37 protein-coding genes and 1 tRNA gene are annotated in these 42992 nt (G+C 43.2%); 24 read left to right on the plus strand and 14 right to left on the minus strand.

Going from position 1 to position 42992, the window contains the following annotated elements; all coding sequences use genetic code 11:
• Positions 1-53 precede the first annotated feature (53 nt).
• Both xseB and xseA read right to left on the minus strand, forming a co-directional pair.
• Complete coding sequence (gene xseB, locus FM107_RS10815) at positions 54-275, minus strand: exodeoxyribonuclease VII small subunit (protein WP_086948530.1); 222 nt, start codon at positions 273-275, stop codon at positions 54-56.
• A 6-nt stretch (positions 276-281) separates the two neighbouring features.
• Entirely contained in the window at positions 282-1535 is a 1254-nt protein-coding gene (gene xseA / locus FM107_RS10820; RefSeq protein WP_086948531.1) for an exodeoxyribonuclease VII large subunit, read from the minus strand.
• Positions 1536-1829: 294 nt separating this feature from the next.
• Between xseA and FM107_RS10825 the strand changes: the two genes are divergently transcribed.
• The 3 genes from FM107_RS10825 (at position 1830) to radA (ending at position 6190) form a co-directional block, all read left to right on the plus strand.
• Positions 1830-3566 (plus strand): serine hydrolase, encoded by a 1737-nt coding sequence (locus FM107_RS10825; protein ID WP_086948532.1) that lies wholly within the window; start codon positions 1830-1832, stop codon positions 3564-3566.
• The gene (locus tag FM107_RS10830) at positions 3541-4731 is read left to right on the plus strand and encodes a dipeptidase (protein WP_256959468.1); all 1191 of its coding nucleotides are present in this window, start codon (positions 3541-3543) and stop codon (positions 4729-4731) included. The genes FM107_RS10825 and FM107_RS10830 overlap by 26 nt, the downstream gene beginning before the upstream one ends.
• 73 nt (positions 4732-4804) lie before the next feature.
• Positions 4805-6190, plus strand: coding sequence for a DNA repair protein RadA (radA, locus tag FM107_RS10835; RefSeq protein ID WP_086948533.1), 1386 nt, complete (start codon positions 4805-4807; stop codon positions 6188-6190).
• Positions 6191-6259: 69 nt separating this feature from the next.
• On the opposite strand, the gene FM107_RS10840 is transcribed toward radA, so the two are convergent.
• Entirely contained in the window at positions 6260-6928 is a 669-nt protein-coding gene (locus FM107_RS10840) for a peroxiredoxin (RefSeq protein WP_086948534.1), read from the minus strand.
• An 82-nt stretch (positions 6929-7010) separates the two neighbouring features.
• Here FM107_RS10840 and FM107_RS10845 point away from each other — a divergent pair, with 82 nt between their 5' ends.
• Both FM107_RS10845 and nagB read left to right on the plus strand, forming a co-directional pair.
• A complete protein-coding gene (locus FM107_RS10845; RefSeq protein ID WP_086948571.1) occupies positions 7011-8162 on the plus strand; it encodes a methionine aminotransferase in 1152 nt (383 codons plus the stop codon).
• A gap of 125 nt (positions 8163-8287) precedes the next feature.
• On the plus strand, positions 8288-10210 hold the full coding sequence (nagB, locus tag FM107_RS10850) for a glucosamine-6-phosphate deaminase (protein WP_086948535.1): 1923 nt from the start codon (positions 8288-8290) through the stop codon (positions 10208-10210).
• A gap of 56 nt (positions 10211-10266) precedes the next feature.
• On the opposite strand, the gene FM107_RS10855 is transcribed toward nagB, so the two are convergent.
• Positions 10267-11169: an AraC family transcriptional regulator gene (locus FM107_RS10855; protein WP_218778962.1), complete on the minus strand. Its 903-nt coding sequence runs from the start codon at positions 11167-11169 to the stop codon at positions 10267-10269.
• A 119-nt stretch (positions 11170-11288) separates the two neighbouring features.
• On the opposite strand from FM107_RS10855, the gene FM107_RS10860 reads away from it, so the two are divergent.
• The 3 genes from FM107_RS10860 (at position 11289) to FM107_RS10870 (ending at position 16477) form a co-directional block, all read left to right on the plus strand.
• Positions 11289-13679: a TonB-dependent receptor plug domain-containing protein gene (locus tag FM107_RS10860; protein ID WP_218778963.1), complete on the plus strand. Its 2391-nt coding sequence runs from the start codon at positions 11289-11291 to the stop codon at positions 13677-13679.
• A gap of 10 nt (positions 13680-13689) precedes the next feature.
• Positions 13690-15057, plus strand: coding sequence for a hypothetical protein (locus FM107_RS10865; protein WP_086948538.1), 1368 nt, complete (start codon positions 13690-13692; stop codon positions 15055-15057).
• Between the two features lie 88 nt (positions 15058-15145).
• Positions 15146-16477 carry a PepSY domain-containing protein gene (locus FM107_RS10870; RefSeq protein ID WP_086948539.1) on the plus strand — a complete coding sequence of 444 codons (1332 nt, stop codon included), beginning with the start codon at positions 15146-15148 and terminating at the stop codon, positions 16475-16477.
• Between the two features lie 167 nt (positions 16478-16644).
• On the opposite strand, the gene FM107_RS10875 is transcribed toward FM107_RS10870, so the two are convergent.
• A complete protein-coding gene (locus tag FM107_RS10875; RefSeq protein WP_086948540.1) occupies positions 16645-16992 on the minus strand; it encodes a phage holin family protein in 348 nt (115 codons plus the stop codon).
• Positions 16993-17245: 253 nt separating this feature from the next.
• Here FM107_RS10875 and FM107_RS10880 point away from each other — a divergent pair, with 253 nt between their 5' ends.
• From FM107_RS10880 to FM107_RS10900, 5 genes are all read left to right on the plus strand, one after another.
• Positions 17246-17659 carry a DUF2147 domain-containing protein gene (locus tag FM107_RS10880; protein WP_086948541.1) on the plus strand — a complete coding sequence of 138 codons (414 nt, stop codon included), beginning with the start codon at positions 17246-17248 and terminating at the stop codon, positions 17657-17659.
• 76 nt (positions 17660-17735) lie between these two features.
• Positions 17736-18983, plus strand: coding sequence for an ABC transporter permease (locus FM107_RS10885; RefSeq protein ID WP_086948542.1), 1248 nt, complete (start codon positions 17736-17738; stop codon positions 18981-18983).
• 115 nt (positions 18984-19098) lie between these two features.
• On the plus strand, positions 19099-20289 hold the full coding sequence (kbl, locus tag FM107_RS10890) for a glycine C-acetyltransferase (protein ID WP_086948543.1): 1191 nt from the start codon (positions 19099-19101) through the stop codon (positions 20287-20289).
• Between the two features lie 78 nt (positions 20290-20367).
• On the plus strand, positions 20368-22173 hold the full coding sequence (gene typA, locus FM107_RS10895) for a translational GTPase TypA (protein WP_086948544.1): 1806 nt from the start codon (positions 20368-20370) through the stop codon (positions 22171-22173).
• Between the two features lie 147 nt (positions 22174-22320).
• Complete coding sequence (locus FM107_RS10900) at positions 22321-22659, plus strand: Rieske 2Fe-2S domain-containing protein (protein WP_143559477.1); 339 nt, start codon at positions 22321-22323, stop codon at positions 22657-22659.
• A 21-nt stretch (positions 22660-22680) separates the two neighbouring features.
• Here the strand turns inward: FM107_RS10900 and FM107_RS10905 are convergent, their stop codons facing one another.
• Entirely contained in the window at positions 22681-23430 is a 750-nt protein-coding gene (locus FM107_RS10905) for an aspartate/glutamate racemase family protein (RefSeq protein ID WP_179204459.1), read from the minus strand.
• Positions 23431-23670: 240 nt separating this feature from the next.
• Between FM107_RS10905 and FM107_RS10910 the strand changes: the two genes are divergently transcribed.
• Complete coding sequence (locus FM107_RS10910) at positions 23671-25788, plus strand: M3 family metallopeptidase (protein WP_086948547.1); 2118 nt, start codon at positions 23671-23673, stop codon at positions 25786-25788.
• A 121-nt stretch (positions 25789-25909) separates the two neighbouring features.
• Here FM107_RS10910 and FM107_RS10915 read toward each other — a convergent pair whose 3' ends face one another.
• Both FM107_RS10915 and truA read right to left on the minus strand, forming a co-directional pair.
• Positions 25910-27673, minus strand: coding sequence for an ABC transporter ATP-binding protein (locus tag FM107_RS10915; protein ID WP_086948548.1), 1764 nt, complete (start codon positions 27671-27673; stop codon positions 25910-25912).
• On the minus strand, positions 27670-28437 hold the full coding sequence (truA, locus tag FM107_RS10920) for a tRNA pseudouridine(38-40) synthase TruA (protein ID WP_086948549.1): 768 nt from the start codon (positions 28435-28437) through the stop codon (positions 27670-27672). The genes FM107_RS10915 and truA overlap by 4 nt, the downstream gene beginning before the upstream one ends.
• 152 nt (positions 28438-28589) lie before the next feature.
• On the opposite strand from truA, the gene FM107_RS10925 reads away from it, so the two are divergent.
• Together FM107_RS10925 and FM107_RS10930 are read left to right on the plus strand one after the other, a co-directional pair.
• The gene (locus FM107_RS10925; protein WP_086948550.1) at positions 28590-29063 is read left to right on the plus strand and encodes a DUF4293 domain-containing protein; all 474 of its coding nucleotides are present in this window, start codon (positions 28590-28592) and stop codon (positions 29061-29063) included.
• A 120-nt stretch (positions 29064-29183) separates the two neighbouring features.
• Positions 29184-29648, plus strand: coding sequence for a hypothetical protein (locus FM107_RS10930; protein ID WP_086948551.1), 465 nt, complete (start codon positions 29184-29186; stop codon positions 29646-29648).
• 102 nt (positions 29649-29750) lie between these two features.
• On the opposite strand, the gene FM107_RS10935 is transcribed toward FM107_RS10930, so the two are convergent.
• Complete coding sequence (locus tag FM107_RS10935) at positions 29751-30290, minus strand: hypothetical protein (protein ID WP_086948552.1); 540 nt, start codon at positions 30288-30290, stop codon at positions 29751-29753.
• A gap of 104 nt (positions 30291-30394) precedes the next feature.
• Between FM107_RS10935 and ung the strand changes: the two genes are divergently transcribed.
• Positions 30395-31066 carry a uracil-DNA glycosylase gene (gene ung / locus FM107_RS10940; protein ID WP_086948553.1) on the plus strand — a complete coding sequence of 224 codons (672 nt, stop codon included), beginning with the start codon at positions 30395-30397 and terminating at the stop codon, positions 31064-31066.
• On the opposite strand, the gene FM107_RS10945 is transcribed toward ung, so the two are convergent.
• A complete protein-coding gene (locus FM107_RS10945) occupies positions 31063-32142 on the minus strand; it encodes a DUF6695 family protein (RefSeq protein ID WP_086948554.1) in 1080 nt (359 codons plus the stop codon). The genes ung and FM107_RS10945 overlap by 4 nt on opposite strands.
• 13 nt (positions 32143-32155) lie before the next feature.
• Complete coding sequence (locus FM107_RS10950) at positions 32156-32626, minus strand: Lrp/AsnC family transcriptional regulator (RefSeq protein WP_086948555.1); 471 nt, start codon at positions 32624-32626, stop codon at positions 32156-32158.
• A gap of 331 nt (positions 32627-32957) precedes the next feature.
• Between FM107_RS10950 and sufB the strand changes: the two genes are divergently transcribed.
• The 3 genes from sufB to sufD all read left to right on the plus strand — a co-directional run bounded on the left by sufB (position 32958) and on the right by sufD (position 36583).
• On the plus strand, positions 32958-34409 hold the full coding sequence (gene sufB / locus FM107_RS10955; RefSeq protein WP_086948556.1) for a Fe-S cluster assembly protein SufB: 1452 nt from the start codon (positions 32958-32960) through the stop codon (positions 34407-34409).
• A 68-nt stretch (positions 34410-34477) separates the two neighbouring features.
• A complete protein-coding gene (sufC, locus tag FM107_RS10960) occupies positions 34478-35236 on the plus strand; it encodes a Fe-S cluster assembly ATPase SufC (RefSeq protein WP_086948557.1) in 759 nt (252 codons plus the stop codon).
• 45 nt (positions 35237-35281) lie between these two features.
• Entirely contained in the window at positions 35282-36583 is a 1302-nt protein-coding gene (sufD, locus tag FM107_RS10965) for a Fe-S cluster assembly protein SufD (RefSeq protein WP_256959470.1), read from the plus strand.
• A gap of 203 nt (positions 36584-36786) precedes the next feature.
• Here sufD and FM107_RS10970 read toward each other — a convergent pair.
• Both FM107_RS10970 and FM107_RS10975 read right to left on the minus strand, forming a co-directional pair.
• A tRNA-Gly gene (locus tag FM107_RS10970) sits at positions 36787-36859 on the minus strand.
• Positions 36860-36952: 93 nt separating this feature from the next.
• Complete coding sequence (locus FM107_RS10975; RefSeq protein ID WP_086948559.1) at positions 36953-38494, minus strand: FAD-dependent protein; 1542 nt, start codon at positions 38492-38494, stop codon at positions 36953-36955.
• A gap of 324 nt (positions 38495-38818) precedes the next feature.
• Here FM107_RS10975 and FM107_RS10980 point away from each other — a divergent pair, with 324 nt between their 5' ends.
• The 4 genes from FM107_RS10980 to FM107_RS10995 all read left to right on the plus strand — a co-directional run bounded on the left by FM107_RS10980 (position 38819) and on the right by FM107_RS10995 (position 41910).
• Positions 38819-39397, plus strand: a complete 579-nt coding sequence (locus FM107_RS10980; RefSeq protein ID WP_086948560.1) for a LemA family protein — start codon at positions 38819-38821, stop codon at positions 39395-39397.
• A gap of 78 nt (positions 39398-39475) precedes the next feature.
• Positions 39476-39910, plus strand: coding sequence for a TPM domain-containing protein (locus FM107_RS10985; RefSeq protein ID WP_086948561.1), 435 nt, complete (start codon positions 39476-39478; stop codon positions 39908-39910).
• Between the two features lie 186 nt (positions 39911-40096).
• Positions 40097-40732: a YgcG family protein gene (locus tag FM107_RS10990; RefSeq protein WP_373407996.1), complete on the plus strand. Its 636-nt coding sequence runs from the start codon at positions 40097-40099 to the stop codon at positions 40730-40732.
• Between the two features lie 32 nt (positions 40733-40764).
• Positions 40765-41910 (plus strand): TlpA disulfide reductase family protein, encoded by a 1146-nt coding sequence (locus FM107_RS10995; RefSeq protein ID WP_086948563.1) that lies wholly within the window; start codon positions 40765-40767, stop codon positions 41908-41910.
• Between the two features lie 39 nt (positions 41911-41949).
• Here the strand turns inward: FM107_RS10995 and pfkA are convergent, their stop codons facing one another.
• Positions 41950-42924: a 6-phosphofructokinase gene (gene pfkA / locus FM107_RS11000; RefSeq protein WP_086948564.1), complete on the minus strand. Its 975-nt coding sequence runs from the start codon at positions 42922-42924 to the stop codon at positions 41950-41952.
• Between the last annotated feature and the right edge of the window lie 68 nt (positions 42925-42992).

A 42992-nucleotide genomic window follows, 5' to 3' on the forward strand; every position in this document is an offset into this window, starting at 1 on the left:
GCCTAATGGCAATTGTTACTACTCTTAAGTTTTAGAAATGTTTTAGCTTATATCTAATCTTCACTTGGTTCCTGTTCATCTTCTTCGAGCTCTTCGAGGAGCTTTTCCACCTCCTGCTCGGAAGATGATAACTTTGCTTTGCAAACATTAATTAAGGATGCTGCTCGACGAATTTTTGTGGTAAGCTCGTCGATATCCGTCTTTCCCGATTCAATTTCATCTACGATTAACTGTAATTCTTCTAAAGCTTGGCTGTACGTGTAGTTTTTGTCCATAATATGTTATTTTTTGATAACTTGACTGTGCAACGTTCCCTGAAACAGTGTCGTTTCAATTTGGTCGCCAGGTGATATCCTTTCGATGTTTGTTACTGCTTTTCCGTTCACGCGAGTAATGCTAAAGCCTCGTCTTAGGAGCTGTTTGGGATCAGCCATCTGTAACAGCCTTTCGAGATTTTTCAAATCTACTTTCGTATTTTTTATTGTTTGACGGCTATATGATGTGAGTCCACTGCTCAGCGTGTTCAGTTTGTTCTCTGCATGTGTTAAGGCGGTTTTACTGCTCCAGGTTATAGCTTGCGAGATACCGGAGAGTTGCTGTTTTTCCTGCGCAAAATAGGCCCTGGTCGCCAGTAATATGCGACGCTGCGACTCCTCAATAGGGAGCGCGAACTGGTGAAATTTCTGAATCAAGAAGTCCGCGAGCTCACTCGGCGTGATAGCACTTTTGTAGGCGACCATCTCGCTGACGGTGAGATTGGTGGAGTGGCCTATTCCAGTTATCACCGGGATAGGGAAAGTGGCAATGGCTTTAGCGAGTAAATAATTGTTGTACGAGGATAGTCCGACTTCACCGCCACCGCCTCGAATAATAGCGACTACGTCATATTTTTCTATATTTTCAGCAATCACCACAAGCTGCTTGATAATTGAGGGTATCGATTTGTCACCTTGTAGTAGCGCGGGGTAAAGCGTGCTCTCGAACTTATACCCCCACGGGTTATTTTTAAGTATTTGGAAAAAATCAGAAAACCCTTTGCTTGTTTCTACGGATATTAGGGCCAGCCGTTTGGGCACCTGTGGGAACGGACGCTTTTTATTCGCATCGTAAATGCCTTCCTTTTGTAGTTTGGCTATGCTCTCACGCTTTTCTTTTTCAAGCTCACCCAGAACAAATGTGGGATCGATATCAATGATTTTCAGGCTGAATCCAAATAGGGGGTCATAGCTTAACGCTGCTTGGAAAAGTATGGTGATGCCATCGCGTAGCGGTTCGTTCAACACCTCTTTAAACTGTTTATTAATTCGTTGGAAGTCCATTTTCCAGAGCACGGACCGCATTTCGGCGACTATCTTTCCGTCTTTTTTCTCCACAAGCTCTGGGTAGCAATGTCCAGAGTGGTTGTATAAGTTTAGCTTGTTCATTTCTGCCTTAATCCAATACAGACTTTTATAGCGTTCGGCAATCGTTTTTTGGACGCTTCGCGAGACTTCTAATAGCGAGAAAATAGTTTTATTTTCTATTGTTTCGGGCATAAGTCAAATTTACAATAATTCTTCGATATTGTGCCCGTGTTCCCTAGCGTAGTGTTAAGTTGATGTTCTTCTATGCCTAAACTCACGGGGAATTTAATCGTGATTTCAACAAGCCGTTTTTGATGGAGTACTGAAGGCTCCGGTATTCGAGGGGTGGTTATGTATCTCAGGCTTATCCCAGTGGAAAAGGCCGACTGTTAAAAATTTTTAAAACGTTGCGTTTTGTTGCGCTTTTTTCTAATTTTAGTGTCGAAATACTTAATCATAATTAAAACCTTTCTATATTTATTCACCATGACAGTAAATCCCCGCGTTTTTATTCTTGTTTTATTTAGCCTTTGTTCGCTGGGTATATCGGGCAGCTACGCACAGTATAAGCAAACGATACAAAATGAGACTAAAATCTTAAAACAAAACGGAGCAATCATTCCATTTACGCGACTGGATGAAGAAAAGATCGTTGTCATCACTCCCTCGACACAGAAATATAGAGAGTTCATCGAAACATTAAGCCGATATGCGGACGTACATAATGGCGATTTTGCGCATTACGATGACGAAACTAAATATTTTAATACCGTAATAATAGCCGGAACAGCAGCGGATTTGCGTTCTGATTTTATGCTCAAAGTCCGTCAGTCGCTCGTTAACAATAAGCAATTAATTCTTGTCCGTTTTGAGGATAACTCGGTAAATAATATTTGGCCGGACGGACAATCTTTTTCGAATTATACGGAGGTTACTTATCCCAGTTTTAGTGTCTCGGCTCAGCGTAATGTAGCGATGTCGATCTTTGGTGGACTCGCCGTTACGCAGGGACCCAATAAGACAGAACAAACGCGCTTGCAGTACACCTTAGGCGAAGATGCCGGTATTGATATTGCTGGGATGACAACGAAAATAGATGCCATAACTGCTGAGGGAATCAAGGGACGTGGGGCCCCGGGGATGGTGGTCATGGTCGTTAAAGACGGTCAAGTCATCTTTGAAAAAGGTTATGGTGCACATACATATCGAGGGATAGTGCCTACAAAGAAATCCGATATATTTGATATGGCATCAATTAGTAAAATTGTTGGCACAACACCCGTAGTCATGCATTTGCAGGAGACCCACGCAATCGATCTGGACAGCACGATGGGATACTACCTGTGGCAAGCGAAACAAACGAATAAAAAAGATATCCCGCTACGAAGTGTGCTACTGCACGAAGCAGGATTTACACCCTTTATACCATTTTATCGCTACCTCGAGCCCGGAGATGTTGTCTCTCAAGCCGACAGCGGCCACCAAGTACAACTTGCTGATGGGGCATATCTACGCAATAACTACTACCGTGATGTGATGTGGCCGCAGATGCTCGCTTCGGATGTAAAGCCAATCGGTAATTATGTGTATAGTGATATCAGTATGTACGTCATGAAGGAGGTTTCGGAGCATATTACTGCCGTGCCCATGCAGGATTATATACAGAAACTGCTTTATCAGCCCATCGGAATGAAGACTGCTGGCTATAATCCTAGAGAACGATTTGCTAAGGAGCGCATGGTGCCCACGGAAAACGATACATCGTTCCGGAAAGTGCTCCTGCAGGGGTTTGTCCATGATCAAGGTGCTGCCATGGCTGGTGGTGTGGCTGGACATGCAGGGGTTTTCGCTTCGGCGAATGACCTCGCCATCTACGCGCAATTGTTGTTAAATAGGGGGACCTATGGCGGAGTCCAGTATTTTAAACCCGAAACGGTCGATATGTTTACCTCCAAGCAGTCTGAAACCAGCCGACGAGGACTTGGCTTTGATCGGAAAGACCCGGATCCTGCCAAAGAATACCCTTCGTTACTGGCAGGCGAGTCTGTTTATGGCCACACTGGATATACCGGAACGTGCATATGGATCGACCCACAGAATCAGTTAACCTACATATTTTTATCTAATCGCGTGCATCCTCAAGTGACATCAAACATATATGATATGAACATTAGAAGCCGCATACAAGACGTTATTTATGAAACGATTAATAAGTCGAAGTAATCAGGCTATAGCTTTCGGTAGTATTCTGATGGCGCTGGTATGTGTAGAAAGTGCTTTGGCACAATCGTCAGAATCTTTTCATCAGCAGATGATCGTTGTCGACGGACATAACGACGTAATCTATGCGTCTTTATTAGAGGGGCGTGATCTAGGAAAGAAATTGCCGGTAGGACATACCGATATTCCTCGGTTGCGCGCCGGGGGTGTAGATGTGCAGGTGTTCGCGGTTTGGTCGGACGATAAGAAATTTGGAAAAGGTAAAGCGTTTAAACACGCCAATCATCAAATAGACTTGCTGGAACAGACTGCGTCACGCTACCCCGATCAGCTTGTGATCGCCAAGAATAGCGCATCGATCCGGGAAATCGTTAAGCAGGGCAAGATTGCAGCGATCATCGGTGTTGAGGGGGGGAATATGATTGAAGAATCGATCGAGAATTTAGAAAGCTTGTACGATCGCGGCGCACGGTATCTGACTCTAACGTGGAACTATAATCTTTCCTGGGCTACAGCGGCTGCGGAGGAGGTGAAAACCAAGAGCGAGAAAGGGAAGGGGCTTACCGAGAAAGGGAGAGCAATTATCCGCAAAATGAACGAGCTGGGTATGATGATCGACCTTTCTCATAGTGGAGAGAAAACCTTTTACGACGTTATGGCTTTGAGCACAAAGCCGGTATTGGTTTCCCACAGCAATGCTTACAGCTTGATGCCGCAGTACAGAAACCTGAAGGATGATCAGCTGGAAGCGCTCAAGAAAAATGGGGGCGTTGTGGGTGTGAACTTCTATTCTGGGTTTCTGGATCCAGCCTATGAAAGCCGCGTGAAAAGTATTTATCGAAAGCATTTTGGTGACAAAGGAAATTATAAGTTATCGTCGTCCTCCCAGTACGATAAACTGCCTGCCTCTTTAAAACGTAAAGCGGATGCACCGCTGAGTTTGCTACTTGACCATATCGATTACTTGGTAATAAAAGTAGGCGTCGACCATGTTGCAGTAGGTTCAGATTTTGATGGTATTGAGTCTTCTCCCCAAGGCTTGGAAGATGTGTCGAAATTCCCTGTTTTGACGGCCGCACTATTGGAGCGAGGGTACACCAAGGAGGACGTTTCGAAGATCATGGGGTTAAATTTTTTACGTATCCTCGAACAGAATGAGCAGCAATAACGTACGGAATACGTATCCGCGGTATTTTGCTTAAAACCGTGCACGAGCCGTTATTTTTTTCTATTTTCGTACAATGGCCAAATCGAAATCTACTTATTTCTGTCAAAATTGTGGGTATGAGTCGCCCAAGTGGTTGGGGCAATGCCCTTCTTGTAAACAATGGAATGTTTTCGTGGAGGAAGTCGTTGAGAAAGCGAGTTCTAAAGTGCCTGAGTGGCGAAGTGTCAATACGGCAAACTCCTCGCGGCGCACAAATAAAGCTGCGATCATCAACGAAATCGTTTACCAGGATGAACAGCGATTAGCCACGCCAGATAAAGAGTTCAACCGCGTACTTGGAGGGGGGATCGTTCCCGGGTCTCTAGTACTCATTGGTGGTGAGCCGGGAATCGGTAAATCGACATTGATGTTACAAGTAGCCTTGGGGATTCCGAAAGTTAAAACACTTTATATTTCTGGCGAGGAGAGTGAGCAGCAGATTAAGATGCGCGCCGAGCGGCTGGTTCAAAACTCGACTGCGAATTGTTATATATTAACAGAAACTTCCACACAGAACATCTTTAAACAGATTGAAACGGTACAGCCTGATATTATCGTTATCGACTCGATACAAACGCTGCATTCCTCCCAGATAGAATCGGCTCCAGGGTCGGTCTCGCAGGTTCGTGAATGTACCGCCGAGTTACTACGTTTTGCAAAAGAAACCAGTACACCGGTATTTATTGTGGGGCATATCACTAAGGACGGTTCAATTGCAGGACCTAAGGTGCTCGAACATATGGTCGATACAGTATTGCAGTTCGAAGGAGATCGGCATCACGTGTACCGCATTTTGCGTGCTGTTAAAAATCGGTTTGGATCTTCCGCCGAGCTGGGAATTTATGAAATGCAGGGGTCCGGTTTACGGGAGGTTTCCAATCCGTCGGAAATTATGCTCTCCCAGCGCGAAAAACCTGTAGGAGGGGTGGCTATCGCCGCCATGCTCGAGGGGGTGCGACCTATGATGATCGAAGTGCAGGCGCTAGTGAGTAATTCGGCCTTTGGCACGCCGCAACGGACTTCAACAGGTTTTGATACAAAACGCTTGAGTATGCTGCTGGCTGTTTTAGAAAAAAGATTTGGATTTCGTCTAAGTATGCAGGACGTGTTCTTAAATATTGCTGGCGGCATACGTGTGGAGGATCCAGCGATCGATTTAGCGGTTATCGCTGCACTCATATCTTCCCAGCAGGATATCCCGTTACCAGCTCAAGTTGCTTTTGCGGGTGAGGTTGGTTTGTCGGGTGAAATACGTGCCGTTAATCGTATTGAACAGCGTATTGCTGAAGCTGAAAAATTAGGTTTCGAAGGGATTTTTATATCCAAGTACAATACCAAGGGTTTGGAAATCAAGAAGTACAGCATAGCAATTCGGCCAATGGCGACATTGGAAGATCTTTTTACCGCTCTATTCGGCTAAATTAAGATAAAGGAGACGTTTCGTGTGCCGTTCACCTCGGTGAGGAAGGCTTGCGAGGTAAGGCTTCATTTATTTTAGAAGTTCGCGTAGCTTATTATTTAAATCCTCTCCGTGGAGGTTGCGTGCAACAATAATTCCTTCAGGGTCAACCAAAACGTTTTGCGGAATCGAGCGTACACCATAGATTGTCCCAGCCGCATTTTGCCAGCTCTGCAGATCGGAAACATGTTTCCAGGTAAGCTTGTCTTTCTCAATTGCTTTCACCCAATCTTCATGCTTTCTATCGAAGGAAACGCCTAATATCTCGAAGTTTTTTCCACTAAATTCGGCATATGTTTTTACAAGTGCTGGATTTTCGCGACGACAATCGGGGCACCATGCCGCCCAGAAGTCAATCAGTACATATTTACCGCGTAACTCAGAGAGCGAGAGAGGTTCACCTTCGGGGGTTAATTGCGTAATTCCAGGGGCTTTTTTACCGACCGAAGCATTTTCGAGCCGTTTGAGGTAAAATTCGAACGCTTTGCCCTGTTTTGACTTTCGTACATCGCGGTCTAGGCTCTTAAATAGGGTGCGTAATTCTATATGATCGGGCTCGTAACCTCCAACGCGTTGAATCGTTTTTAATGTTTCAATGCTGCTTGGATTTTGTTTTACTTGTGCGATAAGTTCCTGCTTTGTTTGTGCAAAGATGAAACTCGGAATCGCTATCAGGAGTGTAAGAAGGAATCGTCTCATTGTTTTTTTACTATTATATAGGATCAAAGATAAAAATTCTATTAAATTAGTCGAGAATTCATTTTTGAAAATGACAATTAATATGCAATCCGAATTTTTCAACTCTAAACTCCCCCGTAGCGCGACAAGTATATTTTCGCAGATGTCTGCACTAGCAGTACAGCACAAAGCAATTAATTTGTCCCAAGGGTTTCCTAGCTTCCCGGTCGACCCAACCCTTATCGAACTTGTTGATTATTATATGCGCGCGGGCGCAAATCAGTATGCGCCAATGGCGGGGGTACCCGCGTTACTCGCCGTATTAGCGAAGAAGATCGAGCACTTATATGGAGCCAGTGTAGACCCAGGTGCGGAAATTACGATAACCGCGGGAGCTACCCAAGCGATATTTACGGTGATTGCCACGACCGTCCGCGCGGGTGACGAGGTGATCATCTTTGAACCTGCGTACGACTGTTATGCTCCTACGGTTGAACTTTTTAAAGGAAAGGTTGTTCCCGTACGGCTCACTGGACCCGACTTTAAGATTGACTGGGAGCAAGTGCGCGCCAAGGTTTCTAGTCGCACGCGCTTGATTATTATTAATAACCCGAATAACCCATCAACCAAGGTTCTAGCGGGGAGCGATTTACTGCAACTCGAAAAATTGGTTCGGGACAGCTCCATTATGATTCTTAGCGATGAAGTTTATGAACATTTGATTTTTGAGCAACATGTACATCAATCGGTGCTTGCCTGGTCGGTGCTTCGCGCGCGAAGTTTTGTGGTCGCCTCATTCGGGAAACTATTACACACCACAGGCTGGAAGCTGGGCTATGTCGTCGCCCCGCCGCAGTTGACTAATGAGTTTCGCAAAGTTCACCAATTTAATGTTTTTAGCGCTAACACGCCGATGCAACTCGCAATTGCGGACTACTTGAAAGACCCGAACCATTACCTGCAACTGTCCAAATTTTTTCAACAAAAAAGAGATTTCCTCACAGCCGGGCTGCAGGAGACACGTTTTAAAGTGCTGCCAAGCCGAGGGACCTATTTCCTGCTGATCGACTACAGTCTGGTGAGCGAATCGTCGGATATTGATTTTGCACGTATGTTGACCACCGAATACCGTCTAGCGAGCATTCCGGTGTCGGCTTTTTACAGTAATGGGCTAGATCAGAAAATGTTACGACTTTGTTTTGCAAAAGATCAGCCGATGCTCACTGCCGCGATTAATATATTGAAAAAGGTGTAAGATCAACCGATTGCGACGCAGTTTTTGCATTTTTTTGCGTGATTTTGCCTGTTTTTTTCCTTTTAGAAGGGTTTTATTTTTAAATTTGTTACTCAGGTTGTTAACACTTAAAATATTCCTTATTAATGGCAAGATTAAATTTATTAGAGGAAACACGCTTTGAGCGCGTGCCGGTAAAGGTATACCCTACTCAAAATGAGGCTTCGTTAGATGTAGCAAAACGGATCGCTACGATTATCCGTGCGAAACAAGCTAAGGGCGAGACGGCAGTCCTAGGGCTGGCTACTGGTGCGACGCCGGTAAAAATTTATAAAGAGTTAGTTCGCCTTCACCAGCAAGAAGGGCTAAGCTTTAAGAACGTGGTGACTTTTAACTTGGATGAGTATTATCCAATGAGACCTGACGCAGACCAAAGTTATGTGTCATTTATGAACAAGAGTTTGTTCGATTTTATTGATATCCCGAAAGAAAATATCAATATTCCAGATGGAACGCTCACGGAAGACGCCGTGCAGGCATTTTGTGAGGCCTACGAGCAAAAAATATCCAGTTATGGCGGTATAGACGTACAGATTTTAGGTATCGGACGTACAGGTCACATCGGATTTAACGAGCCGGGTTCAGCGCCAAACTCTGGTACGCGTATGGTTATTTTAGATGATCTTACACGGCGCGATGCTTCGCGTGACTTCGGAGGTAAAGAAAATGTGCCGACTAAAGCCATTACGATGGGGGTTGGAACGATTTTCAAGGCGAAGGAAATTATCTTAATGGCTTGGAATGAGAAGAAGGCGGGGATCGTAAAGAAAGCTGTTGAGGGTGAAATGTCGCCCGATATTCCGGCAACGTATCTTCAACTTTCAGACTCTGTTGAATTTATACTAGATAAAGATGCTGCATCGCAGCTCACGCGTTTTGACCTTCCCTGGCTAGCGCATGAAGTTGTATGGACTGACTCGTTAATTAAGAAAGCTGTTGTGTGGCTCTCGTTAAAGCTGGATAAAGCGATTTTGAAGCTTACCGATGACGATTATAATAATAATGGCATGGCGCAACTCGTCGCAGAAAAAGGTACCGCATATAGCATCAATATAAAGATTTTTAATGATTTGCAGCGCACCATCACCGGTTGGCCAGGAGGAAAGCCGGGCGTAGACGATTCAAGCCGGCCGGAGCGTGCTGAACCAGCGAAAAAGAATGTTATCCTATTTTCACCACATCCGGATGATGATGTGATCTCCATGGGCGGAACATTTATCCGCTTAGCAGATCAAGGTCATAATGTTCACGTGGCCTATCAAACCTCAGGTAATACGGCTGTATGGGATGAAGATGTATTGCGGTATTTGGAATTTGTTCAGGATTTCGCCGTAGCCATTGACGATGACAAGGGCGTAACAAGAAATATCTATGACGAGGCGCGCGCTTTTTTTGCCGATAAGCAACCGAATCAGGTAGATCCAGAAATTATTCGCTCGATCAAAGCACTTATTCGTAAAGGTGAAGCCATTTCGGGCGCGCGATTTGTGGGCTTGCCGGACGATAATATACATTTCCAAGATTTGCCTTTTTACGATAGAGGAAAGTTTTCCAAGGATATTTCCTACGAGGACGATATTCAGCTGACTATGGAACTGCTTCGTCAGGTGCAGCCGCATCAAGTTTTCGCGGCGGGCGATTTCGCGGATCCACATGGAACACACCGCGTATGCTTTGATATTCTCTTTGAAGCATTAAAACGTTTATCGCAAACCGACGAGTGGACGAAAGACTGTTGGTTATGGCTTTACCGTGGGGCTTGGCATGAGTATCCAATTCACGAAATCGAAATGGCTGTGCCACTTTCCCCACAGGAGGTGAAGCGTAAGCGTCTGGCGATATTTAAACATCAGTCACAGAAGGATGTGCCAGTTTTCCCGGGTGATGACCCGAGAGAATTCTGGGTACGTGCGGAAGATCGTACGAGTGAGACGTCCGAATTATACCATAAATTGGGTTTAGCAGATTACGAAGCTATTGAAGCGTTCGTCCGGTGGAAGTTCGATTAATTAGACGTAATTGAAGAAGTTTATGCAGCCTTAGCGGGCTGCATTTTTTTTTCGAGTTATCCAAGCGAAAGTCTCTCCACGATATGCGCTATTTCCGTGCTGTTAAACGGTAGGAGGTAAAGCGAGTTACGTAAAGCGGTCGGCAGTATGCCGAAATATTTTTTAAAACTCATGCTAAAATGTGTCGCATGCTTATAACCGGTCATTTGAGCGACATCTGCAATTCTACAATCACCGGTTAATATCAACCTTTTCGCATAAAGCATCTTCACTTCGAGTACATAGTTCATGATGGTTTTTCCCAGGTGACGCTTAAAGTGCATCTTCAAGTATTGTTCATTGGTTCCAACGGCTTTTGCTAGTTCACTAATCGTATAGCTTTTCGATAAGTCCTGTTCGATTAACATTTGTGCTCGGATGACTTTTTTCAGCAGATTGTTGTGTAGTGTGCTGTCCGCAGTTGCGGTAATAAGTTCAAGTTGGAAAGCTATTAAATCCAATAGAAGACTTTGTATTCGGATATTTTTGGAGACACTATTGCTGTTTTCCACTTCAATCACGCGTTTTTTTAATAGTTTAATTCTACTGTTGTCGGCCGTAAAGAACTGTTCACGGTTTGTTTCTAACTGCATGTCGGTTAGTGCGTGCTGGGGAATAAATGCAATAATATACGGGCTACTCGCTTCTTTTTGGGATATATATAAGGTTTGCCTATTTTTTATTTGTTGCAGGACATTTTGGTCTTTTGGTCCACTGAAGGATTCCCCATCGAGCAGGTACCGCAGTTCCTCTTGCGCATGGCAAGGAAGGATATTTATATAGCCATTATATGGGACTTCTATTTTTAACGTTTCATTTTTATTTAAAAGAAGGTAATCCATGCCAGCACGGAGGGTACACAAAGCCGTACTGGTGCTTAATACGGCTTGATTTTCGCAAAGTGATGTTTTATTTTCCAAACCTTTCATTTTCTTATTTAGATTAATTCTAGTTTTGCAGCGTTTATTTAGACTTATTCTAAAAGCAAAGATAACGTATTAACACTAAAATGAGGTACCTGTTTATTGTATTTTTTCTTATGGCAAATTTTTCACCCCTTTTTGGGCAGTTTGCACGGTTAAAGGGTGAAGTTAAGTCAGGGGGTGGTACGGCTATCGGCCACGCTACAATCAAGGTTAAGGGTACCGAAATTGCGACCATGTCGCGATCGGACGGTACTTTCGAAATTTCAAAAGTGCCCTACGGAACACAGGTGATTACGATAAGCTCCGTTGAGATACAGACTAAAGAGTTTCCGATAATAGTTGAAAAATCGAACCGGTTTTTTCATTTTGAAGTTTTTAAGAAAGGTGATCTTGATATTGAGGAGGTTAATATCACGGCAAAGACTGAAAAAAGGGCATTAGAAACCAGCGGATTTGCCGTGGCTGTCATCGAAACAAAAGAGGCCTCGCTGCGCAATTTAACGACAAATGAACTTCTTGACCGTTCCGTAGGAGTTCGTGTTCGACAGAATGGGGGGCTCGGTTCTGCTGTTGAATATAATCTTAATGGCATGACAGGCAGTACGGTGGGACTCTTTCTTGACGGCCTGGAGCTGTCAACGTACGGCTCATCTTTTAATCTGAATAATATTCCGCCAGCGATGATTGAACGGATAGAAGTATATAAAGGCGTGCTTCCTTCGCATCTTTCGGGGGATTACGTCGGAGGAGCCATCAACGTCGTGTTAAAAAATAATGTCTCACGCAGCAATTTAACTGCGTCGGTTTCCTATGGTTCTTTTAATACTTTCCAGACGGATTTGAGTGGAATGTTTCGTGATCAAAAAACGGGATTTACCGTGCGTGCTTCGGGCTTTTATACTTATACGGATAATAGTTACGAGACCTGGGGTAAGTTTTCTAAATTTTACGAGCCTAACGGCCGGGTGGAACGCTATTATAAAGCCAAGCGATTCAACGATAGTTATAAATCTGTTGGAGGCCGTTTCGAATTGGGCTTTACCGATGTGAATTGGGCCGACCAGTTTTTTGTGGGATACAATGGTTCTTTTACACACAATGAGATTCCGCATGGGCAAACGATGGGCCGTCCCTATGTCGGACGTTTCAATGAATATGATGCGAACGTACTTATGTTGAATTATCGTAAAGAGAATTTTCTTATCGAGGGGCTCTCTTTAAATTTTAATGGTATTCATAGTAGTCGGGGTACGTATTTGCAAGATACGGTGGGGTGGCAATATAACTGGGATGGCAACATCCGCTTAGACAATAACCTAAACCCAATGCATCGTGGGGAAGGGCAGGGCCAACAAGGGGAAAAGACAATAACGGATGTTTCCCGTAAAATAACGAATCTACGTACCAATTTGGCGTATAATATTACCAAGAATCATCGCGTATCGGTCAATCATAAATTTGAGATAACCGACCGCGATGATGAGGATCTTTTGAACCCAGTGGACGACCGTCTGAAAACCGTTACTGATGTTTCGCAACATATTCTCTCGGCCAGCTACGAGGCGATTACGCTGAACGAACGTTTAAAAACGAATGTCTTCGGTAAATACAGCCTATTGAATAATAAACAAGTTAGACCCGTTATCCAGACCATAGATGGGGAGCCGAGTATAATCTATAATCAGACAAAAAACCAAGATAGCAATGTCGGCTACGGCCTGGCTGTCGCCTATACCATTCTTCCCCAAATCATATTCATTGGTTCTACTGAGCAGTCGTTTGTTAATCCTACCGAAGAGCAGCTTTATGGCGCCGCCGAGAAAAACATTGTTGGCAATGCTGGTCTGCGCCCGGAGGAATATCTAAATATCAATGCCGGCGTGCGTTTGGGACGATTTTCCTTTGGCAAACATAAAATATCGCTTTACGGTAGCGCATTCTGGCGTAATGGTAAAGAAAAAATTGCGCTGGAGGTGAATGAAAACCTAAGTGAAAACGAGGTGGAGATGTCGCAATTTGTAAACCTAGGGAAAACGCAATCTCGTGGTTTTGAAGCGGAAATAAGTTATACCTACGGTAACTCGCTAAATGCCATGGTCAGTCTTTCGAAGTTCAACGCTTTGCTAAAAGAGCGATATAACCCGTACGGTACCGAGAATAGGTTCTATAATGCACAGATTCCTAATGAGCCGTTTTTTAATGTGAATGGCAATGTGCAGTACCGCGTGAATAATTTCATTCAAAAGAAATCCATTCTGAATTTACATTATAACACCGGGTATGTGGCCCCGTTCAGGACCGTCTGGCCAGAATCCGAATGGTTCACAACGCCTAGGCAGTTTATACACGATCTCGGTGTAAGCTATCGTCCACCTAGTGGTAAGCTAGTGGTCAGCCTTGACGCGAAGAATATGTTCAATGCCGAAGTGTACGACAATTTTGGTGTACAGAAACCAGGCCGCGCATTTTATCTAAAGTTAAATTATACAATTAGTAAATTTTAGTAAATATATTATGAAAACAAAATTAATAAATGGAGCAGTAGGCGTGGCTTTTTTGTCCAGTCTTGCATTTACAAGTTGTTCGGATGACAATGACGGACCGTCAGCGCCAGGCCTGGATGCTGATCGTTGGATCACAATATCACTAGCTTTAGACGACCCTTCCAATGACGCAATCTCAGACGGTAATGAGGGTACGATGGTATATAGCGTATCAGCCGAAGATGCAGCTAATCCCGAGAAAACAATCGATGTGCTTAACCAAGGTATGGGGGTTAAATCGGAACGTACAGCGCGCTTGCAAGCATCTCAGGATGGTAAATTTTTGTATAATATTCAATATACTGGTGATGACGGCGGTATTTTTAATAAGTACCAAGTTATGGGTGCTAATAAATTCCAAGATACGGGTGATGAGGTGGATATCGAACCTTACGCCGGTCAATCGCCTAGATGGGTCATTGCGAAAGAAGGTGTTGGCATTGCCGTAAATTTGATTGGCAGTAAAACGGTTTACGAAGGTAGTGCTCCGAATTATGTTTATAAATATACACGCGGAAATGCGAACCTTGTCGCTTTAGATTTGGATAATCCACAAATTCTAAAAACCAACGAATTCCCATTTCCTTTGTCTGCTGAAGATGAGGCTGCTGGATACTCTGTCGGACGTATCGATGTACCTGTTATTAGCCAGAATGGGGATAAGGTGTTCATTGGCTGCCGGATATCCAAAGTGAACCCTAATTCAGTCAGCATTGTCGATGGTGAGCCAAAGTGGGAGAACGATGATACGCGCGATGGGACCAAGACGCTCGTTGTAGATTACCCTAATTTGGATAATCCGAAAATCATTTCGTCTTCGAAAACGACTGGAAACACAAACGGCTACCGTAGTCGCATGATGTTTTTAGGTGACGACGGAAATGTATATCAAGCGACCTCGGGCGAGAAAACAGGAGGCTCCAAAATTTTACGTATTGACAAAAACACGAATGAGTATGACGAGAACTACGTGTTTAGCCTGGACGCGGCACTAGGTGTTACGGATAGCTATATAGAGTCATGGAGATATGTTGGCGGAGGTATCGGTTATGTGATCTACAGCTTGCAAGTTAATGGAAAACGTACCGGTGGGTATATTGCACGCGTTGATCTTAATGCCAATTCAGCGTTGAAGATGGATCTTGGTGGCGTGGAATCAAAACTGGATTTTGGTCAGCACCAGAACATAGGTTTGTACGGAGACCTCGTGTATATTCCGGTAGTTTCGGCGCAGGATACCGAAGGGTATTTGTATGTGTTTAATAAGAAAACCGGTGCTGCGCAAAAAGGAGCGAAATTAATTAATCAAGTTGGTAACCGGTATATTGGGGCATATTAATAGTGGCCGATATATACGATAAATTCATTCCAGAGATGCATCAATATGCCATTTCTGGAATGAATTCATGTGGAGCAGAGATATAAAAATGAATAGAACAAGCGAGAACACGAATTGGCTCAAGGTCCGAAAGTTTCTGAATGACCTACATCTTTGGGGAGGATTGATCTCTGGTATTGTGGTCTTTATTGTTTGTATCACAGGGACAATTTATGTGTACAATACAGAGATAAGAGAAGCTGTGATACCTAAATACTACACGGTGAAACCTGCCGGAGAGCGCCTACCGATAGATTCCTTACTAGCGGTTGTATCACCTGGCATTCAGGGCACGATTACCGGGGTGAATATACCGTTTTCAAAGACCGCAACTGTTGGTGTGCTTTTTAATAAAGCAGTACAAGGGGAGATTGCAGGAGGGCGTTCGGGCGGTGTTGAAAAAAGTGATCAAGCGGCTGCTGGGCTAAAAACGGACGAAGGCAAAATTGTGAGGAGCCAGAAGCCCAAAGAAGCCCCAAAAAGAGGCGGCCGGCGCCGGTCGAATCAGATGATGGTGAACCCTTACACGGGAGACCTAATCGGTGATGCATCAGAGGTTAAAACTAAAACAGCCAAATTTATGCAGAAAATGTTTTCTTTACACCGCTGGCTAATGTTGAATGAGATTCCGACGCCGATATTCGAAGGTGTGGAAAACAGAAAATTAGGTTCGTGGATAACCGGAACCGCAACTCTGTTATTTTTGCTGGGCGTGATGACAGGTATCGTCATTTGGTTTCCTAAAAAACTTCGTGGATGGAAGAACGGGCTGCGAATTAAATGGTCTGGAAACTGGAAACGTGTCAATCACGATATCCACAATACTCTTGGTCTATATACCTGGATTATCCTTTTTTTGATGGCCATTACCGGTCCATTCTGGTCGTTCGATTGGTATCGTGAAGGATGGCAAAAAACCTGGGGTACACATCCGAGTCAGCAGATGGTTCAAAATGATAAAGAGAGATTAGTATCGAAAATCCTGCCCGGTAAGCAAACATTATCCCTGAAAGAAACAGTTTCGGCGGTAAACCAAGTATTGCCCTACGATGGGGATATCACTATTAATTTTGCGTCAGATAGTAGTGGAACAATTCGTGTTTCAAAAAACCGGGTCGGTTTCTTCGCTCCCGCTGCGGGCGATAAGTTAACCCTAGATCAATATTCGGGCGAGGTGTTGGAGACGGATGTTTTTCGGGATAAGCCTCTTCGCACTCGGATAGGAGGCTCGTTAAAAGCGCTCCATCTGGGTAATATTTATGGACAGTTTTCTAAATTACTTTATTTTATTGGCTGCCTGGTAGCAACTTCATTGCCTGTTACCGGTGTGCTAATCTGGGTCAATAAAATGAAAAAGAAACCGAAAAGGAAGAAAAAATAAACCGTAAACTAAGCATGTAGCGCCTCATTGGAGTGGAGCAATATGCTTAGTTATCTTTGAAATAAACGTCGTCGGTCAACTTGAAAAGTTGATTATGTCCAATGTAAATGCTCTTATCGGAGCCGCTAGCGGCTCCGATAAGAGCATTTACACGTTGGGATTTGCGGTTATTCTTTCTTGCCAATAACTTTCCCAACGATCATTTCAATTATAGCAACAACAATAGCAAATAGTACGGCTGTCCAGAAGCCATCGACGTCGAATTTACTTCCCATAATGTTATCGCTTAGCATGATCATCAACACCGTAATAATGAACGAAACTAAACCGAATGTTAACCAATTCAGTGGAAAGGTAAACAGTCGTAAAATTCCACCGACGATTGCATTCACTAATCCAATGACTAATCCTGTTAAGATTGCCCAACCAAATCCGGCAACTTGAGCTCCTGGTACAAGATATGCTGCTGCCGCAACGACAATTCCTGTAATTAACAAACTAATAATAAATCTCATAATAAGTCCTTTAATAAATGAATCGTTAATACGGATAATAAGTCAAAAAAAATGCCAAAAAATGAATGCTTTATACTATCACCGGAATGATACAAAGTTAAAGGTTCATTTTGTGGCTTAAATACGATGGATGTGTATATCAGCGTATTATTTGCTACTTGAACTACTATGCTAGCATAAAAAATGCATATATTTAAGGAACAATTATAAACAGTCAAACGCGCGCTGATCAGTTTAACTAAAAACTAAGGGTATGAAACATTTAGCAATTATTTTGTGTGCACTGCTTGCCTCCATAGCACTACACGGCCAAAACAATGATCCTATTGTCGGTAAATGGCAAAACCCAAGTGGAGAAGGAAGAATTGAAATCTTTACCAAAGGGGATAAATTTTTCGGAACGCTGTATTGGATCGAGGACACAAACAAAAAGGATACGAAAAATCCAGATAAGAACCTTCAAGACCGAAAGATTCAAGGTCTAGAAATTTTAACGGGCTTTGTCAAAGATGGCCGTACATACAGTGGCGGAGAGATTTATGATCCCAAGTCGGGGAAGACCTACAGTTGTAAGATGACCCTTAAAGGCGAAAATAAACTTGATATCCGCGGATACATTGGTATTTCTTTGCTCGGACGAACCGAGACTTGGACCCGTATTAAATAGGCTTCTTTTCAAGCTGTTTTGGTCAAAAGTTTTTACTTTTTATTTTTTAACGTAACTTGGTGAAAATAATACTGCCATGTCCGTTAACATGCCCTATATAGAGAATGTAAAACTCGCCCTACAGTCTATCGTTAGTAATAAGCTGAGGACTTTTCTGACTGCGTTAATTATTGCAATTGGCATCATGGCATTGATTGGTGTGTTAACTTCTATTGACGCAATACAAAGTTCCTTAACGAATTCATTCTCTTCAATGGGTTCCAATTCGTTTAACATTCGCAATCGCGGTATAAATGTGCAAATTGGTGCTTCGGGAAACAAAGCAAAAGTTTTTTCGTCGATTACCTACAATGATGCGTTAGATTTTAAAGAAAATTTTGATTTCAATGCTATTGTCTCGGTGAACGTGAATGTCACTTGGGGTGCAACAGCGAAATACGGTTCAGAAAAGACGAACCCTAATATTGGTGTTATCGGCGCGGATGAAAATTACTTACAAACCTCCGGTTATAAGATAGCTGATGGTAGAAATCTCACCGAGCAGGACGTCGACAATGCGACCAGTGTCGTACTCATTGGACAGGAGATTAAAACGAAGCTATTTAAAAATAATAAAAATCCAATCGGCGAGAATATCACCCTTGGGGGAAATCGGTTCACTGTCGTTGGTGTGTTGGAAAGCAAAGGCTCTAGTGCCGGCTTCGGCGCGGATAAAGCGTGCTACGTGCCACTTTCAAGGGGAAGGGCGATGATGAGTAATTCTGATCCATCATACGCCATTACCATAATGACGGAGGACCCCTACCGAATGGATGCTGCCGAAGGAGAGTCAATCGCGACCTTTCGAAAGATCCGGGGGTTGAACGCCAAGCAAACCAATGATTTTGAAATCGTAAAATCGGATGCTGTCGCCCAGATGTTAATGCAAAATTTGACCTATGTAACCGTTGGTGCAATCGTTATCGCTTTTATAACGCTCGTTGGTGCATCCATCGGGTTAATGAATATTATGCTGGTTTCGGTTACCGAACGTACGCGAGAAATCGGCGTACGTAAAGCTATTGGCGCTACGCCTTCAGTGATTCGCAAGCAATTTTTAATGGAAGCGATAGTCATCTGTGTGTTGGGCGGGATTGCTGGTATTATACTGGGAATCCTCATCGGTAATTTGCTGGCTTTGGCCTTAGGGGCCGATTTTATAGTGCCATGGCGTTGGATGTTGTTAGGAATCGGTGTGTGTGTTGGCGTAGGGATGCTGTCGGGATATTATCCTGCATCTAAAGCATCGAGACTAGATCCGGTTGATGCGCTCCGGTATGAGTAAAAATTGAGCAATCGATTTCTTGCGTGGGATTGAAATTATACCCTTATCTTCGTCTCGAGGTATCCATTTCGAACGAAAAAGAAATGAATTTATTTATAAATTTTAGTTTTTTAGAATGTACAAAACATTGAAACCCGCATTAGAGAAAGAACTTGCAGCAATTAAAGAAGCAGGGCTATATAAGGAGGAACGCGTAATAGTCACTCCGCAAGCTGCAGATATTAAAGTGAGCACTGGTCAGGAAGTTATTAACTTCTGCGCTAATAATTACCTCGGATTATCGTCCCATCCCAAAGTAGTTGAGGCAGCCAAGCAAGCGATTGATACGCATGGCTATGGGATGTCTTCAGTTCGTTTTATCTGCGGTACGCAGGATATTCATAAGGAATTAGAGGCCAAATTATCTTCTTTTTTAGGAACGGAGGACACCATTCTATATGCCGCGGCGTTTGATGCAAATGGGGGCGTTTTTGAACCTTTGTTAGGCGCTGAGGATGCAATTATATCTGACGAACTGAATCATGCGTCCATTATCGACGGTGTGCGTTTGTGTAAAGCACAGCGTTTTCGTTACAAGAATTGTGATATGACCGATTTAGAAGAGCAATTGAAGGCCGCCACAGGTGCTCGTCATCGCATAATTGTCACTGATGGTGCTTTTTCAATGGATGGTTCGGTAGCGCCTCTTGATAAAATATGTGATTTAGCAGATAAGTATGAAGCGCTCGTCATGATTGACGAATCGCATTGTTCGGGATTTGTTGGGAAAAATGGTCGCGGTACCCACGAACTGTTTGATGTTATCGACCGCGTGGATATCATCACCGGAACGTTAGGAAAAGCCCTCGGTGGGGCCTCAGGAGGATTCACTTCCGGACGAAAAGAGATTATCGATATGTTGCGCCAACGTTCGCGTCCGTATTTGTTTTCCAACACGTTAGCACCAGCGATTGCTGGCGCGTCCGTGTCGGTCTTGAATATGCTTAGTGAGACGACCGAGCTTCGCGATAAACTTGAAAGCAATACAAAATATTTTCGTGATAAGATGACTAGTGCTGGGTTTGACATAAAACCAGGATTTCACCCGATTGTGCCGGTGATGCTCTATGACGCGAAATTAGCGCAAGAGTTTGCCCGTAGAATGCTCGAAGAAGGGATTTATGTGATCGGTTTTTACTATCCGGTTGTGCCTCAAGGAAAAGCGAGAATCCGGGTTCAAATATCCGCAGGACATGATATTAACCACCTCGACAAGGCGATTGCGGCATTTACTAAAATAGGTAAAGCATTAGAAGTAATAAAATAATAACATAAAAAATAAAAAATTGAGGTGCAAATTAATTATCTTTGCACCTCTAATTTTTTTATAATACAGTAACGCTCAATGCAAAATATCAGAAATATTGCGATTATCGCACACGTTGACCACGGTAAGACTACCCTTGTTGATAAAATCTTATATTTCACAAATCAATTTCGTGAAAACGAAAATGTAGGTGATCTTATCTTAGACAACAATGATTTAGAGCGTGAGCGAGGTATCACTATCGTATCTAAAAACGTATCGGTTATTTATAAAGGTACAAAAATCAATATCATTGATACGCCTGGTCACGCGGATTTTGGAGGAGAAGTCGAACGTGTGTTGAAAATGGCTGATGGTGTGGTTTTATTGGTAGATGCTTTCGAAGGGCCGATGCCTCAAACACGTTTTGTAACTGGGAAAGCTTTAGCGCTTGGTATCAAACCGATTGTTGTTGTAAATAAAGTTGATAAAGAGAACTGTCGCCCTGATGAAGTTTACGAGCAAGTTTTCGATTTGTTCTTTAGCTTAGATGCTAACGAAGAGCAACTCGACTTTCCAGTATTATACGGTTCATCTAAGCAAGGTTGGATGTCGACGGATTGGAAACAGCCGACGACTGATTTCACCAGTTTATTAGACGCAATTATCGAACATATTCCTGCACCAGCAGTTTCTGAAGGATCGTTGCAGATGCAAGTTACATCTCTCGATTACTCCACGTTTGTTGGTCGTATTGCGATCGGCCGCGTTGCGCGGGGCGTAATCAAAGAAAACCAACCTATATCGTTAGTGAAGCGAGACGGTAAAATCGTTAAATCACGTGTGAAGGAACTGCAAGTGTTTGAAGGTTTGGGCCGGATTAAAGTGTCTGAAGTTGTCGCTGGAGATATTTGTGCTGTTGTCGGTATTGAAGGTTTTGATATTGGCGACACGATCGCTGACTTCGAAAATCCTGAACAACTCGAAGTGATGCACATCGATGAGCCGACCATGAATATGTTATTTACAATTAACAATTCACCTTTCTTTGGTAAAGAAGGTAAGTTCGTTACTTCACGCCATATTTATGATCGTTTACAAAAAGAACTTGAGAAAAACCTTGCTCTACGCGTTGTTCCAACGGAATCGCCGGATGCTTGGTTAGTATATGGTCGTGGTATTCTTCACTTGTCTGTATTGATTGAGACAATGCGTCGTGAAGGATATGAGTTACAAGTGGGGCAGCCGCAAGTAATTGTTAAAGAGATTGATGGTGTTAAGTCTGAACCAATCGAAGAGCTTGTTGTTGATGTTCCTGCTGAGGTATCTGGTAAAGTAATCGAACTTGTAACCCAGCGTAAAGGCGAGCTATTAATTATGGAATCCAAAGGCGATATGCAACATCTTGAGTTTTCGATTCCATCGCGAGGTATCATCGGTTTACGGAATAACGTCTTGACTGCGACTGCCGGCGAAGCCGTAATGGCCCATCGTTTAAAAGGATATGAGCCCTGGAAAGGTACTATTCCTGGCCGTCTAGCGGGTGTGTTGGTTTCTCTTGATGCGGGTTCAACCACGGCATATTCTATTGATAAGCTTCAAGATCGTGGTCGTTTCTTCGTAGATCCAGGTGTTGAAATTTATGAGGGTCAGATCTTAGGTGAACATATTCGCGATAATGATTTAACGATCAATATCACAAAAGGCAAGCAGTTAACAAACATGCGTGCTTCGGGAACAGATGACAACACACGTATTGCACCGGCGCTCAAATTCTCGTTAGAGGAATCTATGGAATATATTCAGTCTGACGAATACATCGAGGTAACACCACAATCAATGCGTCTACGTAAGATCTACTTGAAAGAGTCTGATAGAAAACTTAATTCGAAGAAATTCCATTAATTTTCGATTGATCGAGGTATTATTTAAAAAACCTGACAGTAGCTACTGTCAGGTTTTTTGTTTTCTTACCTTAATCTTTGCTGTAGAGAACTCTTTGATTATCAATTTTCTTTCTTATATTCAAAGGGTATTTCGTTGGAAGATCGTATGACAGGAGACAAATTAGTTTGGCACCCGATTGGCGCCTTGCCAAAAGAAGGTGAAATTAGGAAAGTTAAAATTGACGGTCGCACGATCTGTATCGTCGAGCAAGGTAATCAACTATATGCGACTGGAGCTAGGTGTCCGCATGCTGGTGCGGATTTATCCCAGGGCTGGTGCGATCGGGGGAAACTGGTATGTCCGGTACACAGACATCATTTTGACCTCGAATCTGGTCGAGGAGATCCCGGTCAGGGAAACTTCATTCCTGTTTTTCCTATTCAGACCATCGAGGGTAAGATGTGTGTGGGCATGAAAGTTCCGTGGTGGAAGCGGATTTTCTGAGGGGCGAAAAATTTTTGCGCGTTAGAGCGGACGTAGTTTTTCGGGGCTTGTGGCTGAAATTAGGGCGCGTGCTAAAACCCGGTAGGGATCTATGTTTGGAATTCCAGCACTTTCTTTGTCGGGAACGGCGAGCGTAAACTCAACACCGCCTAATATAACCGCTTGCGCACCATCTTTTTTGAGCTGCATGATGAATGTCAACAGCTCTTGCCGCGCGCGGTTGCTAACCGGCGATGAGATAGTTTTTATGCCATAGGTTTCGTTGTAGACACTCGCGTCAATACTTTTTTGTAATTCAGCATTCGGGATTATCGCCGTTAAATTATTTTCTTCCATGAAGCCTGCATAAAGGTCACCGTTCCTAGCGCAATTTGCCGAAAGTACACCTATCTTAGTTAAACCAGCATACTGGTCTTTAACGAATTTCACGGTCTCCTTGATCATATTGAGGATAGTTACGCGACTGTTTTTGTTTTTGAGCTCTTCGAGTATGACGTTAAATATTAGGGGAGCATGTGCGTCGTGGTAAGGGATAGCGACGGAGGTGGCACCGATGCGTTCTAGCTCTTGAATGATTTCAACAATTGCATAAGCCGGGTTTTTACCTGTTTGCTTTATTCCGTAGGCAGCCGTTTCGGCGACTTTCTGAGGTTGCGAGAAAAGGTGTACGGGAAGGTGATCCTGATCCGACTGCGCTTGCGTTTCTTCTATTATTTTTGTTAGGATGTCGAGTCCGGCAAGAGGACCGACACCACCTACGATACCTATCATGTCTCTTCGTTTTTTTGTAATTAAAACCCGTGGCGGTTTTTTTAGCATCAAAAGGTGTTCAAAAATGACGCCAAGCTACCCTGCGTATTGTCCAATGGGTCGTCGGGGTGTCGCGCACATCGGCGTTACGACGGGTTCTGCTTTGGGCTCGTTTTCTGGGGTAACGGTCACGTGTAGCTGGATTAATACGTTTTTTATATACATTTATGCCTATCTTTGAAGGAAATTTTAAACAGTCCAATGAATAAAAAGAAAATTCTACCCTTTTGTTTGGTCGTTTCAGCCGTAGTAGTCGGCTGTCAAAATCAACAAGAAACGACGCTTACCGATAATCCTTTACTGTTAACTTATGAAACGCCTTTCGAGGTTCCTCCGTTCGATATAATCAAAGATGAACATTTTCGCCCCGCATTCAAGGAGGCGTTGAGGCAGCATAATTTAGAAATCGATTCGATTGTCAATAATCAGGACGATCCAACTTTTCCCAATACAATTGTTGCTCTTGAAAACGCAGGAACGCTATTGGGAAATGTTTCTCGTGTGTTTGGAAATCTGAATTCTGCAAATACCAATGACTCTATTCAAGCGATAGATAAAGACCTGGCGCCACAGCTCTCCGCACACAGGGATGAAATCATGCTGAATGCCGAGCTTTTTGCCCGCGTGAAGGCTATTTATGACAATAAAGCGAATTTAAACCTGGACCTTGAGGACGCTAAGTTGCTGGATGAAACATACAAAGGGTTTGTACGTTCTGGCGCTAACCTATCGGCGGAAGAAAAAGAGAAGTTAAAAAAGATCAATTCGGAACTTTCTGTATTGACTACAGCTTTTGGGCAAAACCTACTCGCTGAAACAAATAGCTTTGAGCTAGTTGTTGATAATGAGGAAGATCTGGCTGGACTGCCGGAGGCTTTGAAGTCTGCTGCTTCAAGTGAGGCGGAAGCCAGAAATAAAGCAGGTAAGTGGATTTTTACCTTGAAGAACCCTTCGGTTATGCCGTTTCTCCAATATGCGGAGAATAGAGATCTGAGAAAACAGATTTGGGATGCTTACCAAAAGCTAGGGAATAATGACAACGATTTCGACAACAAGGATAACCTTAAAAAAATCGCTAATCTACGATTGAAGAAGGCGAATTTGTTAGGTTATCCATCGCACGCGGCATACGTTCTTGAAGAATCTATGGCAGAAAACCCACAGAATGTTTATGAGTTATTAAATAGGGTTTGGGCGCCTGCGTTAGAGAAAGCTAAAGTTGAGGCGGCTGATATTCAAACGGAAATTGCGGCGGAAAAAGATACTTTTGAGGTCGCACCTTATGACTGGCGGTATTACCAGGAGAAGATTCGTAAATCTCGTTTTGCTCTTGATGAAGAGGAAATTAAACCTTATTTCAGCCTGGCGGCTGTGCGCGAGGGAGCCTTTGCAACGGCGACAAAGTTATATGGCTTGACATTTATCGCGCTGAACAACGTACCGGTTTATCACCCGGAGGTTGAAGTGTATGAAGTGAAAGACAAAAGCGGAACGCATCTAGGGCTTCTATATGCAGATTTTTTTCCTAGAGAATCCAAAGATAGTGGCGCATGGATGACCTCCTACCGATCGCAGAGTCGTAAAGGTGGCGCGCGCGTTGCACCTGTAATATCTATTGTGTGCAATTTTACCAAGCCTGTTGGGGATCAACCTGCCTTGCTAACATTTGATGAAGCGAGCACGTTATTCCATGAGTTTGGCCATGCTTTGCACGGACTTTTATCGGACGTGCGTTACCGGAGCTTAGCGGGAACATCGGTTTCTCGTGATTTTGTAGAGCTTCCTTCCCAAATTATGGAGAATTGGGCTGCGGATCCTGAAGTCTTAAAGTCCTACGCAAAACACTATAAGACAAAGGAGGCCATTCCTGATTCGTTGATAAATAAGTTGGTGAAAGCTGGAACGTTCGACCAAGGATTTGCGACGGTTGAATATCTCGCTGCATCCTTATTAGATTTAGACTATCACGCTGCAACGAGCCCAATTGCCAGTGATGTTAATGCATTTGAAGATGCTGCGATGAAGAAAATCGGTTTAATCGATGCGATTATCCCGCGTTACAGAAGTACTTATTTCCGACACGTATTCGCTGGGGGCTATTCCGCTGGTTATTATGCGTATATCTGGTCAGAAGTTCTGGATTCGGATGCCTTTGCGGCTTTCAAAGAGAAATCTTTGTATGATCAAGGAACGGCTGCATCGTTCCGTCGAAATATTCTAGAGCGTGGCGGCACGGGTAATCCGGCAGAGATGTATAGACAATTTAGAGGCGCTGACCCAGACCCAATCTATTTGATGAAAAAACGAGGTCTAAATTAATTTGATTCAAGATCGAAGTAATATAATAAACCCTCTAAGGCAGGATGCGCCTTAGAGGGTTTATTATATAGATGCCGGAATAATGTATACGCTTTGAAGAAAGGCCTAGCGGGTATCAGCATTATATACTGGCGGAGTTAAACTGCAGGTCGTATAGGCTTTTATAATATCCTTCTTTTGCGATGAGTTCGCTGTGTGTGCCAATTTCTTTTATTTCGCCTTTATCGAAAACGACAATTTTATCCGCTTTTTGTATCGTTGATAAACGGTGAGCGATGACAATGGCTGTGCGGCCGGTCATCATCTGATCGATCGCTTGTTGAATCATTACCTCGGTTTCGGTGTCGATAGATGAGGTCGCCTCATCCAGGATAAGTATGGTTGGGTTATAAACTAATGCCCGGATAAAAGAGACGAGCTGCGCCTGTCCCCCAGAGAGGGTCGCGCCACGTTCTTGAACTTGGTAATCAAGTCCTCCGGGGAGGCGCATGATAAATTCATAAGCGCCGACTTTTTTGGCTGCTTCAATTACCTGTTCGCGGCTTATTGCTGGGTTTTGGAGTGTGATGTTGTTTAAGATTGAGTCTGAAAACAAAAAGACATCTTGGAGCACGGTTGCAATATGGCTGCGTAAGAATTGAAGATCGTATTCGCGAATATCGATATCATCCAAAAAGATTGCTCCTTTTTGAATTTCGTAAAAGCGGCTGAGTATATTAATTGTGGAGGATTTTCCGGCGCCCGTTGCCCCTACTAATGCTAATGTTTCACCGGGGGAAACATGGAAACTAATATCTTTTAGCACCCATTTTTGTTCGTTATATGCCAGCCAAACATTCTTAAAGGTGATGTCTCCCTGTACCTTATCAAGCGTTCTTTTTCCTTCGGTTGGTGTGAAATCTTTGGTGTCGAGCACTTCGAAAATACGTTCCGCAGATACCATGCCCATTTGTAATGTATTGAACTTATCAATAAGCTCGCGAATAGGGCGGAATATCATATTGATATACATTAAGAAAGCTACAACTACACCAGGAGAGATTTCGTTGGCCAGTATCTGCTTCGATCCGTACCATACTAATAATCCCGTCGCAATGGCGACGATGATTTCCAGAACGGGAAAGAAAATGGAGAAATACCAGTTTGCTCTAATGTGCGCGTCGCGATGTTTTGCATTTATCTTCTCGAATTTCCTTATCTCTTGTACGTCGCGGGAGAAGTACTGTATAATAGCCATTCCACTGATGTGCTCCTGTAAGAAGGTGTTGAGGTTGGACACCCATTTGCGGACATCAACAAAAGCATCCTTCATGGCTTCTTTGAAGATGTATGTCGCCCATATCATCAGCGGCATCGGTATCAATACAACGAATGTTAATTTCCAGTCGGTATAAAACATCACACCGATAATAACAATGAGTTGCAACAAATCGCCTATTATCTGTATGAGACCTTGTGAGAAGATATTCGAGATGGTCTCCAAATCGGAGATGGTTCGGGTGATCAACCTGCCGATGGGGGTGTTGTCAAAATATTTTAAGCGCAGCTGCGTGATGTGGTTAAACACCTCAATACGAATATCACGAATAACATTTTGCCCAAGGGTATTGGTTGTTAGGGTATGGTAATAGCGCACCACGGTTTGCAGAATCAATAATATGATCATGACGATCAACATCCAGGTCAGCCCCGAAGTGTTGGAGGTAAGGATGTACTTATCGAGTGTATACTCAATTAAAAGCGGCAAGGCCGGTGCAACCGCTGCTAGCAGGACGGTCAAGACTACTGATGCCCAGAATATTCCTTTATAAGGCTTCATATATTTGACCATTCGCCCCAGGAGCTTATTGTCGTATGTCGTTCCGGTTATTTTTTGTTCACTCAATGTGTATCGTTTATATAAGGGTAAACAACTCTTGTTAAATATAATGCATGTGCGGGGACGGATGTTCCGGCTTTAGCTCGATCTTTACTTCGTATTACATCCTGAATGTATTCCGGACTTTTATCTTTTAAGCCAATTTCCAATAGGGTACCCACGATTGCGCGTACCATGTTTCGAAGGAAACGATCGGCAGTGATGTGAAAAATGTAGCCTGCTTCTGTTTTTTCCCATTGTGCATGGCTTACGGTGCAAATGTTCGTGAACACTTGGGTGTTGGATTTTGAAAAACAGCTAAAATCTTGCTTTCCCAATAAAAATTCTGCGGCGGCGTTCATACGATCTACGTTCGGTATATCACGTAGTTGCCAAGACCGGTTTACTAAAAAGGGATCCTTGGAGAAATGAATATGATATTCATACGACCTTTCTGTCGCATCAAAGCGGGCGTGTGCTTGCGGGTTCGTCGCAATCATCCTTTTTATAGCGATGTCGGCAGGGAGCAGGGCATTTAAAGCATGAATAAAATGTCCTGGATCTTTAATTGAACTTTCAAGGACGTCCATATGCACATACAACTGTTTGGCGTGCACGCCGGTATCGGTACGCCCTGCGCCAGTCGTTTCTATAGGTGTGCGCAGTAGGATTCGGAGTCCGTCGTTTAGGCGCTGTTGAACCGATATCGCATTGTTCTGTACCTGCCAGCCGTGATATGCGGTGCCTTCATAGGCAATTTCTAGAAAAAAGCGTTGTATTGTATCCTTCACTTTACAAATCTAGTGAAAACTCACGTAAGCTGTTTGTAAAGTTAATAGTATCCTTGTGTTTCTTAATCGTTGACAAGAGAATTTATTTTTTGAATCGAGCAATCAAATTGCTTACTTTGTTGTTAGAATTAATATTGATATAACTTACCATCATGATTCAACGTATTCAAACCATCTGGTTATTATTAGCTTCTATTGTTCTATTTGGACTTTTTGTTTTTCCTTATGTGAACTTCATTGATTTAGTAGGTTTAGGTAAGAGAATTCTAGTGACAGGAACCTTCTCTTCGGTCAATAATGAATCTGTACGGAAAACAACTACGGTGCTGCTGGCGCTAGTTTCGGGGTTTGTTGCGCTACTTCCGTTTGTTGCTATCTTTTTGTATAAGAATAGAAAGAATCAAATTAAAGTTGTAGGTCTAATTATTGTACTGATTGTTTTGTTGGGTGTTTGGATGTTCTCCAATGCCGCTTCACAACTTGGGGGAATCTCCCAATCCATACAAGCAAGTAATATTGGTGTTGGCTTTTTTCTACTTCCGGTAGCTATCATTCTTCTAGCGATGGCTATTGGAGCGATTCGTAAAGATGAGAAACTAATTAAATCTGCCGATCGTTTGCGTTAACCAGTTGGTCAACTTGGAGGGGCGAGGAGCCACTCCTTCTTTTTAGTTGGAAGAAACGTTCAGCAGACGCCTTCCTCCCTCGTATCTTTCCGGACAAGAGGTTTTCCTGCTCAAAATCATATGAAAAAACACCTTTTTATCTTTTTCTTTATTCTTCTGGTGATCGATCACTGTGCCTTTGCGCAACAGGATAGCACCGTTAATGTAAGCGATGCTATTCAGTTCGATGTGAAATCGGTGCATTTGGACAGTTGTAGTGATACACTAATCGTAGAGCTTTTTTTGATTTCTTATCAGATGGACCCACGGGAATTTAAATTGAATACCTTCGCGACGCAGCTGGTAGATCAAACTGGGGCGTCACACTTATTGAGCAGTATTCAGATGGGCCGTGTGCTTGTCAAGATCGAAGATCGTCAGAATTATTTGCATTACCTGATCAAAGAGAACGAGCCGGTTGTGCTTATCGTAAAGGTTGCTGGTTGGGCGGACCAGAAAGCAAATAAGCTTAACGTAGTGTTTGAGGATAGTAGCGAGGTTGGTAAGTTTATCACCCACCAGGTGAGCTTAGCACCAATGCAGTAAAGGGTTCTTGTCGGATTCTGAAGTTGCTTTGAATCCCCCCTCATAAAAACAGCTTAACGACCGTTGTTGTCATTAAGCTGTTTTTTCTCGCTTAAAGCCGGATTATCTGGAGTATCTAAATTGCTGCTTATCCATCATGGACATCTGCTCTTTCATCATTTTAATCTGATCGGCAAGGAGTTTGTTTTTGTCCGCTTTTTTTGCTTCACCTAATAATTTTTCTGCTTCACGTTTGTTTCGTTTGGCCATTGCAACACCCGCTAAACTTAGTTTTGCCATGGCAACGTTGTGATCCATGTGTAGGCCGAGTGCTAAGGCTTTTTTAAAGTACTTTTCCGACTGTAACGGTGCGTGTTGTGATTCTAAAATTCCTAGAAGCATATGGTAGTAGCCATGTTGCGCGCTGATCAATTGCGTTTCGTAGTTTTTGATGTTGCTCAGCCAGCGCTTTGCTTGTGCCATATTTTCTTTTCGTAGAAACCATTGTGCGATGAGCATATTTTCGTTAAAAAATACCGTTACCCAGGCAATGATCGTTATAAAGATTCCTGCTATTCCCCATCCCCACTGGGAGAACCAAAACAGCGCAACAGTTCCCAATAACAGGAGGCTACTTATAATTATACGAACTATATTAGACATTTGTAAAAATTTATACGTGTATAAAATGAATACAAATATCCGGTTATTTTGGAGGTTATACAACTTGTTTGGGTGATAAATATGTAAAATTGTACTTTTGTGTTATGCAAGGTCAATATCATTCTAGTTGGGATCCTGTTTTGGCCCCGCTTCTCCGGCAGGATTACATGAGGAGGCTAGCAAATTTTTTGTCGCTAGAGCGCACGCAAGGACTTGTATTTCCCCCCCAAAAACTAGTTTTTAATGCTTTCGAGCAAACTCCGCTTACCAAGGTGAAGGTTGTTATTCTTGGGCAGGATCCGTATCACGATCACGGACAGGCGCATGGAATGGCCTTCTCGGTGCCATTGGGCGTGAAATTCCCTCCCTCGCTACGCAATATATTTAAAGAGCTTACCCAGGAGGTTCCTGATTTCCATTACCCACTCTCTGGCGACCTTTCTAAATGGGCACGGCAAGGTGTTTTGTTGTTAAATGCGACGCTAACGGTGCGGGGACACCAGGCTGGATCCCATCAGAATCAAGGCTGGGAGGATTTTACTGATGCGGTTATCCGGGAAATCTCTGTTCGGCTCGAACATGTCGTTTTTGTTTTGTGGGGGAATTATGCGCAGAAAAAGATTGCTCTTATCGACACGGAAAAGCATTTAGTGCTTAAATCGGCGCATCCTTCTCCACTATCTTGTTATCGGGGCTTCTTCGGTTGCGGGCATTTTTTGCAGGTCAATCGGTATTTGGCCTCAATGGGTAAGGAGCCGATCGATTGGACGCTCTAGGCGTATAATTCTTTTAAGTCCTTATACTGGTATTCTTCATTCGATAACTTTTGGGTGTGGTTGATCCGTATTTTTCTTCCTTCCTGCGTGATGTGTGTGTGCAGTAGGTGACTGTCATATACGACATTGAACGGTTTGGTGAAGTCAATTGGTTCCATCGATTCGCCAAGTGCTGCATACTCGAGTGTACCTTTGCTAGTGAAACGTTTGACGAGAACTTTCTGGTCGGGCGCTTGTTGTACAGTAAACCAGGCGCCATCGCCAACTCCCCCTAAGTAAAATGCGTCTTTTGGAATCGTGATAGGCTTTGATTTGAAATTCATCTGGCCGATAATGATGTCGTCGGGCAGGAGTGCTGCTTTTTGTTGGCTGATATTGTCGCCAAGCTTTTTACACAGAAAGCCAAAGGACTGCCAACGGTTCATTCGAAAATGCTTCAGCCCTTGTTCTGGTGTGTAGGAGTAGATCATTCGATCGTTCACGGCATTGACCACGTTGCTGATGGGGCTTGCCTTGATGCTTTCAGGAAAATTAATACTGTGTCGCCAGGTATATTTTTTTGATGAACGGATCAACATCCGTGTTATGAAGCGTGAACAATTGTTGTTGTTGCGCGCGACTGCCCCATAAGGGAACGTTCCTTGACGGACGCAATCGTCTCCATATGTTTCTGCCTGCTCGAAGTTGATCCCGTGTACGATCGAGAAATACAGAATCCCCTCGCCATACATGGCTGATTTTAGTTCTTCAAAATGCTCAATTATTTCAGGAAGGTTTTTGATATTATCGTTGCTTATCGCGGCCTTCAGGGTGATCTCTAGGTTGGGGTCGGAATACTTGGAACGCGCACGACCGTAGCCCCGCGGAGCGATGTAGCGTCCAAAGTCATAAAACTGCATTTCGCCGGTTTGCCGTTTGATAATCACGATGCCGGTGTGGCCCACCTTAAAATTTAGGTTTTTTACTAAACCAATCTTTTTAAAAAACATCATCCATTTTTCATCACCACGGATGGTCGCCTCTGGCCAAGTTAAGATGATCGCTAGGTCCTTGAAGTGTTCTTGCTCTTTGTGCATTAAGTCTTGTTTTCTAATATTCTAAAGGAACGATTGGTTCTTTTTTACTCGTTGACATGATCATCATTGTTTGGAAAGTTTTAACAAATGGAATTTTTGAAATTTTTTCCATAATGACCGATTCATATGCTTTGATATCTTTAACGTAGACTTTTAATATAAAATCACAGTTTCCGGTGACGTGGTGGCATTCGGTAACTTCAGGAATTGTTTTTACTGCCTCGACGAATTCGGGGATAGCGTTGTGTGTATGAAAGTCTAAGGATATTTGTATAAATGATTTTATACCCAACCCGAGCATCTCTTCATTAACAAATGCATGGTAACTTTTTATGAACCCCGAATTCTCAAGCTTGCGCACTCTTTCCAGCGTGGGTGCGGGCGACAGTCCAATATTTGAAGCCAATTGGAGATTTGTAACTCTGCCATTCTCCTGCAAAAGTTTTAGGATTTTCAAATCTGTTTTATCTGGTTGGTATGGCATTATCGTAATTCGTGTTTGTTAAATATTATATTTCACGGATCGTAAATATACAAAATAATATTTGGTATTAAAATCATAAACATTATTTTTGCTTTATAGATATAAACTATAACAAGTGGTGTTTGTTATTGTTATTATTTATTTTAAATCATTCTAATGTCATAATAATTCCGATGGAAATCGTTTATCACGCGTCGAAGCGATATTTACTCGTTTTTTAGTTAAAAAATAGGTCTTCAGTGTATTTAGAATGGGATTAATTGTATATTAAATTGTACCTTTGTTGTCCGAATTAAGGTAGGAATCGCCGATTAAATTAAGGGGAAGAGAAATGAGTACCAAAGACGACGAATTACTAAAAGAGCTAGAGCTCGAAGAATATAAATACGGTTTTACAACCGATATTGAGATGGAAATTACCCCAAAAGGGTTGAACGAAGATGTTGTTCGCTTGATTTCCGCCAAGAAGAATGAACCAGAATGGCTGTTAGAGTGGCGACTGAAAGCATTTCGTCATTTTCTGACTATGAAAATGCCGAGTTGGCAAAACTTTAAGAATCCCGAAGTAGACTTTCAGGAACTTTCTTATTATGCTGCGCCGAAAGCGAAAAAGCAACTCGAAAGCATGGATGAGGTCGATCCCGAGCTTTTGGCGACTTTTGAAAAGCTAGGGATTCCGCTCAATGAACAGAAAGTATTAGCGGGTGTTGTTGCTGTGGATGCGGTATTTGATTCTGTATCCGTGAAAACAACTTTTCGCGAGAAGCTAAAAGAGCAAGGAGTCATCTTCTGCTCTTTCGGTGAAGCGGTGCAAGAATACCCTGATCTTATTAAAAAGCATCTGGGTACAGTAGTTCCCCAGACGGATAATGTTTATGCGGCTCTGAACTCAGCGGTGTTTTCCGACGGATCGTTTGTATATATCCCAAAAGGCGTTCGTTGCCCAATGGAATTATCGACTTATTTTCGAATTAACGCGCAAAATACTGGTCAATTTGAACGAACACTCATTGTAGCGGACGAAGGGTCGTACGTTTCATATCTGGAGGGGTGCACAGCGCCAATGCGAGATGAAAATCAATTGCATGCTGCAGTTGTTGAGCTTATCGCTGAAAAAGATGCTGAAATCAAATATTCAACTGTACAAAACTGGTATCCCGGAGATAAAGACGGTAAAGGTGGTATTTTTAATTTCGTAACCAAACGAGGAATCTGTAAGGGAGATAATGCGAAAATTTCGTGGACACAAGTAGAAACTGGATCTGCGATCACTTGGAAATATCCGGGCGTTATCTTAAAAGGAGATAACTCGGTAGGCGAGTTTTATTCGGTTGCGATGACTCGTAATATGCAAGTTGCCGATACGGGGACCAAAATGATTCATTTAGGTAAAAATACGCGGTCGAAGATTGTATCCAAAGGTATCTCCGCCGGTAAAAGCCATAACAGTTACCGTGGTCTTGTGAAAATTGGACCGAACGCGACTAGAGCGCGGAACTTCACACAATGTGACTCTTTGCTAATTGGTGATCGTTGTGGTGCACATACCTTTCCGTATATCGAAAACAAAAACAGAACGGCTCTTTTAGAACATGAGGCGACGACATCGAAGATAGGTGAAGATCAAATATTTTACTTGAACCAACGAGGAATCGATCCGGAAAAGGCAGTTGGTTTAATTGTAAATGGATACGCGAAAGAAGTTTTGAATCAATTGCCAATGGAATTTGCCGTAGAGGCGCAGAAATTGCTCGCAATCTCGTTAGAAGGATCAGTAGGATAAAAATTTGAATAACAGAGAGGCTCGAACCGTTAAAAGCAGTTGAGGCTTCTACACAATAGTAAAATATAATGTTAACAATTAAGAATTTACATGCGTCTGTTGAAAGTAAACAGATTTTAAAAGGATTAGACCTCGAAGTGAAAGCTGGAGAAGTTCATGCGATTATGGGGCCAAATGGTGCTGGTAAAAGTACCTTAGGTAATGTGCTTGCAGGAAGAGATTCGTATGAAGTAACAGGTGGTACAGCAACACTAGACGGAATTGACCTTTTAGATCTGGCGCCGGAAGTACGTGCACGTGAGGGGTTGTTTTTGGCTTTTCAATATCCTGTTGAAATCCCCGGAGTTTCCAATATTAACTTTTTGAGAACTGCGGTAAACGATATTCGGGAATACAAAGGCTTGCCGCCGATGGAAGCGAAAGAGTTCTTGCAGCTGGTAAAGGAAAAACAGAAGTTAGTGGAGTTTTCTGCGAACTTAGCGAACCGCTCATTGAATGAAGGATTCTCAGGGGGCGAGAAAAAGAGAAATGAAATTTTCCAGTTAGCGATGTTGAATCCGAAGTTGTCGATTCTTGATGAAACGGATTCTGGATTAGACATTGATGCGTTACGTATTGTCGCCAATGGTGTTAATCAGTTGCGTTCAAAAGATAATGCATTTGTCGTGATTACCCACTATCAACGGTTGTTGGATCATATTGTTCCAGACTTTGTTCACGTATTATATGACGGTCGTATCGTGAAGACCGGGACAAAAGAGCTTGCTTTGGAGCTTGAGGAAAAAGGTTACGATTGGTTAAAAGAGTATGACACGCAAACTGTTTAATTGCTCCCTATGGGAAATTTAATTAACAGATTGACAAAAAATAACATGAGTACATTAGTTGCAGAATCATTATATCAACAGTTAGTAAGCACGTTCGAAGAATCCGAGACGTTTCAGACAAGTTCTAAACTGTCTACCATACGTCACGAGGCGTTCGAACGCTTCCAAAAGGAAGGTTTTCCTACTGTAAAAAATGAGGAGTGGAAATATACCAATCTTCATAGTTTGGTAAACAAGCCATACGTTTTGAACATCCAGACGGATGTGGATAAGGTAGACGCTAGTTTAGCAGACATACCGAATCTTGACGCCCATCGGATCGTATTGGTCAACGGGCAGTTCGTACTAGCCTTCTCGTCTTTAGACGATGAAGTTGGCCTAACGGTAAAGCCAATTGATGAGGCTTACGAAGAGCCGAACCTCCAGGCACACTACGCGCAATATGCAGATAAGACAGATAATGTTTTAGTCCAGTTGAATACGGCGCTGCAAACCTCAGGGGTGTATATTTCGGTTGCAGCAGGTAAGGTCGTGTCCAAACCTGTTCATATCGTGCACGTTGCCGCGGGAGACTCGCCTTTTTTCGCGCAGACACGCAACCTCATCGTTGTTGAGCCGAATGCTGAAATTGAAATTATAGAATCTTTTGTTACACAAAAGGAATCGGCGGACAACCTTCACAATAAGGTTACCGAAATTGTTGTGCGTGAATCAGCGAAAATGCAACATTACTACTTGCAAGTAGCTGAATCCTCAAGCGCCTATATCCACCATACGGAAGTTTATCAAGAACAGCACAGTTTATATAATAATTATAACTGCAACCTCCCTGGAGCATCGTTTGTGCGGCATAATATCAACGTCCGTTTGGACGCTGAAAATGTGGAGTCTCACCTGTACGGTATTAACTTGACGGATGCGAGGCAGTTTGTCGATAACCATACGGTGGTTGATCATATGAAGCCGAATTGTGAATCGTATGAATGGTATAAAAATATTCCTCAGGAAGAATCTACTGCTGTTTTTAACGGGAAGATTTTCGTCCGCGAGGATGCCCAGAAAACAAATGCATTTCAGCAAAACAACAATATGTTAATCGGTGACAAATCAACGGTGTTTACAAAACCACAGTTGGAAATTTTCGCGGATGATGTTAAATGTTCACACGGTTGTACAATGGGGCAATTCGACGAGGAGGCATTATTCTATCTTCGTGCGCGTGGTATCGGAGAGGATTCTGCACGTATTCTGTTGGTACACGCTTTTGCTTTTGATGTAACTTCACGTTTCTCAAACGAGCAGGTCCGCAGTTATGTGGAAAATCTTGTAGCAAAAGGTTTATCATAAACTATTTCTGATTGCTAGTCTTGTGCTGGTGATGCTATAAATTAATGAAGCCCCATTTTGAATTAACTTTGAATGGGGCTTTGTCATTAGGTCTTATCTGTAACGCAGAGCAGAGGTAAGCAACGCGTGCGCCCTATACTCTCCCGCTGGAAAAAATAGTGCAAAAAAAAATCCCTTGTATTTCCATCCAAGAGATTTGTATGAGCGAAAGACGAGATTCGAACTCGCGACCCCAACCTTGGCAAGGTTGTGCTCTACCAACTGAGCTACTTTCGCTGATCGTGTTACAAAGGTACTAAAACGTACCATTTTTGTCAACACTATTTAAAAAAAATTAACAAGATGCTGTTGGTGTAATTGAAAGAAATTTTATTGCGGTATAGCATTAATGCAGTTGATCCCGTCGATTGCAGCTGACACAATGCCCCCGGCATAGCCGGCGCCCTCACCGCAAGGATAGAGACCTTTCACTTGAGGGTGTTGCATGGTCTCTTTATCGCGCGGAATGCGTACAGGTGAAGAGGTTCGTGATTCTACGCCTACAAGAATTGCCTCGTTCGTATAATACCCTTTCATCTTTTTACCAAATCGAGGTAAAGCGCCGCGCAGCGCTTGATGGACGAATTTTGGTAGGACTTGGGTCAAATCCACACTTTTCGTACCGGGTTTATAAGAGTTCGTAGGGAGATTTGTAGACACCTTTGCGTGCACGAAATCTACCATCCGCTGGGCGGGCGCAACAAGGTTCCCTCCACCGATTTGAAATGCTTTTCGTTCGATTTGTTGTTGAAAATTCAGCAGCGCGAATGGATCTTCTATCGCTCCGGGTACGTCGCTGAGATTAATTTGGATAACGGTGCCTGAATTTGCGTGCGGGTTGTTGCGCTTTGATGGGGACCAACCATTGACGACTATTTCATCATGATCAGTCGCGCAGGGTGCTATCACACCGCCGGGACACATGCAGAATGAAAATACGCCGCGGTCATCTATCTGTTCCACGAGGCTGTAGTATGCTGGAGGTAGGTTTTGGGGGCGTAAGGTGCAATGATATTGCGCTTGGTCGACGATCTCTTGTGGGTGCTCTATTCGGACCCCGAGTGCAAATGGTTTGGATTCTATTTTCCACCCATTTGTTCGAAATAATTTGAAAATATCTCGTGCAGAGTGCCCCGTGGCCAGTATCAGGTGATCTGCCTTAATATGTTCTCCTTGAGAAGTGGTAACACCTGTAATTTTATCGAATTGTGTCGTTATTTGGTCGACTCGACAGTCGAATTTAAAGATGCCTCCATGTTCGATAATGGTATTTCTGATATCCTCAATGATGTGCGGAAGCTTGTTCGTTCCGATATGTGGTCTTGCGTCAACTAAAATATCCTGTGTTGCGCCGTGATTAACGAATATTTCCAACACCTTTTGCACGTCCCCACGTTTGTTTGAGCGTGTGTATAATTTCCCGTCTGAGTAGGTCCCTGCACCACCCTCCCCGAAGCAGTAGTTGGATTCAGGATTTACGAAGCCTTCTCGGTTTATTTTAGCTAAATCTCTTCTGCGCTCCTGCACCATTTTCCCGCGTTCAATTACAATAGGGCGCAGACCACGCTCTAGACATTGATATGCAGCAAACAATCCAGCAGGTCCGGCGCCCACGATGATTACTGCACTGCAAGAATGTACGTGTTTGATTTTTCTAATAAAAACAGACGGAGCTAGCGGTTCATCAATGGCGCAGACTACGCGGAGTCTGTATATAGCGTGTCTGCTACGCGCATCGATCGAGCGTTTCCGGATATTGTAACCGTTGATACGGCTTACAGGGACCTTAAGCTGCTCAGCTAGAAGGGTTTTTAGGTGCTCCACGTCGTTCAAGCGATCCGGGGAAACGACGATTTCGATTTCTTTTTGCATATTTTCAAGCTGGGTTTCTATCCCAAAATTTCGACAAAGTTAACCATTGTGCTAGAATTTTAGCGTTTTTGCCGCTGTTATTCCATTTGGTCAGAACTTGGGATTGGGTAGTCATTAGTTTTTAATCTTTGTTAAATGTCAAATGCAGGTATTCTTTCGCCTATTGCTAGCCTATAGATTTAAACAATTTTCGTATATTCGTATTGTCGTGTTGCGAACAAGTGACCGGACATGAAACCGAACAATGATTCGACTACCCGTTGAGGTAGAGCGAGCTGTTTGTTCATTAATTTGTAATTCATTTTTAAGGGTTAATTATTATATATGAAAAGATTGTTGATTGCTTTAGTAGGTTTATTCACTGCTTTATCGTTTAGTTCGTGTGGTTATAATACCATGGTTTCTAAGGACGAAAATGTAAAAGGAAAGTGGGCGCAAGTAGAAAATGCTTATCAGCGTCGTGCCGACCTAATACCTAATTTAGTTGCAACTGTTAAAGGGGCAGCTGAGCATGAGGAGGGTACTCTTACTGCCGTAACCGAGGCTCGCGCAAAGGCTACGTCGGTAAACGTTGACCCAAATGATCTCTCGGAAGAAGCTATCGCTAATTTCCAGCAGAATCAAGACGCTTTATCGCAGTCAATTGGTAGGTTGCTTGTGAGTGTTGAGGCCTACCCGGATTTGAAGGCGAATCAAAATTTCAGAGAGCTTCAAGTGCAACTCGAAGGTACCGAGAATAGAATTTCTGTTGAGCGTCGTGCATATAACGAAGCTGTTCAGGATTACAATACGACGGTTAGAAGTTTTCCAAAAAATATTATGGCCGGTATTTTCGGTTTCAAAGCTAAAGGTACTTTTAAAGCCGCCGAGGGAGCTGATCAGGCGCCAACTGTCGCCTTCTAATTTGTATTCAATTGTATTTTGAAGATGAATGGGGACGTTTTTTGAGCGGCTCGTTCATCTTTTTTAATTTAAGGAATAATGGAACTTTTTTCAACAGAGGATCAAGATCGTATCGTTCAGGCTATAAGTGTTGCCGAAAGTAAAACTTCCGGAGAAATACGGTTGGTGGTGGATAGAAGATTAAAACATGACAGTGCGCTCGATGCTGCTGTTACGTTTTTTAAAAAATTGAAAATGCATGAGACAGCACTTAGGAATGGCGTGCTGATTTATCTAGCGGTGGACGATCACAAATTTGCTATTATTGGTGATAAAGGGATTAGTGATGTGGTTGGCGAGCATTTTTGGGATCAAACTAAGGAGCATATGTTGTCCTTTTTTAAACAGGACGACGTGCCAAACGGGCTGATTGCGGGAATCCATGATGCGGGCGAAAAGCTCTATGCATTCTTTCCGCGCAGAAGCGACGACATTAATGAGCTACCTGATGATATTTATTATGGAAATAACTAAACATAGATGTTTCGAATAAAACAAACAAAAATAGACCTAGGCAAGTGGGCGCTAGTAGTCGTGCTGCTTCTGCACACGATGATCTCCTTGCGTGCGCAAGATCTTCCTGAAGCACCACGCCAACTGGTCTCGGATTTTGCTGGCGTGCTCAATCCTGCGGACAGGGAACGCTTAGAGCAGAAGCTTTTGGCATATGAAGATTCCACATCGACGCAAATTGCGGTGGTTTTAGTTCAGACCACTGATGGATATGAAGTCGGTGACTATGCCGTCCGTTTGGCAAAGAAATGGGGTGTCGGTGGCACGAAATACAATAATGGTATTATGCTTCTCGCTGCTATAGATGATCGGACTGTTACTATTCAGACGGGATATGGGATGGAAGGAGTACTTCCAGATATTATCACCTATCGGATCATACAAAACGAAATTAAACCGTCCTTTCAACGCGAAAATTATTACCAAGGGATCGACAATGCGACAAATGCACTAATTGCTTATGCTAAAGGAGAATATAAAGCGGACCCGCGTGAACGTTCAGGTAAAGGAGGCGGCGTTCCTGTTATCTTAATTGTAATCTTCGTTATTATCGTTATATCGTTAATTTCAAAAGGCGGTGGCGGAAAAGGTGGCGGAAAGATGATGACTGGACGCGGATCGTCTGATCTATTTTGGTTGACCCTTCTAAGTGGCCTAGGACGTGGTGGCGGTGGAGGCGGTGGCTTCGGAGGCGGCGGCGGTTTCGGCGGAGGAGGCGGCGGCGGCTTTGGTGGTTTCGGTGGCGGCGGCTTTGGCGGCGGTGGATCGAGTGGTAGCTGGTAGAAGCAATTATAAGATATTTAAATAACACAATAATGAAGAACTTAATAATGACAGTCTTGGCTGTCGCGCCAATAGCGCTTTTTGCCCAAGAAGAATTTACCTTGGACGGAAAGATTGGAGGCACTTCGACGAATGCAAAAATATTTATCCAATACCGTGATAATGGTCAGGGCATAGTGGATTCGGTGAATGTTAAAGATGGCGCTTTTAAGTATCAAGGATCGGTTTCCGAACCAGTGCAGGCTGTACTAGTGCTCTCGAACAACGGAGCGACGATGAGTGCGCTGCGTGAGAGTGAGGAACGTCCTCCAGTGAATGCGGTGTTCTTGTCCAAAGGTGTCATCCAATTTAAGGGGAGTGATTTTACGACGGCCGTGAGCTCTGGAAATGGTATTAATGAGGACTTCTCTAAATACAAAGCCGAATCAGCGGCTATCAATAAAGAGTTTGAAGCGCTTGATACAAAATTTCAAGCAGCAACACCGGAGCAACAACAAGACGAGCTGTTCATTGCGTCGCTACGCAAGCAAGCGGAAGGGATTTATGAAAAGCAAAATACCATTAACGAGGACTTCGTTACGAACAACCCCGAGAGTTATGTTTCCTTATCGATATTGAATGAGGTAGTCTCGCCAGAGAATATCACCTCTTTTGCACGACCAGCCTACGATAAGTTGGCTGCCGGGTTGAAATCTACTACGCTTGGTAAAAATCTTGGTGAAAAGATCGCGAGTATGGGAAAATTAGCAGTGGGGGCAATCGCTCCAGATTTCACTTTGCCGGATACTTCGGGTAACGACATAGCGCTTTCTTCTCTACGGGGCAAATATGTGTTGTTGGATTTCTGGGCGAGCTGGTGTGCCCCCTGCAGACATGAAAACCCTAATGTTGTCGCCGCGTTCAATAAGTTTAAGGATAAAAACTTCACCGTTTTGGGTGTGTCGCTTGATAAACCAGATGATAAAGCGAAATGGATAGAGGCTATTGCTAGTGACCAACTCGAGCAGTGGGCACATGTTTCGGATCTTCAATATTGGAATTCGCCGGTAGTAGAACTTTATTCTATTCGGGGTATTCCACAAAATTACTTGATAGATCCGGAAGGTAAGATTGTCGGATCTAATTTACGTGGAGCCGAACTTGAGGAGAAGCTAGGTGAGATATTAAATAAAAACTAAAAGAATAAAAACCAAGAGGGGCTTTGCCCCTCTTGGTTTTTATAAAGAAAGAATCTCGACGATTCGTGTGAGGTTTTCGTTGACTTTGTCAATGTGTTTAATAGCTTTCCCAAAAGGCGTGTACGTGACCTGCCCACAGATTATACCGGCCATCTCACCCTTGCGACCTTCGAGAAGCCCTTCAACTGAAGCAACCCCCAATCGACTCGCTAATACGCGATCCATACATGTTGGCTTTCCGCCACGCTGTATGTGCCCAAGTATCGATAGGCGCACGTCGTAATGCGGGAAATTTTCTTGTATTTTCTCTGCTACGACTAAACCACCTTCTTCATCCCCTTCTGCCACAATGATGATGCGTGAGGACTTGTTTTTTCGCGTTTTGTCTAAACGCTTCATGATCGCGTCGTAATCAACCTTCAATTCTGGGATTAATACAGCCTCGGCTCCAGTGCTTATTCCCGAACGTAGTGCGATGAGGCCTGAATCTCGACCCATTACTTCGACAACAAAGAGTCTATCATGTGATTCAGCCGTATCTCTGATCTTATCAACGGCATCCACGACGGTGTTGATCGCTGTATCGTAGCCTATTGTAAAATCGGTACCCGCTAGATCATTATCGATTGTTCCAGGTATTCCCATAACAGGTATGTCAAATTCTTCGATAAACTTAGAGGCACCGGTAAAGGTACCGTCTCCGCCGATCACAACCAACGCATCAATTTCGAGAGTTTGAATCTTTTCAAATGCTTTTTGACGACCTTCGTATGTTCTGAATTCGTCACTTCTGGCCGTTTTTAATACGGTTCCGCCACGTTGAATAATGTTTGCTACAGATTTGGCATCCATTGGAATGATGTCTCCATTCACAAGGCCGTCAAATCCACGGCGAACTCCAAATACGTTTAAATTATTATAAAGTCCGGCTCGAACAACCGCACGTATAGCGGCATTCATTCCTGGTGCGTCACCACCTGAAGTTAATACTGCAATATTTTTTATCGTCTTCATATTGTTTAGATTGTTATTTCGTTTTAAAAATTTCTATTCCTTTTTTTAAGTAATCCGCATAGGATGCG

The sequence above is a fragment of the Sphingobacterium sp. JB170 genome, from assembly GCF_900163865.1.
GTDB lineage: Bacteria > Bacteroidota > Bacteroidia > Sphingobacteriales > Sphingobacteriaceae > Sphingobacterium.

Excerpts from the sequence above, each read along its gene's own strand:
- xseB (WP_086948530.1), bottom strand. The coding sequence starts at position 275 with ATGGACAAAAACTACACGTACAGCCAAGCTTTAGAAGAATTACAGTTA.
- xseA (WP_086948531.1), bottom strand. The coding sequence starts at position 1,535 with ATGCCCGAAACAATAGAAAATAAAACTATTTTCTCGCTATTAGAAGTC.
- FM107_RS10825 (WP_086948532.1), top strand. The coding sequence starts at position 1,830 with ATGACAGTAAATCCCCGCGTTTTTATTCTTGTTTTATTTAGCCTTTGT.
- FM107_RS10830 (WP_256959468.1), top strand. The coding sequence starts at position 3,541 with ATGAAACGATTAATAAGTCGAAGTAATCAGGCTATAGCTTTCGGTAGT.
- radA (WP_086948533.1), top strand. The coding sequence starts at position 4,805 with ATGGCCAAATCGAAATCTACTTATTTCTGTCAAAATTGTGGGTATGAG.
- FM107_RS10840 (WP_086948534.1), bottom strand. The coding sequence starts at position 6,928 with ATGAGACGATTCCTTCTTACACTCCTGATAGCGATTCCGAGTTTCATC.
- FM107_RS10845 (WP_086948571.1), top strand. The coding sequence starts at position 7,011 with ATGCAATCCGAATTTTTCAACTCTAAACTCCCCCGTAGCGCGACAAGT.
- nagB (WP_086948535.1), top strand. The coding sequence starts at position 8,288 with ATGGCAAGATTAAATTTATTAGAGGAAACACGCTTTGAGCGCGTGCCG.
- FM107_RS10860 (WP_218778963.1), top strand. The coding sequence starts at position 11,289 with ATGGCAAATTTTTCACCCCTTTTTGGGCAGTTTGCACGGTTAAAGGGT.
- FM107_RS10865 (WP_086948538.1), top strand. The coding sequence starts at position 13,690 with ATGAAAACAAAATTAATAAATGGAGCAGTAGGCGTGGCTTTTTTGTCC.
- FM107_RS10870 (WP_086948539.1), top strand. The coding sequence starts at position 15,146 with ATGAATAGAACAAGCGAGAACACGAATTGGCTCAAGGTCCGAAAGTTT.
- FM107_RS10875 (WP_086948540.1), bottom strand. The coding sequence starts at position 16,992 with ATGAGATTTATTATTAGTTTGTTAATTACAGGAATTGTCGTTGCGGCA.
- FM107_RS10880 (WP_086948541.1), top strand. The coding sequence starts at position 17,246 with ATGAAACATTTAGCAATTATTTTGTGTGCACTGCTTGCCTCCATAGCA.
- FM107_RS10885 (WP_086948542.1), top strand. The coding sequence starts at position 17,736 with ATGTCCGTTAACATGCCCTATATAGAGAATGTAAAACTCGCCCTACAG.
- kbl (WP_086948543.1), top strand. The coding sequence starts at position 19,099 with ATGTACAAAACATTGAAACCCGCATTAGAGAAAGAACTTGCAGCAATT.
- typA (WP_086948544.1), top strand. The coding sequence starts at position 20,368 with ATGCAAAATATCAGAAATATTGCGATTATCGCACACGTTGACCACGGT.
- FM107_RS10900 (WP_143559477.1), top strand. The coding sequence starts at position 22,321 with ATGACAGGAGACAAATTAGTTTGGCACCCGATTGGCGCCTTGCCAAAA.
- FM107_RS10905 (WP_179204459.1), bottom strand. The coding sequence starts at position 23,430 with ATGATAGGTATCGTAGGTGGTGTCGGTCCTCTTGCCGGACTCGACATC.
- FM107_RS10910 (WP_086948547.1), top strand. The coding sequence starts at position 23,671 with ATGAATAAAAAGAAAATTCTACCCTTTTGTTTGGTCGTTTCAGCCGTA.
- FM107_RS10925 (WP_086948550.1), top strand. The coding sequence starts at position 28,590 with ATGATTCAACGTATTCAAACCATCTGGTTATTATTAGCTTCTATTGTT.
- FM107_RS10930 (WP_086948551.1), top strand. The coding sequence starts at position 29,184 with ATGAAAAAACACCTTTTTATCTTTTTCTTTATTCTTCTGGTGATCGAT.
- FM107_RS10935 (WP_086948552.1), bottom strand. The coding sequence starts at position 30,290 with ATGTCTAATATAGTTCGTATAATTATAAGTAGCCTCCTGTTATTGGGA.
- ung (WP_086948553.1), top strand. The coding sequence starts at position 30,395 with ATGCAAGGTCAATATCATTCTAGTTGGGATCCTGTTTTGGCCCCGCTT.
- FM107_RS10945 (WP_086948554.1), bottom strand. The coding sequence starts at position 32,142 with ATGCACAAAGAGCAAGAACACTTCAAGGACCTAGCGATCATCTTAACT.
- FM107_RS10950 (WP_086948555.1), bottom strand. The coding sequence starts at position 32,626 with ATGCCATACCAACCAGATAAAACAGATTTGAAAATCCTAAAACTTTTG.
- sufB (WP_086948556.1), top strand. The coding sequence starts at position 32,958 with ATGAGTACCAAAGACGACGAATTACTAAAAGAGCTAGAGCTCGAAGAA.
- sufC (WP_086948557.1), top strand. The coding sequence starts at position 34,478 with ATGTTAACAATTAAGAATTTACATGCGTCTGTTGAAAGTAAACAGATT.
- sufD (WP_256959470.1), top strand. The coding sequence starts at position 35,282 with ATGAGTACATTAGTTGCAGAATCATTATATCAACAGTTAGTAAGCACG.
- FM107_RS10975 (WP_086948559.1), bottom strand. The coding sequence starts at position 38,494 with ATGCAAAAAGAAATCGAAATCGTCGTTTCCCCGGATCGCTTGAACGAC.
- FM107_RS10980 (WP_086948560.1), top strand. The coding sequence starts at position 38,819 with ATGAAAAGATTGTTGATTGCTTTAGTAGGTTTATTCACTGCTTTATCG.
- FM107_RS10985 (WP_086948561.1), top strand. The coding sequence starts at position 39,476 with ATGGAACTTTTTTCAACAGAGGATCAAGATCGTATCGTTCAGGCTATA.
- FM107_RS10995 (WP_086948563.1), top strand. The coding sequence starts at position 40,765 with ATGAAGAACTTAATAATGACAGTCTTGGCTGTCGCGCCAATAGCGCTT.
- pfkA (WP_086948564.1), bottom strand. The coding sequence starts at position 42,924 with ATGAAGACGATAAAAAATATTGCAGTATTAACTTCAGGTGGTGACGCA.